Genomic DNA, 57,671 nt, shown 5'->3' on the forward strand with positions numbered 1-57,671 from the left:
TGGAATTTTGGTCGAGGACATTATATCAAAAATGGGAGGTAAATGCTCTTTTTATTTGCAAACCTCCAATAAATTAAGGTTTTAAAAGAATTTTTAAAATAAAATACGGGTAGTTTTTGACACTACCGATAAGAATAGGGAGGAAATCTAAATGAAATTACATAGAAAATATATATGGCGTTCAAAAAAGAATACATTGTCATTATTATTAGTAATGACTCTGGTTGTTACACTATTGGTAGCACTTTTTGTATTATTTCACACGAACCATAGAATTGCTGCAAAAAAGGATCAATTCCTATATACAGCAATTGATTATCAAATTTGTGATGTCAGCACGAAACAATTAAGGCAACTACAAAAAGTAAAAGATATTGAACATTTGGGAATTAGTAGAGACAGTGGAATTATTCGCACCAAAAGTAAGCAAGAAGCAATTTTAGTAGAGGCGAATGCGGATGAAGTATTGGCAGTATCAAAATTAATAAAAGGAAGAATGCCACAGGAAAAAAATGAAATTGTTGCCGAAAGGTGGGCATTGCAAAATTTAGGTCTTGTTCCTGAAATTAATACAACTATGACTTTAAGTACAAGTATAGTAAAGAAGCAGGGGAGATATTCGAAACAAAATGTAACATATAAAGTTGTTGGCATTTTAAATGATATGGCATATAGTAAACGTTCAGGGATAATTTCTTTCTATACTTTTTTACCGGATAAGAATTTTGATGATTTTATAGTTACTATAAAATGGAAAGATGCTGTAAATTCAGAGGTCAAAATGAAACAATTAGTATCCCAGATAGGAGTATCTTTAAAAAAAGTTACTAAAAATGTGTGGGCTGAGGATAAGGATGAATTGTTTAAATGGGATATGGAAATGGGGCTTTTATTAATTTCCATTTTTGGAATTATACTATATGGTGTCTTTCGAATTTTTTTTATAGCAAGGAAAAATCAATACGGTATTTTAAAGGCAATTGGTTATAAAAATAAACAAATAACACAACTCATAGTAAGTGAACTTTTAGAAATATATGCAATCAGTATACCGATTGGAATCATAACCGGTGTAATTCTTTCTTATATTGTTACATTTATTTCACGTGAGCAAGAAATTGAAATTTATTTTTGGGGAAGAAAAGAAGAGTTTTGTGTCGTTTTTCCATATTTACAAATTATAATCGGAATTCTAATGATAGCAATTGTTATAATACTGATAGCGCTGTTTTTTTCTTATAAATTAAATAAAGATTCCATCAGAAGTATAATATTTGAGAATAATATGGAAAGTCAGAAAGGAATAAAAAAGATTAATATTATAAATAAGAAAAATTTGACTTTCATATTAAGTTTAAAATACTTATATCTCCATTTACGTTCTTCTATTTTTTTAGTGCTATCGATTGCATTTGGGTGTACGCTATTTTATGGACTGGCATATCAGGCAAAATTAGAGAAAATGGATAACCAAGTTAACAAAAGTCTTAATTTTTTTAACGGAGATTATATTATAACATCGAATGATGATATGAATTCTAAAGTTGGAATTAAAGAAGAAATTTTACAAGAAATAAAAGAAGTTTCAGGTATAGCTCAAATAGAGTCTGAGAAAGCAATTCCAATAAAAGTGTTTGAAAATGGGGTAAAAAAGAATAAAGGTTATTTTGATAAGTGCGAAGAGTGGGTAAAGAAAAATTACGGATTTTCACTAACGAATACATATGGAAAAGAAGAAATATATCAGACAAAATTAAAAGGCTATAATGAACTTGCATTGAAAAAATTAAAAAATTACATTGTTGAGGGAAATTATAGTTTAGAAACGATGCAAGAAAATGAAGTGATTATAGCAATGCCAAGAATGGTAGAACAGGGAGAAGCGAAAGGGAAAGTTGGCTTTTTTAAAAAGGGGAGGGCTATTATGGATTATAGAGTTGGGGATATAGTTGAAATAGCCTATTGTCGTAATCTAGACACGAATTCTTCCGAATATTGGAATTGCCAGGACCGCTTGTCTGATTATATTCAAAAAAAATTAAAGGTAGCTGCAATTGTATATTATCCATATATGAAAACAGTATCTCCGTTAGAGCAAAATTATCCGCTGTTTATTGTTAGCAATAAGCAGTATAAAAGAATGATTCCTTTGGAGGTATATGAAGCTGTTAATATTAAAATTACGGAAACAGCAAAGAAAAAAGAGAAAGAAATAGAAGATAAACTTATAAAACTGGCAGTAAAAAATCAAGAAATTACAGCAAGAAGTATAATTGAAGAAAAAAACAACATTGATAAAATCTATGTTAAGAAAATAGTATATATTTATGGAATTGTAATTGTTACATTTATTCTTATATTGATTAATTTAATTAATAATTTGCAATATCGAATTTATGTTAGAAAAAATGAATTTGCTGTTTACTGTGCATTGGGAATGACAAAAAAAGCAATCTGTAAACTGGTATGCTTTGAAAGTAGAATACTGGGAATATCGGCACTTTGTATTTCATTTAGCGCGACTCATTTAATTACTCCAGTGCTGTTTAAAAAATCCCAACTTTTCTTATATGGGCAGTATTTTAAATATGATAATTTATTATTTGGAATATTAACTGTAATTACATTATTGATATGTGAGGTGCTATCTAGAAAGATAACAAAAAAGATAGTAAGCACTGACATGATAGAAATATTGAATAGCAATGAATAGGGGGAAAAAGATGAGCATTTTGCAAGTGTTAAATTTAACAAAGATTTATCTTCCGGGTAGTAAAATAGCAGTACGAGCGTTAGATAGAGCTAATATAAAAGTTGAAAAGGGAGAGTTTGTTGCAATTGTAGGACCGAGTGGAAGTGGAAAAAGCACACTGCTTTATTTATTAGGTGGTTTAGAACGCCAAAGTGAAGGAAAAATTATAGTAAATAACAAAGATTTAACTACATTGACAGAAGATGAATTGGCGGAATATCGCAGAAAAGAAATAGGATTTGTATTTCAGAAATATAATTTAATTCCAATATTAAATGCAAAGGAAAATATTGTATTACCTCTTAGTATTGGAGGAGAAAAGATTGATGATTTTTATTTTGACAAAATAGTTAAGTTATTGGGAATAGAAGACCGATTAGAACATATGCCAAACGAGTTATCAGGTGGTCAGCAACAGAGGGTTAGTATTGCACGTGCCCTAATTGGTAAACCAAGCATTATTTTGGCAGATGAACCGACGGGAAATTTAGACTATAAAGCATCCGAAGATATTGTGAACTTCTTTAAACAGTTAAGTGCAGAATTTGGACAGACAATAGTAATGATTACTCATGATAAAAATTTGGCAAGCAAAGCGGATCGAATTATAGAAATCATTGACGGAAAGGTAATGAATCAATAAAATAGAATGTGGAATTATAGTATTATTTACCATAGTTATATCAAGATAAAAATTCATATGAAAACAGTATAAAATGAAAATTTTAAAGCGTATTAATAAAAAGTGAATAGGGAGAAAAAATAATGAAAGTTGCTGTTTGTGATGATGATTGTTATGTATTAGCAATCTTAGAAAAATTTTTTGGAAAGTATAAAAATAGACAAGAAGAAAGTATTAGCAGACGTTATTTTATTAATGAAAATGAACTGCTTTTTTATTTAGAAGAAAAGCAAGATTTAGATATTATTCTTTTAGCTGTAAATACTCCTCGAATAGATGGTTTTACAATAGCGGAGAAGATAAGAAGAAAAGATAAAAGAGTTAAAATTATTTTTTTGGCTTCTTTAATACATTGTGCGGTAGAAGGATATAAGTATAATGCAATTGATTTTTTAATGAAACCTTTAAAATATAGCAAATTTGAAGAATCTTTGAATCGTGCCGTTGAGCAAATATATGAAGAAGATAGTAATTATTTTTTAGAGAAAGTTGATTCGGAAATCTATAAGATATATTTTAGTGATATTATTTTTATTGAAACCTATAATAGAAATACGATGATTCATACAAGTAAAAAAGATATTTTGAGTTATAAAACATTAAAGAAACATGAAGAAGTGTTAGATTCCAGATTTTTTCGATGTCATATTGCTTATCTGATTAATTTAGATAAAATAAATGAAATTAAAACGAGAGATATTTTGCTAGAAAATAATTATAGCGTTCCGTATAGTAAACATAGGAAAAATCAATTAATGTCTGAAATTACATTATACTATGGTGAAAAATTATAAAAAACTGCTGTCTGATAGAAACAAATTGCAATCCATTTTCAATACCCGTATAATGAAAACGAAAGAATAGAATTAATTTGTGGGAAATTGTGTAGGAAATACGGGAGATATGAGGATGGATTTATTAAAACTTTTATTAGTAGATGATGAAGCAATTATATTAAAGGGATTGGCAGAAACTTATGACTGGGAGCAGATGGGATATCAGGTAGTAGGCACAGCAGACAGTGGGGAAGCGGCACTTGCTTTAATTGAAGATGAGGAACCCGACTTAGTGATTACGGATATTCGGATGAAAAAAGTCAGTGGTTTAGAGTTAATTGAGAGGACAAAATGTTCTCATCCGGAAATAAAATTCGTAGTTGTCAGTGCTTACCGTGATTTTGAATATGCAAGACAGGCATGTCAAAATGGCGCATTATCGTATCTTGTAAAGCCGATTGATGATGAAGAATTGGAGAAAATCATGAAAGAAGCTTATCAATTGTGCGAGAGAGAAAAAGAAAAAAATAAACGGTATGAAAATTGGAAAAAAATCCTTGTTGATAACCAGGATAGTTTTCTTAGTCAGATGATAGAGCGATATGTGAAAGATTTAATTAATGCAAATGAATTAAACCAGTTGGCCAAAAATTTGTCGCGGGACATGCAGGTTCAGAATTACTATGCAGCGGTGTGTGCGGATATTGATATTATTCATAAGGTGGAAAATCAAGTTGAATTTGAGATGAAGCAATATGCTTTGTTTACCAGCCTGGAAAAACGTATGAAAGAAAATTATGAGATGTGGAAGTATGCGAATACGGACGGAAGCCATGTCTATTTGGTTAATCTTTTACAGGAATCAGATATTTCTCATTTAAAACAATTAGTAGAAGAGATAAAAGAGGAATGTGAATATCGGGTAATAGTAGCAATATCAAACCGTTATGCAGGTCTTGGCGGAATGAAAACGGCATATAAGCAGGTGCTAAAGTTATATCATATCGCATGTGAGGTAGGAGCCGGATTACTTAGTATGTCTAAGGAATCCAATATAGGAGTTGATACACAATATTCTGTTGATATCGAGAATGATATATTAAGGTCTTTAAGACAGAATTCGCAGGAACAATTAAAGGCGGCATTTGAAAAAATTGTATACAGCCTTCCGTCGGATGAAAGAATTGCTAAAACTTATCTCCATCGTCTTGCAGTGCAGGCCGAAGTTATGTTGGATGATTCATATGAAATCAGTGATTCATTAAAAATGGGATTTTCCAATTTTTACAGCATGTTAGAACAACATAACCTGATGAGAATAATCGATATTTTATATAAGCTCTTTGGAATGGTAATTGAAGAGAGAAAGACTTCTGCACCAGTAATGGCAGAAGAATACTTTAGTGATTATATGAACGAGGCTTTGGAGTATATACATAAGCATTTACAGGATGAGGAACTTTCGATAACAGTTGTAGCGGAAAAAGTCTTTTTAAATCCTGTTTATTTCGGGCGATTTTTTAAGAATGTGATGGGAATTACTTTTAAGCGCTATGTGTTAAATCAGCGAATGGAATGTGCAAAGACATTGATACTACAAGGAAAAGAAAGTATTGCTGAAATTGCAAATATGGTTGGAATACCGAACCCATCTTATTTTTCACAGCTATTTAAACAGGCGACAGGGTTACTGCCTAGTGAATATAAAAAGGAACAGAGCATATGAGAAAAAAGAATTTTGGCATACAAAAAAAGCTTTTTATGTATATGATGATTTTGATAACTTTGATGCTTATCATTCTTACCGTTGGAATTGGAGGAATTGTAAGCACAAATGTAAGAAAAAATCTTCTTGAACAATATCGTTATGTGAATGATAAATTTTATACTGGGTTTGAAAATTTATATGAAGCTTTAAATACGGCAACCGAAAGCTGTATTACAAATGAATCTGTGCAACAGAGTTTGAAAAATAAAAAACTGACTGTTTATGAAAAAGAAACACTGACCAGTGCATTAAGGTATATGGGGAATTCTTATACCGATTATTGTTTTTATGTTGATAACAAAGAGAATATTTATTCCCTTCATAATTTAGACATCAATTTTAAGGATTTTTATAATAGTTACTTGTATAAAGGAATGGGAAATGATTATTCCAAATTAAAGCTGTTTTGGGAACGGGATTTTGTATCAGGATCTATGGATATGGCATTGTTTGCGGGAAGATTGATTCATCAGATGGATAAATCTTATCAGCCGGGGATTTTTTATATAAAATTACAACAGTCCGCATTGGAAACAATGGTAAAAGAAATGGAAAAGACGGATGCAATCTTTTTTCTTGTCGACCAAAGGGGACAGATTTGTTACGAAAAGGAATTTAAAAAGATACAAAAGGAAGAAGAGCTGGGAAGCATTCGAAAAGAAATTGAGAGAACATCAGAAAGACAAAATAGAACGAACAAAAAGGAGTATACAAGTTACAGTTCATATGGAGTCGTGATTGGAGAAAAACAGAATGAAACAGGATTTACAGCGATTACATTTGTGCCAAACCGTGTAATCAATCATGTTCTTTCAGAAATTCTTTGCTTGATTTTAGCTGTGTTTTGTAGTGTATTTTTGCTGACATTTGTATTGAGTAAATATTTTACAGAAAAATTTACAAAGCCAATACGATATATTAGTGAGTTAATGGAAAATTTTGATGATTTAGAATTTACCCAAAAAGCAGCTTTAAATACGAATACAGAGCTTGATTATATTGGAAATTCCTATAATAAAATGCTAGAGAAAATTCGGATTTTAGCAGGTGAGGTAAGATTTAAGGAAAGAGAGCTTAGAAAAGCTGAACTGGATACACTTTTATATCAGATACATCCTCATTTTTTGTATAATACATTAGACACGGTCTATATGTTAGCAAGAATCAGCAAAGAACAGACGATCATGAAAATGATTCAATCTTTATCCAAATATTTTAGAATTATTTTGAGCAATGGTGCTGAAGAGATTACGATAGAAGAGGAACTGGAACATGTAAAGGCTTATTTAGATATACAAAAAATAAGAAATAATGAATTATTTTTTTATGAAATTGAATGTGAAGATTCCATCAGGAAAAATAAAGTGATAAAAATGATTTTACAGCCCCTGGCAGAAAACTGTATCAAACATGGATTTTTAGACATGGAAGAAAAAGGAAGAATTGTAATTAATGTAAAAGAAATGGGAGAAGATATTGTATTTAGTATTCAAAATAATGGAATGTTAATGTCAGAAAAGATAAAGAACCGGTTAAATCGGTTAGAATCAACGGATATGGAAGCAATTCATGCTATTATGACAAAGGAAAAAGGCGGATATGGAATCAGCAATGTTGTAAAACGGCTTCGGCTTACCTATCAGGAACAGATTCGTTTTTATTATGTTGTTTCAGCACAGTATACAACCTGTGTTATTAAAATAAAGAAAGTGATGATGGAGAATGATGAGAACAGTGAATAGAAGCAGAGCGTTTTATAAAGTGATATTTTTATGTTTTGCAGTTTTTTTCCTTACGGGGTGCAATAAAGAGGTAGAAAAGGAAAAAAAGAAGGAGATAAAGATTCCGGTCTGTTTTTCTGTTGATCAGAAAACAGGAAAAAGTGATAATGAAAATTTAGTAGATGCATTTAATAAAAAATATAAAGGGACATATCAGCTGGAGGTGGAATGGGTTACTGACTCAGCTGAAGGGTTTCGGGATAGAATAAAAGTTTTGAATGCAACGGACAAGCTTCCTGCCATAGTAACAGATGTTGGATTTGATGCAAACTTTTACCAGTTATTGGTGGATAATAATCGTCTGCTGGATTTGACTGCGTACTTTAACAAGGATGAAGAATGGAAATCTGCATTAGATCAAAAGATTATGGAACGGTGTGTAGATAAAAATGGAAGTACTTATTTGATGCCTTTAGGAACAATGGTACATTCTTATGCAGGATTTTATTATAATAAAGAATTGTTTCGACAGGCAGGAATTGAAAAATTTCCGACTACATGGGATGAATTTTTTATTTGTCTGCGTAAATTAAAGAATCATGGAATTACCCCATTGGCTTTGCACGGAGGAAATTCCTATTGGACAGCATTGCTAATCGGAACAAATTATATGGCAAAAAATCAAAAAGGAATGGATTTTTTGAATATTCAGTATCCTTCTACTTATCAAACGGAGAGTATGAAAGACATGCTTTCAATGATAAAAAAATTATATCAGTATGCGGATAAAGATGCGTTGGAAATTGAGCATGGAGAGTCACGGAAACGTTTTATAGAAGGGAAAAGTGCGATTATGGCAAATGGTGGCTGGATGTTAGAAAATCTTCCGTCTGATTTTAGAAAGAAAACCGGATTTGCTCCGTTTCCAGAAAATATTTTAATGGAAGAACCAAAGATGACGGCATGGGCAATTACGACCGGTTATGATAAAGAAGTTACAAAAGGGGCAGTTGAATTTTTAAAATTTCGTACTATGATTGCAAAAAAAGATTCTGATGAGTTTCTGGAAAAGAAAAATGTACCGGTTCTTGAAAAAGAATATAAAGAAGTAATCAAGACAGTTCAGACGATTACACCAAATTATCAATTGAAATGGGAAGATGAAATACAAAATCAATTTTGGGTTAGTGAATTTCCATTGTTTATTCAGGGGAAAACAAGCATGAATAAATTTTTAAAAGCAATGGATCAAAAGGTTAAGGAAATTGAATCAGAAAAATAACAAGTATAAAAGTTGATAGTTTAAGTTTAATAATTGATACAGGTTAGAAATCTCCTTGTGTTAGTATGTTCTTGTAAACAAAAAGAGCGGAACGCAAAAAGGAGATTTTGTTATGAGAAAAAAATTATTAGCGATGATGTTAGCAACAACTTTGGCAGTTACTTCCTTTACCGGATGTGGCAGTACAAAAAATGAGGGGACAACAACAAGCAGTGAAGCAGGAAAAACAACGGATTCAAAGAAGCAGGCAGAGCCTCAATATGCAAGTGATGCCAAATTAAAAGTATGGGCTTCCCAGGAAGATCAAAAATATGTAAAGAAAGTTATTGAAAACTTTAAGGCAGATAATGAAGTCGCAAAAGATTGGGCAATAGAAACAAGTGTTGTAAGTTCAGCAGATGCAAAATCCGAAGTTTTAAAAGACCCGGCAGCGGCAGCAGATTTATTTGAATTTGCTTCTGACCAGATTGTAGAATTAAAAGATGCAGGGGTATTATACCGCGTAACAAGAAATAAAGACCAGATTATTGAAAACGACATTGAAGGTGCGATTGAGGCAGGAACAATTGATGGAGAGCTATATGGTTATCCAACTTCCTCAAATTCTTATTTTATGTATTATGATAAGAGCAAATATACAGAAGATGAAGTAAAAAATTTAAACACAATGTTAGAAAAAGATTTAGGAAAAGGTGTGACAAACTTTTCTATGGATTTAGATAACGGCTGGTATACAGCTTCCTTCTTCTTTGGTGCAGGCTGTAAGCTGTTTGGTGATGACGGAATGGATCCGACAAAATGTGATTTTAACAATAAACAAGGTGTTCTTATAGGCGATTATTTACTAGACTTAACTGCAAACAAAAAAGTAAAAAATCATGATGACGCACTACTATTAGCAGGCTTTAAAGAAGGCTCTCTTGCTGCAAGTATTACCGGTACATGGAATGCAAAAGCAATTAAAAAATCTTTAGGTGATAACTTTGGTGTAGCAGTTGTGCCAACGATTACATTAGAAGACGGACAGGAAATTTCTCCAAGTACAATTGTAAATTATAACTTAATTGGTGTAAATGCACAGACAAAATATCCGGCAGAAGCGATGTTGTTTGCAGAATATTTGTCAAATGAACAATCTCAAAAATTAAAATTTGAAATGAGAGAAGCTGCTCCAACAAACAAAAAACTAGCAGAAGATCAAGAATTACTAGCTTCCAGTCCTGCAATTGCAACTTTATCTGAGCAGGTAAAAACATCTACAAATCAGCCTTCTATTGCACAAATGGGCAATTTCTGGTCTCCAATGGAAGCATTTGGTCAGGATTGTATTGCGAAAGTAGTTACAAAGGATAATATGCAGCAGAAGCTAGATGAAATGGTTAAAAATATTCTTACAAAACTTGGGGAATAATGGAAAATAGATAAAGGAGGAATCCTTGTGGTTAAGGAAACAATAAAACAACACTTTTCCATATATAAGGATATTATCAAAGAAGGCGATTTATTTACCAAGCTTTCGGTTCTTATTATGGGAGCGTCGAATTTAAGAAGAGGACAGATTGTAAAAGGATTATTATTTCTTTTGTCGGAGCTTGCATTTCTCTTTTATGCAGTGACAACAGGATTTCAGGCTTTAAAAGATATGCGCACCCTTGGGACACAGACCCAGGGGTGGGTATTTGATGAAACATTGGGTATTGATGTCTTAACCCAAGGAGATAACTCCATGTTAATCTTATTGTGGGGTGTATTAGCAATTTTTGTTTTCGGTTTTTTCCTGATATTATGGAAATCGAATCTAAAGTCTGCATTAGAAGTGCAGAAACTAAGCGAAAATGGAAAAAAGATTCCATCCTTTAAAGATGATGTTATGGCTCATTTTGACAGTAAGCTAAACCGTACAATGCTTGCATTGCCTATGGTTGGAATCATAGCATTTACAGTACTTCCACTTGTCTATATGATTTTAGTTGCATTTACAAATTATGACCATGCACATCAGCCACCCGGAAATTTATTTACATGGGTAGGACTTGCGAATTTTAAGACTATTTTAGCTTCGGGAAGTGCAATATCAAAAACATTTTGGCCGGTTCTTGGATGGACGATTGTATGGGCTGTGTTTGCAACAGGACTAAACTATATTGGGGGCATTTTGCTGGCACTTTTGATTAATCGTAAAGGGGTAAAATTCAAAGGATTTTGGCGCACAATATTCGTACTTTCCATTGCGATTCCATCATTTGTATCGTTATTAATTATGAAAACAATGTTACAACCAGATGGTGCAATCAATGTGTTGTTAAAGGAATGGGGACTTATTAGCAAGAGTATTCCGTTTTTAACAAATGCTTTGGCAGCAAAAATTACAATTATTGTAGTCAATTTATGGATTGGTATTCCATATACAATGTTGATTACTTCAGGTATTTTAATGAATATTCCAGCAGATTTATATGAGGCTGCGAAAGTAGATGGAGCAAATGCAAAAGTAATTTTTCGTAAAATTACTTTTCCGTATGTATTATTTGTCACGACGCCGTATCTGATTACTCAGTTCATCGGAAATATTAATAACTTTAATGTTATTTATCTTCTGTCTGGCGGTGGTCCAAGTTCATTGGACTATTATCAGGCGGGAAAAACAGATTTGCTGGTTACATGGCTTTACAAGCTGACTGCCAGCAGTAAAGATTACAGTTATGCTTCTACAATTGGTATTTTGGTATTTATTCTTTCGGCAACTTTTTCGCTATTGACATTCCGAAAGACATCCGCTTATAACAACGAGGAGGGATTCCAATAATGAAAAAAACAAGGTCTATGTCAAGACATAAAAAAAGAATGAATGTGTATTCTTACATAGTATTAATTGTTTTATCAATTATATGGCTTTTGCCGGTCTTTTGGGTAGTACTTACCTCTCTTCGCAAGGAGTCGGGTGCTTATACCGCATATTTTATGCCAAAGGGATATACATTTGATAACTACATTCGGTTATTTACAGAAACAGATCAGTTCCACTTTGCAAGATGGTTTGGAAACACGTTATTTGTAGCCGTTATTTCGTGTATTATTTCAACATTTTTTGTATTGTCTGTATCTTATGTAATGTCAAGAATGAGATTTAAAGCAAGAAAACCTATGATGAATGTTGCTATGATCCTTGGTATGTTTCCGTCATTTATGTCAATGATTGCGGTTTACTATATCTTAAAGGGGATTGGGATTACTCAGTCATTAATTGCTTTGATTCTTGTGTATTCTGGTGGTTCAGGTCTTGGATTCTTTATTGCAAAGGGATTTTTCGATACTTTGCCAAAGGGTTTGGACGAAGCGGCTTATTTGGATGGGGCAACAAAGTTTCAGATTTTTAGAAAAATTACGTTGCCGTTGTCAAAGCCGATAGTTGTGTACACAGTACTGACTTCTTTCATGGGACCATGGATGGATTTTATCTTTGCCAGTGTTATTATGGGGGATAATTATGATAATTATACGGTAGCATTAGGTTTGTTTAAAATGTTAGAGCGTGAATTTATTAATGATTATTATACCCGTTTTGCTGCAGGTTGTGTATTAGTATCAATACCAATTGCAGCTGTGTTTATCAGTATGCAGAAATATTATGTAGAAGGAATTGCCGGTGGGGCAGTAAAAGGATAACAAAAAGAAAAGGGTTTGCTGGTAAAGCATGCCCTTTTCTTAAAAATATAGAATAAAACTGCTGAAAAGGCGAGTGTTTATAAGTGACAGAAAGTAGCAAAATGTCGATAAGAAGGAGAAAAGGAATGGAACAATTAAAGAAAATTCATACTTCATGCGAATGGAAACAGATTTTTGAGTCAGAAGAATTTAAGGAAGATTATCTTTATCAAGGCTTGGATTTAGGAAGCACTTATTCAAAAGAAAAGACGATTTTTAAGGTTTGGGCACCGAGTGCCACGGAGGTTGTTTTAAACCTTTATCAGACAGGAAGCGACGAGGAAGAGAACGCAAAATTAATTGATAAATTACCAATGAAAGAAGAAAGCAGGGGAATATGGGAGAAAACAGTAAATGGAGACTGGAATGGTATTTACTATACTTATACGATTACAGCGAATGGAAAGAAAAATGAAACGGCAGATATTTATGCAAAAGCGTGTGGAATCAACGGACAGAGAAGTATGGTTATCAATCTTGAATCCACGAATCCGGAAGGCTGGGAACAGGATAAGTTTTTTACTCCAAATACAAAAACACCAGTGATTTATGAACTTCATATAAAAGATTTTTCCAGTGATGACAATTCAGGGATAAGTGAAAAGCATCGTGGAAAATATCTTGCATTTACGGAAAAAAATACAAAATCAACGGGTCTGTCTTATCTTCAATCGTTAGGGATTACGCATGTTCACTTATTGCCATTCTATGACTTTGCTTCGGTTGATGAAAGCAGACAGGATAACGAACAATTTAACTGGGGATATGACCCACTCAATTATAATGTACCGGAAGGATCTTATTCTACCAATCCTTATCAGGGAGAAGTACGTATAAAAGAGGTAAAACAGATGATTCAGGCGTTGCATGAGGCTGGAATTGCTGTTGTAATGGACGTTGTTTATAATCACACTTACAGTACAAATTCATGGTTTCAGTATACAGTGCCATATTATTATTATCGAACGAATGAACAGGGGGAATTTTCGGCAGGTTCCATGTGTGGAAATGATACTGCCAGCGAACATGAAATGTTTCGCAAATTTATGATTGACTCGGTATGTTATTGGACCAAAGAATACCATATCGATGGCTTCAGGTTTGATTTAATGGGCTTACATGATACAGATACAATGAATGAAATCAGAGATGCACTAAATCGTATATCGGGTGAAAAAAATATTTTGATGTACGGAGAGCCTTGGAGTGGAGATTATACTTCAATTCAGGAAGGGTATCAGCTGGCTAATAAAGAAAATATTCGATTATTAAAAGAGGGGATTGCCGTGTTTTGCGACAATATAAGAGATAGTATCAAAGGAAGTGTTTTTGAAGCAGATGAACCGGGATTTGTAAATGGTAATTTGTCACTGATAAATGATATTAAATCTTCTGTCTGTGGCTGGCTTGATGGAGCAGATAAAAAGTTTATGCCATATAATCCAAGACAGATTGTTTCCTATGTATCATCTCATGATAATTATACATTATGGGATAAATTACAATATACATTAAAAGCTAAACCGGATTTTAAAGGCACAGACAAAGAACTGATACAGATTAATAAGATGGCAGCAGGAATTTATTTTACCTGTCTTGGAATTCCATTTTTTCAGGCAGGAGAAGAGGGAGCAAGAACAAAACAAGGAATTGAAAATAGTTATAAAACGTCATCTTCTATTAATCAGATTGACTGGAAAAGAATTCATCAGAATGAAGATTTAGTTAATTATTATAGAGGATTAATCGATATAAGAAAACATTTTACTGCCTTATCCAGCGAAAGTGATGAGATATTAAAACAAATAAAATTTTTAGAAATAGAAGAAGAGGCAGTTGTTGGTTATGTTATAAACGGAAATCGGGATTTGGAAGATAAATGGAATGAACTGTGCATTTTCTATAATGGAAACGATAAGAAAGTAGTTGTTGATCTGCCGGCAGGTGAATGGAAGCTGTTGAGTGACGGAAAACAAATGGGATTATCAGAATTGATTTCCGAAAGAATAATTTTGAATCAACATTCCGTTACAATTTTAGGAAAATAATATAAGCGAAATGGAAAGAGAGAGTTAATATGGAATTTGGAGCAATTTACCATAGAGCATCGGATAACTACTGCTATCCACTCAATGAAGAGGAATTGATTATTAATCTGAAAACAGGATATGATATTGAAAGGGTTTATCTATATTATGGAGATCCTTATTCTTCTGGTATTATGGGTGGAGCAGAAAAATGGAACGGAATCAGAGAAGAAATTTATTATAAAAAAAGATTAAAGCATCATATTTGGTGGACGACTACACTACGACCTAGGTATAAGCGATGTAAATACTATTTTGAATTACATACAAAGACAGAATGTGTCTATTATTTTGAAGATGGCTTTTACACAAAAGAAGAAATTGAAAAGCAAGAAAAAAGTCCTTCTTATTTTACATTTCCATGGATGAATCCAATTGATATTAATAAAACGCCGGATTGGGTCAATGAAACGATTTGGTACCAGATTTTTCCGGAGCGGTATTGCAATGGGAATCCTGCAATTAATCCAAAGGGAGTAAAGCAATGGAAATATGAAAAAACAGGTGTATATGACTATTATGGGGGAGATATTAGCGGAATTGATTCGAAACTAGACTATTTGCATAATTTGGGAATTACAGGAATCTATTTTACACCATTATTTGAAGCAGATTCCAATCATAAATATAATACAAAAGACTATTATAAAGTAGATTCTCACTTTGGAACAAACGAAGAATTAAAGCAATTGGTAAAGCATGCCCATCAGAAGGGAATCAGGGTGATGTTTGATGGAGTGTTTAACCATACGGGAACGGATTTTTTTGCATGGCGTGACGTGATGGAAAAAGGAGAAAAATCAAGGTATTATAATTGGTATATGCTAAATCAGTGGCCGGTTGATGAAGAAACAAGTACGGAAGACGGAAGATATTACACATTTGCATTTGCGAGCCATATGCCAAAGTTAAATACAAATTGCGAAGAAGTCATAGAATATATACTTAATGTTGTAAAATACTGGATACAACAATTTGACATTGACGGATTAAGACTTGATGTAGCAAATGAAGTATCACACTATTTCCTAAAACGACTTCGGAAAATGGTAAAAAAAGAAAAACCAGACTTTTATCTTTTAGGAGAAATATGGGGAGACAGTATCAGCTGGCTTCGAGGAGATGAATTCGATTCCGTCATGAATTATCCACTTGCATCAGGAATATCTGACTATTGGATTTATAAAAATTGGAAAAAAGAAGAATTTGAGCATGCAATTAACCGTTGTTTCACAATGTATATGCAGCAGACAAATGATGTTTTATTTAATTTATTAGACTCCCATGATACGAACCGATTGATGGATAAAGTGAAAGAAAAAGATATTTTCTATCAACAATTGGCGGTTCTTTATACAATGCCAGGAAGTCCTTGTATTTATTATGGAACAGAAATTGCAATGGAAGGAGCTCATGACCCAGACTGCAGAAGATGTATGCCGTGGGAGGAAATAGAAAAGGGAACGTATGACGAAGAAATAGAGCAGATAAAAACATTGATTAAATTGAGAAAATCTCATGCAGCACTCAGAAGCAGAAATTTTCATTTTCCAAATACGATTGATGATGACAGAGTTGTGGAATATATAAAACTTGATGGACAACAGTCAGTCAAAGTAATTATGAATTGTGGAGAACATGCCGTTTTAATAAAAGAGGAGGGAAAGGTAGTATATAATAGAAACTTAGTTGGAAATCAGCTGAAGAAAAATGGAATTGTTATAATTGAATTGAAAGAAAAAGTATGACAATAGTTATATGTCGAAAAAAGGTTAATTAAAATCATTTGAATATAGTAAAGATAAGTGATATAATGTAAAAAGAAGGAGAAAAATAATAGTATTTTCTATATCTATCCAAACTTATTAAGAAAGAGTGTGGGATTTTATGTTAAAAAAAGTTCTTTCTATTTTTTTATATCTTTTAATCGGAATTTCTTTGACTGGCTGTCAGTCCGAAAAACAAGCTTCTGCAACGAATCAGGAACTAGAATTTCCAAAACTAAAATGGGGAACAACAGAAGCAGAAGCAAAAAAAATATACAAATGGGACACAAAAAATAGTCATGAAATCATCGGAAAAAATTCCAAAGTAATTAAACTGGAAACCAAACGAAAACTATTTGGAGAGCCAACTGGTCGCATTGAATTTGAATTTTACAATGATGGAAACGATGTATACCGACTATTAGATGTGACGGCATATTATACAAAAGAAGCAGACGTAAATAAAATTTTAAATAAAATGGAAAAATCATACGGGATATCAATAAAAAATGAAGAACAATATGGTTACCTTCCATTTGCTGATAAGCAGACCTTTGGAATATTGTCACTTCCCAATAATATTACTACTTATAATTGGAAAAGCAAGACAATTAGCCAGACCGTGTCAGATAAAAATCAATTACAAGATTTGCGAAAAAAGCTAAAAAAATATTATAAAGGCATCGATAACGAAGAAAATTGGGACACATTAATCAACAAAGTCCCGCTCGTAAAAGTATTTATAGCAACAGTAGAAGACGATGAACAGTCGCCGTTCCAAACAAAAGTTGTCTTTGACGGAAGTATGTTATTCATAACAGACCAAACAAGTGAAGAATAAAACTATAATTCAGAAAAAACAGACGGCAGTACCACATCATAGATGAACGGTATCTGCTGTCTTCTAATTTATAATCTATCTTTTCACGTTTATTACAACGCGAGAGCCTATATTAATATAAAGGAGAACTATTTATGAATATTGCTCAGACGTATGTTTCTATATTAACGTCAAAAGAATGTGTAACAAAACAGCGTTGTGCAAATTACTAGAAGCATAGCACCGTTTTAGTATTTAAATTCAATTGATATGGACTTAAGCTTTTGCAAGTAAAATGATAAAGGAAGTAAAATCAGATTTTTAATTGTAAGATTAGTTTGTATGAAAAACGTCTAAGTTAATATTTACCAAAGAAAAGCCGAAGTGACAGCATATTTTAAGTGCGTCACTTCAACTTTTCTCTTAAATAAGAATAGTATCAGAGTTATTATAACAGTCCATAGTGTGAGGAATTTCAATAATTTTAGTTGGAAGGCTCTATTATTATTCAAGCATAGAATGTGAAATGGTATAAATTTCTTCAATATAATCATTAGCTATAATAATAATGTCTATATCTTCCTTGCTATTGGTCTGAAAGGTAAGAAAACCAATACGCTGAGCAGAAAAATCACGAAGCTGATCTAACACATATTCGCTGACAGAGCCCACATAGGTTAAATCCGGTTTCCAAAAACGTGTAAAATTCCAACTTTCTTTATAAAAAGAGATTGTATAACTGCCAGCTTTTAAATTCGTATCTACTTCTTTTAAGCTTTCAATCTCTTTTTTGTGTTTTTTATAATAATTAACCAAGAGATTTTTTACATCCTTTGGTTTAGATGGCGCGTTTACAACAATATAATTTCTAGTAATATATGCAAGATTAGTATCAGGGTCATTATAACATTCCAAAGTGTCAGGAATTTCAATAACTTTGGTTGGCTCATGTTTATGTATATTAAATATGAGGAGGAAAACTAAAAGTGAAACAAAAAGTAAAACGGCAATTATTTTATATAATATTTTTTTATTCATGAATATTACCTTCAAATGTTACATCAAATTTACAAACCGTTACAAAAGGTTTCATCAAACAGAAGGATTCTAAATATTGTTTGTAATATTTTTACATTTGATAAAAACAATCTTTTTAGGATAGAAATGGAAAGAGGAATTATTCCAGTGTAGAATGTGGAATGGTGTAGTGCCCTGTTGATTCATCATTGGATATTGTAACGATTGATATATCCTCATTAATATCAGTTCGAAAGATAAGGAAACCAATACGTTGCGCGGAAAAGTCTCGAAGCTGATCTAACACATATTTACTGACAGAATCCACATAGGTTAAATCCGGTTTCCAAAAACGTGTAAAATTCCAACCTTCTTTATAAAAAGAGATTGTATAACTGGCAATTTTTGAATTGGTATCTACTTCTTTTAAGCTTTCAATTTCTTTTTTATGTTTTTTATAATAATTAATCAAGAGATTTTTTACATCCTTTGGTTTAGATGGCGCGTTTACTACAATATAATATCTATCAATATATGCAAGATTAGTATCAGGGTCATTATAACACAACAAAGTGTCAGGAATTTCAATAACTTTGGTTGACTCATGTTTATGTATATTAAATATGAGGAGGAAAACTAAAAGTGAAACAAAAAGTAAAACACCAATTATTTTATATAATATTTTTTTATTCATGAATATTACCTCCAAACGTTACATCAAATTTACAAACTGTTACAAATGGTTTATAGTTTTTGTTATATTTTTTATAGTGCTGTAATGTAAACCAAGATTGAAATCCAGCTAACATAACAAAGTTTTTATTCATATCATTTTCATCTAATCCAAAGTGATCATAAAAGGTATATTGTATAGTTCCACTATATTTTTTCTTTGTAACTTTATAATTCTTCACTAAAATATTACAAGACCAAATATCATGTATCAAGATACCCATGCCATTAAAATTATCATCAAATTTAGTGAATTTTGGATAGACCCTGTCTTGAATAAACTTGTCATAATAATTATTTTTCTTGTAAGATAAAGTTGACAATTCATAATGATTATTTTTTAGTTCATTTTTTAATTCTTTTATACTTTCATTAATAAACTTCTTAGTATTATCATGGTCTTTAAATGATTTTGTTAAAGTTTTATTTTCAAAATCGTTACCTGTTCCATTCATAAAATGCTCAATTACTTTTTGAGCAACAGAGTGTAATTTTCCGATTGCAAGTGTATTTAATAAAAGTGAAAAATTTGTTTTATTTTCATTTGCAGAACTTTTAATCTGAAACTTAAATAATGAGTCCAATTTAAGTAATTCTTTTTTAGAAAAATCACCACATGTCATGTCCAAAGGAATTTTCCCATTTTCATCTTTAATTTTCTTTTTCATAGAATTAAACAAATTGATAGAACTTACATCATATTTATGTGGTCGTGGGTCATCTTTATCTGGAATACCATCTCCATCTGTATCATATGAGCCATCTTTTATTAATTTTTTCTTAAGAGAAATTGGTTCTAAAGTCAATCCAGAGACAGCAAAAAAGCCATCTTCATTGTTTAACTTATTTAATATTAATTCTTCTATGCCAGTAACAAAATTAGTATTAATATCAAAGTATTTGCCTCCTGTTTTATCTGACAGCATAGAATAAGTTTTTTCCAATTTTTCCTTTGTCACAACACAAGTTGTAATATCCTTTTCCTTTAGAAGGTTTGCAGCTTCATTCAAATCCTTGATTCTATAACGATTTACAGGATTACAACCTTCATCAGTTAATAATACCATATATTTTTCTGCACCTTTTCGATAGTCCAATTCCATTCCCATACCAATACCATCAATTGGAGTTTCTTCTTTACCAGATGCAATTTCCAGTTTGCTTAATAATTCAATCGCCTGCTTTGAGTTTTTTGCCCAGACACCTCCATCTTTTAGTGTTAAAACCTTGGTATTGTTTTCTTCTCCTTTTTTATACTCTGTAAATTTAACTAAAGAAGTGTGCAGTGTAACATTATGTTTATAGAGACGTTTAACTAATGTACCAATATATGTTTTAATCTGATTGATTGCTTTGTCCATAGAATGAGAAACATCAATTACAATAGTTAAATCAACTTGTTGGTTTATTTTTTTCTTTACTTTTTCTGGTTTCTGACTATAATTTGATAGGTCTTCTATCGATTGGGTTAATTCTTCTACCGTAATTGGTTTATAGTCTGGGGAAGGAATATCATCTGTATTTGTTTTAGTGTTTTCATCTAAATCAAATGTTTGTTTTTCATTCCCATTATCGCAACGAATTCCTAAATCGTATAGCCACATATTCATATCTACAATACAGTATGTGCCTAATTCATCTACTTTTGCAGAAATTGTATTGGTAGAAGAATCAAAATTTGTTTTAACTGGTAAAAGAAGATTAGCATTTTTCTTATCATCTTCTTGATTCAGGCGGAAAATATTAAAACGTTTTAATCCTTTTAATTCGTTCTCTATATTTGCTTCATCAGTATTAGAGAAATTTAAATATTTTTCATTAATTCTAAATTTCAAGGTGGCACTAGACATAGTACCATTCATATAATTGAAATCAATGGCATTACCTAATATGGCTCTATTAGATAAAAGGTATTTTGAAGATGAATCTGCTACTCCCATTCTTGCCTCAACACATCCAGAAGCAGTAATATCCATAGAAATTTGGAATTCTTTTTTATCTTGGTTTACAAAAAATTTATCTTCAGTAATTTTTTGCTCTACCTGATATTCTTTATCTGGTATTCCTTCGTGCGTCATTTTTTTAAGTGGATCAAGGCCAATTTTAATTTCATCCCCATCTGATAAACCATCTTTGTCAGTATCTTCTACCAACGGATTTGTTTTAAACTTTTTAACTTCTTCTCCATCTGTTAAACCATCATCATCCGTATCTGTTTTAGTAAAATTAGTTTCTGATGTTTCTAGTTCGTACATATCATCAAGCCCATCACCATCAGTATCTTTATCCCAGTTAACTTTTTCAATATCAAATTTTTGGGTGTCTTCAGGCTTTTCTGTTTCTACATTTTCGTCATCTTGCATTTTAGTTAACTTGTAATTTTGGGGCTCTTCACTTACATTTCCAGGTTTTCCTTCAAAGCCTAAACGTATAACTGCATTAGGCTTAATGACTGAGTTCCATTCATCATTACGAATTATATAATGATTCCCCTCATGAAAAAGTATTTTAGCGGTCCAAAAATTTGAAATTTCTTTACTAAAATCGAATTCTAATTGCCAACCTTCGATACTTTGACTTGTATTATTCTTAATTGAAATTTCTCCATTAAATGCATCTTTCCAGTCACTTGTAGTTCTATAAGTAATTTCAAAATCTTCTTCATCAGCCTGATACCGATTCATCAATAGTTTACAGTTAGTTGGAGTAGTAATGGTAGCTCCTTTTTTTTGCGTTAAAGCCAATAACAACTTGACCTTTTGCAGGAATCTTCAAGTTCCAGTCTGGACATTGTATTACATAGACATCTCCTTTGTTCTTTTCATAATGTTAACTGTTTTTGTTTTTTGGTTTAACCATGTTTCCTTGCTTTTAGATATATTTATTTTTCCATCTATATTCTATTTTAAGTATAATGAATAAATATACATTAAAAATAGTTGCTAATTTTTGTTTTTTATTGTTATATTTATGGGCTTTTGTAGAATTTTTACAGAAATAAAAGAATAAATTTTAATTGCTCCCTTTAACAAAATGGCGTTGTGCAAATTACTAGAAGTATAGCACCGTTTTTTGTTAGTAGTTCGTTTTTATTTTTAAAAGTTTTTGTCTGATTGGGGCATTCTAAATAAAACATTGATTTTTCCCATAAATATAATTATAATAAATAGTATTTAAAGTAAGGTGGTGTATGTATGGAATCGAACGGAAACGTAATTCAGTCTGCAGATGAGGAAGTTGTAAAGAATGGTTATGAACTGGAAAAATCACCAGCTTCTTTTACAGACCCTGAAATTTTATATAAAGAATTAATTACCAAAATTAAAAGCTATCACCCTTCTGCGGATTTATCTATGGTTGATAAAGCATATCATCTGGCTTACAATGCGCATAAAGATCAGAAAAGAAAATCAGGTGAGCCTTATATTATCCATCCAATCTGTGTATGCATTATATTAGCGGAACTAGAACTTGATAAAGAAACAATTGTTGCAGGACTTCTGCATGATGTTGTTGAGGACACCGTATATACGACTGAAGAAATTACAGAGATGTTTGGAGAAGAAGTAGCACTGTTGGTAGATGGTGTTACAAAATTAACACAGATTAACTATTCTGCGGACAAGCTGGAAGTTCAGGCAGAAAATTTAAGAAAAATGTTTCTTGCAATGGCAAAAGATATCCGTGTTATTTTAATCAAACTTGCTGACCGTCTTCATAATATGAGAACGCTTCAGTATATGAGACCGGAAAAGCAAAAGGAAAAAGCAAGAGAAACAATGGATATCTATGCTCCGATTGCTCAAAGACTTGGTATATCTAAAATAAAGATTGAATTGGATGATTTATCACTAAAATATTTAGAACCAGAAGTATACAAGGACCTTACTGAGAAGATTGCGGCTAAAAAAAGTGATAGAGAGAAGTTTATTAAACAGATAGTAGAAGAGGTAACAACTCATATAAATAATGCAGGTATTAAGGCAAAAATAGATGGGCGTGTAAAACATTTCTTCAGCATTTATAAGAAAATGGTGAATCAGGGAAAAACGCTTGACCAGATATATGACTTATTTGCTGTGCGTATTATTGTTGATACAGTAAAAGACTGCTATGCGGCACTTGGTGTAATTCATGAAATGTACAAGCCTATTCCGGGACGTTTTAAGGACTATATTGCGATGCCAAAGGCTAATATGTATCAATCGCTTCACACAACATTAATAGGACCAACCGGGCAGCCATTTGAGATTCAGATTCGTACATTTGAGATGCACCGTACTGCGGAATATGGTATTGCGGCACACTGGAAATATAAAGAAGGCATAGACGGAACGAAGACAACAAACAGTGAGGAAGAAAAACTTACATGGCTCCGCCAAATTCTTGAATGGCAGAGAGATATGTCCGACAACAAGGAGTTTTTAAGCCTTTTAAAAAGTGATTTAGATTTATTTTCTGAAAGCGTATACTGCTTCACGCCATCCGGTGATGTGAAAAATCTTCCAAATGGTTCCACTCCGATTGATTTTGCATATAGTATTCATAGTGCGGTAGGCAATAAAATGGTTGGTGCCAGAGTAAATGGAAAACTTGTTACGATAGATTACGTCATTAAGAATGGTGACCGGATTGAAATTATCACATCGCAGAATTCCAGAGGTCCAAGCAGGGACTGGTTGAACCTTGTAAAAAGTACACAGGCAAAAAACAAAATAAATCAATGGTTTAAAGCAGAATTAAAAGAAGAAAACATTATTCGTGGAAAAGAAATGATGGTAAATTACTGTAAAACAAAAAACATAGTTCTAAGTGATTTACTAAAAGCAGATTATATGGATGTCTGTATGAGAAAATATGGTTTTCGTGATTGGGATTCTGTATACGCTGCAGTTGGACATGGCGGTTTAAAAGAAAGCCAGATTGTCAATCGGCTACAAGAAGAACAAAGAAAAACACAGAGAAAACAGATTACAGAAGCAAAAGTATTAGAAACGATAACTGAGGCGAAAGAAAACAGACCACCTTCTGTTGCAAAGTCAAAGAGCGGAATTATTGTAGAGGGAATTAATGATGTTGCCGTTCGTTTTTCAAAATGTTGTAGTCCGGTTCCGGGAGATGAGATTGTAGGATTTGTCACAAGAGGAAGAGGTGTGTCAATTCATCGTACCGATTGTGTCAATATTATTCATCTGCCGGAAGAAGATAGAAAACGTCTGATTGAGGCAGAGTGGAGTGCAGCAGAAGCTGATTCAAAAAATGAATTGTATGAGGCAGAGATACGAATTTATACAACAAATCGCCTTGGTATGATTACCGATATATCAAAAACATTGTCCGAAAATAAAATAGATGTTACCTCAATGAATGTTCGTACTTCAAAACAGCAGAAAGCAACGATTACAGTTGGATTTGAAATAAATGGTGTGGAACATCTGAAAATGGTAATTAAAAAGTTAAGAAAAATAGAAGGCGTTATTGATATCGAGCGAGCTTCAGGCTGACAGAACGAAACATGCAAGAGAGGAGGAACTTTGCTTGTCCACTTTTTTATGGCAGGCATGAGTTATAATAGCTATGAAAGCAATACAGGCAGGAATCTTAAATATCTATCAATTAGAATTGGGAGTGATTCGTACAAACTGTTATGTAGTGATGAATCGGGAAACAAAGGATACAATCATTATTGACCCGGCTGATTCGGAAGAGGTGATTGCTGATGAGATTGAAAAACATGATTGTAAAGTGAAAGGAATTTTTCTGACACATGGACATTTTGATCATATTTATGCAGCAGTGCCACTAGCTCGTCGTTACCGGGTTTCTTTGTATGCCGGACAGAAAGAACGGGAATTGTTGACTGATTTTAAAGTTAACTGTTCTACGATGATAGAACGTCCAATTGAGATAGAAGCAGATGAATGGCTTACAGATCATCAAAAGATAACACTTGGTTCTCTTTCTTTTGAAGTAATTGAAACGCCGGGACATACAAAAGGATCGGTATGCTATTATTGGAAAGAAGATAAGGTGTTATTCAGTGGTGATACTTTATTTTTAGAATCTCTTGGAAGAACCGATTTACCAACCGGCAACAGTGCACAAATACTCACCTCATTAAGAGATAAGATTATTGTACTTCCAGAAGAGACATTAGTGTTAACCGGACATGGGAGTAGTACAACAATTGGATATGAAAGAAAAAATAACCCATATGTGGAAGATAATTTTTGGGAGTAAATATGATAACAATAGAGATTAATTCAAATGCACTGGCATATGATGCCCAGTCACTTACAAAAAGTTTTTTTCCGGAAGAAGATATTATTGTTCTGGAAACGATGGAAGATAAAACAAAAGGGCGTATTTTGGAAGTAGAGTTGGAAGAGGATAAGGTAGTTATTTCCTTGATTCAAGATGGCAAAGTTGCAATGAAAAAAGAAAAAGCGAACATTTTTGATGAGGAGAAAGAGTGGATTCGTTCAGAAGATTCTATCAAAGAGGCAAAAAGAAAACACTATAAGAATCAATTTAAAATACTTCTTTATCAGATGTTGGAACAGGTAAGCGGACGTACACTTCCATGGGGAACACTTACCGGTGTCAGACCGACAAAAATCCCAATGGGATATTATCTCTCTGGAGATACGAGAGATTGTATAAAAAATTATATGCAAAAGCATTATTTGTGTCAGGACAATAAAATTGATATAAGTCTTGATATTGTTGAAAAAGAGGCTTCTATTTTAGAAGAAATTGATTATAAGAATGGATATAGTATTTATATTGGAATCCCATTCTGTCCAACAACTTGTTTATATTGTTCTTTTACTTCTTTTTCCTATACAAAATATGAAAGTTATGCAGAACCATACCTGAATGCGCTATTTAAGGAAATAGACTATGCTGCTCATTGTATTCCAAATAAGAAATTAAATACAATTTATGTTGGCGGAGGGACACCAACTACATTAAGCGAGCCATTATTAGAGCGTCTGTTAATTAAAATCCGCAAAACTCTTCCGATGGAACATGTAAAGGAATTTACGGTAGAAGCAGGAAGACCAGACAGCATTACAAAGCGAAAGCTTGAGATTATGAAAGAGCAGGGAGTGACAAGAATTTCAATTAACCCACAGACAATGAAAGACGAAACATTGCGGTTGATTGGAAGAAGTCATACGGTTGCCCAGATAAAAGAAGCTTTTGAATTGGCAAGGGAAGCAGGGCATGATAATATAAATATGGATTTAATTGTCGGATTGCAGGGAGAAACGTTAGAAGATGTAGACAAAACTTTGGAAGAAGTTGGAAAGTTAAATCCGGATAGTATAACAATTCATTCTTTGGTTACAAAACGGGCGGCAAGACTGAATCTTCAAAAAGAAAAAAAACAGGCAGATAATATTGACGAAATGGTAGAACATGGGCTGCGGTTTTGCAAAGCAAAAGGGTATGAGCCATATTATATGTATCGACAGAAGAATACAACAGGAAGCAGTAAAAGTGCAAATCAAGAAAATGTAGGATATGCGAAGCCGGGAAAAGAAGGCATTTATAATATACTGATTATGGAAGAGATGGAAACGATTCTGGCATTGGGTGCTGGTGCCTCTTCTAAGTTTGTATTTGCAGATGAGGATCGAGTTGAGCGAGTCGAAAATGTAAAAAGTCTGACGGATTATATTTCACGGATTGATGAAATGATAGAAAGAAAAGAAAAATTTTTAAAGGAAAATCCATTGTAATATAATTGCTTGAAATAGGAAAAGAAGGTTTGCCATGGGTGAAGAATATAAAAATTCGTTATTGTTAGATGAAGAAGATATGCAGGATGTTATGAAGGAAGATTTAAGCGATGCAATTAAGCATGGTCTTTTAGTAAGCAAATTGGCTTCTTCCATTGCTTGTGTATTGGGAGAATCAGAAGAGTTTATTGAAAGTGTTGCCTTGGCAGGAATGGTTCATGACATTGGAAAATTAAAATTAAGTAAATATTTATATGGAAGAAAAAAGGATGTATTAGTTGTGGAAGAAATGAAATATGTCCGGTTACATTCTACCTATAGCTATGAAATTGTAAAACGAGAAGGCTTCAGTGAAGAAATTCAGCAAATGGTATATCATCATCATGAAAATTATGATGGATCCGGCTATCCGGATAATTTAAAAGGAACAGCAATTCCGTGGGGTGCCAGAATACTCAGAACTTGTGACGTATTTGCCGCATTAGTTTCAAAACGCCCATATCGGGATGCTTTTGATGTTGATACAGCGTTGGAACTGATGATTGATGAAGTGAAAAATTTTGATATGAGAGTATTTCTTGCATTTCAGAGAGTCGTTAATGATTGTAACGCCGAAGAATTGAGAACTTTAATTGAACGTGTAAATAATAAAGATGCAGATGAACGATGGATTCAGTTATATGAAGAGGAATTCAAGGAGGAAAGAAAATGATAACCCAAAGACCAAAAGGTACACAAGACTGGTACGGAGAAGCAATGCACAAGCGTACTATGATTGAAAAAAAGGCGAGAGAGCTTTGTAAAGTATATAATATAAAAGAAATTATTACCCCTATATTTGAGCATACCGTATTGTTCCAAAGAGGTGTTGGTGAAACGACGGATGTTGTGCAAAAAGAAATGTATACATTCGAAGATAAAGGAAAAAGAAGTATTACATTAAAGCCAGAGGGAACAGCAGGAGCAATCCGTGCTTACCTGGAAAATAATTTATATGCTGCAAGTCAGCCAACAAAGTTATTTTATGTAACTCCGGCATTTCGTTATGAGCAGCCTCAAAGCGGGCGCTTAAGACAGCATCACCAGTTTGGTGTAGAATTTGTTGGTTCTAAAAGTCCTTTGGCAGAGGTTGAATTGATAACATTAATTACAACATTTATAAAAGAGATTGGTTTAAAAGACGCAAAACTGCATATTAACAGTATTGGATGTTCCAATTGCCGGAAGACATATAATGATGCATTGTTAGAATACTTAAGAGAGCATGAAGACCAGCTTTGTCCGACTTGTAAAGAACGAATGAAGAAAAATCCTCTTCGGGTAATTGATTGTAAAGTGCCTTCCTGCAAAGAAATTGTAAAAGATGCGCCAAGAACAATTGAATATTTAGATGAGGAGTGTAAGGAACACTTTGAGGAACTAAAGCATCTGTTAGACGAATTAGAGATTCCATACGAAGTTGATACAGGCATCGTTCGTGGTTTAGATTACTATACGAAGACGGTGTTTGAATTTGTAAATGAAGATGGATTTACGTTATGCGGTGGTGGACGTTATGATAATTTAGTTCGTGAAATTGACGGAAAGCAAGATATTCCTTCTGTTGGGTTTGGAATGGGAATTGAAAGAATTCTGTATTTCTTAGAAAAAGAAAATGTAGAATTAGAACCTGAGCCAAGCGTAGAATTATATGTGGGAATTCTTGGAGAAGAGGCAAAGTCAGAAGCTTATAAGCTAGTTTATAAACTTCGTATGGCAGGTGTCGTTGCAGAAACAGACTACATGGATCGAAGTGTAAAAGCACAGATGAAATATGCGAACAAGATTGGTGCAAAGAATACCGTTATTTTAGGAGCAGATGAGCTTTCAAAGGGGAAAGCAGTAATTAAAAATATGGATACTCATGAAGAAATAGAGGTTGACTTAGAGAAAATTGCGGAGTATTTTATAGAAGATAAATAAGATAAAAGGAGATATAGTAGTATCATGGCAGAATCAATGACAGGCTTAAAAAGAAGCCACCGATGTACCGAAGTATCCAAAACCAATATCGGTGAAACTGTAACCGTAATGGGCTGGGTACAAAAAAGCAGAAATAAAGGCGGAATTATATTTGTAGATTTAAGAGACCGTTCCGGTTTATTGCAAATTATTTTTGAAGAAAGTGATTGCGGTGCGGAATATTTTAAAAAAGCGGAAAAACTAAGAAGTGAATTTGTAATTGCCGTTGTTGGAAAGGTAACAGAGCGTGCGGGAAGCGTGAATGAAAACCTTGCAACCGGTGATATTGAAGTGCGTGCAACAGAACTAAGAATTCTTTCAGAAGCAGAAACACCACCATTTCCTATCGAGGAAGACAGTAAGACAAAGGAAGATCTTCGTTTAAAATATAGATATTTAGACCTTAGAAGACCAGATATCCAGAAAAATTTGATGCTTAGAAGTAAGGTTGCCAATATTACAAGACAGTTTTTAATTGAAGAAGGATTTTTAGAAATAGAAACACCAATGCTTACAAAAAGTACACCTGAGGGTGCGAGAGACTACCTTGTGCCAAGCCGTGTACACCCGGGTAATTTCTATGCATTGCCTCAATCACCACAGTTATTCAAGCAATTGTTAATGTGTTCCGGATATGACCGTTACTTCCAGATTGCAAGATGCTTCCGTGATGAGGATCTTCGTGCAGACAGACAGCCTGAATTCACTCAGATTGATATGGAGCTTTCCTTTGTTGATGTAGATGATGTAATTGACGTGAATGAACGTCTTTTGAAAAAATTATTTAAGGAAGTATTAGATATTGATGTAGCATTGCCAATTCAGAGAATGACATGGCAGGAAGCAATGGATCGTTTTGGTTCTGATAAGCCGGATCTCCGTTTCGGAATGGAGCTTGTTGATGTAACAGAAACAGTGAAAGACTGTGAATTTGTTGTATTTAAAGGCGCAATTGAAAATGGAGGAAGCGTTCGTGGTATCAATGCAAAAGGACAGGGTGCAATGCCACGTAAGAAAATTGATGCGTTAGTAAGCTTTGCAAAAGACTATGGTGCAAAAGGGCTTGCTTATCTGGCAGTAAATGAAGATGGAACTTACAAGTCTTCCTTTGCGAAATTTATGAAAGAAGAAGAATTAAAAGCTTTAGTGGAAAAGATGGACGGAGAATCAGGCGATTTATTGTTATTTGCAGCAGATAAAAATAAAGTAGTATATGATGTGCTGGGAGCATTACGTGTTCATTTAGCAGAACAGTTAGAGCTTCTTGATAAAAATGAGTACAAGTTCTTATGGGTGACAGAATTCCCATTATTAGAGTATTCAGAAGAACAGGGAAGATATATGGCAATGCATCATCCATTTACAATGCCAATGGAAGAAGATATTCCACTCATTGATACAGAACCTGGAAAAGTTCGTGCAAAAGCATATGATATTGTATTAAATGGTACAGAGCTTGGTGGCGGTTCTGTTCGTATCTTCCAGAATCATGTACAGGAAAAAATGTTTGAAGCACTTGGATTTACAAAAGAACAGGCATATGATCGCTTTGGGTTCTTATTGAATGCTTTTAAATATGGTGTTCCACCTCATGCAGGTCTTGCTTATGGATTAGATCGTCTTGTTATGTTAATGGCAAAAGAGGATAGTATTCGTGATGTTATTGCATTTCCTAAGGTAAAAGATGCTTCTTGTTTAATGACAGACGCGCCAAATATTGTAGACGACATTCAGTTAGATGAACTTATGATAGAAATTAAAAAGAAAAGTGAAGAATAGTTTGACAATGAGCACGATAAGTGTTATTATATCTATATTGTGAATAACACAATGCAATATTTTATATCGTGGAGGAAAAACACATGAGCAAAGGTACAGTAAAATGGTTTAACAACCAAAAAGGTTACGGATTCATTTCTGATTCCGAAGGAAATGATGTTTTTGTTCACTTCTCAGGACTTAACATGGAAGGATACAAAACACTTAACGAAGGTGAAGAAGTAGAATTTGAAGTTGTTGAAGGTGCAAAAGGACCTCAGGCAGCTAACGTAACAAGAGCATAATTAATAAATCAAGAAGAGTTTAACAGTGTACCTTTTTCTAATATAGATTTTTGAATTAAGTAAAGAATTTTTTTAAGAAATAGTTATATTGTAATACCGAAATTGATTGAGAGGATGACTCAGAGCAGACCGCTTTGGGTCGTCCTTTTTTCACTTTATAGGAAACTTCGTCTCCTATAAAGCAAAAACGCTCCGCGAGGATGTGCACAGATGCGAAAGGAGTATTGTTGCAAAAAGCATGCAACACGCATCTGACACGCAAAGTGGAGCAAGTCCCTCATGAGTGAGGGATACAGGGAGTTGAGGTGGACTTGTCCACTTTGGTCTAGGTTTCATAGGGAAAAGAGGTGTCTATGAGAGAAGAGGAAGTTCGTTTTCCATTTTTAGCATATTCCCATTTAGCAGAATCCTTTTATTTAAAAAATCATGGAACAGAAAAAGAGGATTTTGGGTGGCTAAAACAAATTACGGCGGAGAGCCGGGTGGCAGGAAAGGTTTGTTATTATGAAAGTGAAGAATTAAAAAAAGAAGTCCGATTATATAATGAGTTAGAAAAATGGAAAGAACAACATCCGTTTCCAAGTGAATTTTTAGGGGGCTTAGTTTATATACTTACGATTCAGGAACGATATAAACAGGATCAATTAAGTCAACAGGAAAGGTTGTTGATACAATTGTGGAATTGTGCGTATCTGGACGGGATAAGAAGTGTATTCCGGTCAGAAATGTCACAAGATAAGGAATCATTTTCAATGTCTTTAGGTGCTGGATTTTATGGAATGTCAATGAACGTAAATAAGATTATATATGTTATGTTAAAAGGGAAAGACTATGGAATTCAGATAAAAAATAGCAGCTTTTTGCCTTCATATAGTTGTTGTGGCATAGTTATAAACATAAAAAATTTTAGAAAGAAAATGGATTTTTTAAATAACCTGTCCCCTTGTATTGATTGTAAAGGAACTGACAATTGTGATTTTTGTGTTTTCAGGAAAGGATAGTTCTTGCCAATTATTAGCAATATGCTTATAATAGTTATAACGTGAATAATTACAAATGGGAGAGGAATTTATAGTGAAACTGTTAGTAAAAAAGCAGTTGAGAGAATTTGTTGAGTTTATTAAATTTCCTATGATTATATACAGCTATGAAACAGGAAAGTTAATTGCCTCAAATCAACTTGCAAAGGAACTTATCGGAGAAAATGTAACAAATGTAAATAAAATCTGGGAAGGTGGAGTAAAACAGCGTTTTTCTGCTGAGCTGTTGGAAAACGGTAGCGGCATTTATTTTAGAAAATATGTATATCGAAAGGAGGGAAAAATAGAAATTGATATTGAATTTAGTTCCATTCCAATCGGGGAACGGCATATGATTATAGGGATTTTTGAACAATCATATAAACAGCCGTTTTTTAAAGATTTAACAATCCAACTTCCGCGAATTAAATGGAAAAATAAAAAGCTTGATGTGCTTGGTGTCAATACGGTTTTAACGCAAGACATGGAGATAGCAAAAGAAGATTTTTACGTTTGGAACAAAAGCGAAATGAGCAGTGAGATTAAATTGTTAAAAGAGAAAAAAGTGCAAACAGACGTAATACAACCAGTTGTATGGAAAAAAAATCAAAGGCGTTTTGCTAAGGTTAACCGGTTTCCACTTACGAATAAAAATGGAACAGCAGTTGGGATGTTGATAATTTACCAGATAATCTTAGAAAAGGAAGAATATCATCAGTTATTTAATTCAACTCTTCGTGTTAATAATATATTGAGCGAAGCAATTGGACAAAGTAATATGATTGTTGTCAGCAGACAGGAAAATGATACAATGCCTGTAGAGTATATATCTTCTAATATTAGCCGTTTGGGATATCATGTTCATGAGTTTTATTCCGGTGAAGTGACTTGGATTGATATAATTTATAAAGAAGACAGGGAAGCATTTTTTAAATGGATAAAACAAGGCAGTTATGGAAATAAATTTTTGCATCAGGAATATCGAATTCTTAAGAAAAATGGAGAGATTGCATGGATTCGGGATGAGATGCTGGGAATTACAATTTGTGGTGATATTTCGTATCGTCAAAGCATTATAAAAGATATAACAGAGGAAAAACTTTCCCGGTTTGAGGGTGTGACAATTGATGATAGTAAAAAGGAGATTGAAGAGTTACTTCGGAAAGCGGAAGCAAAAGAGTATATTGAATTTGATGTTTACTACCAGCCGATTGTAGAAAGTGGAACAAAAAAGGTTATTGCAGCGGAAAGTTTACTGCGTTGGAAAAATCCAGAAAAGGGATTTATTAACCCGGTTGAATTTATTTCAGTGTCAGAATATTTGGGAATGATAGGGGCACTTGGTGATGTTGTGTTCCGAGAGGCATTTACAATGTGCAGAACGATTAATAAGCATATAGATTCGGAATTTAAAATGCACATTAATCTTTCTACGATTCAGCTGACTCAACCTGATATTGTAGAACATATTTGTAAATTTGCAAGAGAAACAAGAGTTAAGAAGTCCAATATTGTATTTGAAGTAAAAGAAAGTTTAGCAATTGAAGATATGAGAGTAATGCAAAAAGTACTGATAAAATTAAAACAACAGGGATTTTTTTTATTACTTGATGATTTTGGAATTGGAAAATCATCGCTCGGTACTTTGACGGAACTGCCGTTTGATTACATTAAGATAGATAAGAGTTTTATGAAAGCTTATGAAACAGAGCAATTTAATCCAAATCTTTTAACTGCGATTGTGGATTTAGCACATAGTTTAAAAATAAAAGTAATAATATCCGGTATTGAAACGAAACAACAAAAAGAATTTTTGCTTATGTCCGATATTGATGAATATCAGGGATATTATTTTGGATATCCTGTAGAAAAAGATAAATTTACTTTTGGAGAATGTTAAATGTAAAATGGAGGAATTCTATGAAAGTAGAAACACGTGTATTTGGCAAAACAAATGATGGTAGAGAGGTACATAGCTTTATTTTGCGGAATAAAAATGGGATGGAGGCAGAGTTTATTGATTATGGTGCGACTCTTGTTAAATTAATTGTTCCGGAAAGAAATGGAAAAAGAAAAGATATCGTTTTGGGGTATGATGATGTCGCCGGCTATGAAAATAATTCTGCTTACTTTGGAGGCTTTATTGGAAGGTGCTGTAATCGAATTGAAGATGGAAAATTTTCAATAAATGGAATTGATTATCAGTTAGAACGAAATGATAATGGAGTGAATTGTCTTCACGGGGGAGAAATTGGATATAATAATAAGATGTATGAGGCAGAAACATTTGAAGAAGAGAATGGCTGTTCCGTAGAATTTTTTAGAATGAGTCATGATTTAGAACAGGGGTTTCCGGGAAATTTAGATATTACAGTGACTTATACCATGACGGAAGAAAATGAATTGGTAATAGAGTATTCCGCAACTCCGGATAGGGATACGATTGTAAATTTTACAAATCACAGTTATTTTAATTTACAGGGGCATGATACAGGTGACATATTAAATCAAAAGATAAAAATCAATGCAGATTACTTTACTGAGATTAATGATAAGTTGGTTCCAACAGGAAGGCTAATTCCGGTTAAAGATACACCAATGGATTTTAGAGACTGGAAGAAAATAGGAAAAGATATCAACTCAGTGTACGATGCAATTGTCAAAGCAGGAGGGTACGATCATAATTATGCAGTTGGACAAAGAGATGGTGTCACCTTGATTGCGGAGGCGAAGGATGAAATGTCAAATCGTAGAATGGAAGTTTATAGTGATATGCCCGGTGTTCAGTTTTATACCGGTAATTTTATTCATGAAACAAGAAAAGGAAAAGATGGATGTATATATAAAGAACATTCCGGTTTTTGTCTGGAAACACAGAAATTTCCTAATGCAATAAATATTAGCGAATTTGATACACCAATTGTAAAGAAGGGGCATGTATTTGATTCTATTACAATCTATAAATTTTACTGGTAAAATAAAAGGAACACCTTGAAACAGGAAAGGTTTCAAAGTGTTCTTGTTTTTGTCTATTTTGTTCCGTAAATTCTATCTCCGGCATCGCCAAGTCCGGGAAGAATGTATCCTTGCTCATTTAGACGTTCGTCTAATGCACCGATGTAAATATCAACATCAGGATGTTTTTCTTGTAAAAATTTAACCCCTTCAGGAGCAGCAATTAAACATAAGAAATGGATGCGCTGAATTCCTCTGGATTTTAATTGGGAAATGGCAGCGGCAGCGGAACCACCTGTTGCAAGCATAGGGTCTACAACAAAAATTTCGCGTTCAGCTGCATCACTAGGAAGCTTACAGAAATATTCAACAGGCTCTAATGTTTCCTCGTTTCGATACATTCCGATGTGACCAACTTTTGCATTTGGAATTAAATTAAGAATTCCATCTGCCATATGAAGTCCGGCACGAAGAATTGGTACAATACATAACTTCTTTCCGGCGATTTCTTTTACTGTTGCTTTTACTAGTGGTGTTTCAATTTCAATATCAGCAAGTGGTAAATCTCGTGTAGCTTCGTAGCAGATAAGCATAGCCACTTCAGAAACAAGATCTCGAAATTCCTTTGTTGATGTAGTTTTTACACGCATAATACCTATTTTATGCTGAATTAATGGGTGATCCATTACTATAACTTTAGACATGATTTTACCTCCGATCATTTTTCTTTGTACATTATAGCATTATTACCCAATGAAGAAAAGATAAAACAAATAAATTTTCTGTCGAAAACTCCCCTTTTTCATTGAAATATGATAAAATACTTCTAAACATGCGACTTTAAATGGAAAATAAAGCACCTTGGAGGTAGCTATGAATAAGATAAAGATTGGAAAAGGAAAAAAATATTACAATTATAATTTATTTTTAGTATTGTTACTAATTGGAACAGTTTGTATAATTAATTCGATTGCATTAATGTATCAATTACTGATGAGTAAAAATATGAAGGGATTACTTGCATTTTCAATTATTGATATAGCTTCTATTGCTATATTGGTAGTCATTGGTCTTCGGGGGTGGCTTGTGGGTGAACGTCTAAAAAGGAGTCTAGATGCTACAATAGAAGTATATGGACGTTCAGAAGCAGTCATTGATTATATTATGGAGTCAACGAACAGTTATATCATGTTTATAGATTCAAATTATAAAGTAATATCTTGTTCGGAAGCGCTAATTAAAAGGTTAGGCTACAAAGATATTTGGCAGATTCGTAAAAAATCAATCTATGATGTCTGGGATGCAGTTAAAAATAAAGAAACATTAGAAGAAATAATAAAAAAGGTAGAAAGTACGAATCTGTTCGATGGAATACGTGTATTTGAGATTGAAAGAGAAGAAATATGGTTTTCTGTTAATATAAGCCGGATTCGAAAGGAAGACAGCAGTGAAGGTTTTATGATTATATTAACTGATTTGACAAAAGAACAGAAAAGCAAAAAAGAATTGGTTGAGATTGTCAACATGAGAAATAAGGTCTTGCTTACGATGTCCCATGAATTGAGGACACCAATTAATGGGATTAATGGTTCAACAGAATTGTTGGCTATGTCGAGTCAGTTGAGCCCGACTGACAAAAGTCATGTGCAGAATATTAGAGAGGCATGCAGGGCACTATTATCAATTGTAGAACAGGCAACGGATTATAATAGTATTCAGAATAATGAGATTGTATTGGAAAATAGGGCGTTTACTTTAAATGATATTTTAGAAGAGGTAAGAACATTAGTCCATTTGCGGATGTACGAGAAAAAAATAGGGTTTTGTGTCGATATCGAGCCAGAGATTCCGTCTATATTATCTGGAGATTTAGAAAAGATTTGTCGTGTTTTATTAAATTTACTGTACAATGCGGTTGAATATACAGAAGAAGGCTATATACGTCTTAGTATTTCTAAAAAAGAGAGAGAGGGAAAAACTTTTATTCAGTATTTAGTACAGGATACGGGATGCGGGATTGAAGAAGAAAATATAAAAAGTTTATTTGATGCCTTTTATCGTTTTGAAAAGAAAGGAGAGAACCAGAAAACAGGATTAGGACTTGGTCTTTCTATTTGTTTTGAATTTGTAAAAGCAATGGGAGGAACAATTCGATGCGAGAGTCGGGTAAATGAAGGAAGCACATTTTGGTTTGAAATTCAAACAGAAGTACTGGATAGTACCCCGATTGCCGAGGTGAAAAATCCATTTGACAAAAATATAGCACTTGTAGCAAGTACAGACTGGAGAATTGAACAGGCAAAAAAAATGTGCAGAGAGCTTGAAATTCTTTCTTTTAAATCGTGTGAAGACATGGAAGATTTGCTAAATGAAAGTTTTACGCATATTGTAATAGATGCAGCACATCCACTTGCTACTGAAATTTTAATGACTAAATTTCCATTTCAATGTAAGAAAATATTGATATTGGAATCAAGTCAAAATGCTATTGAAGGGATCCGGGAGGCAGATTACATCGTCTATGAGCCATTTACAATTACGATGCTGGCACAGATTCTTAATATACTTGATGAGGAAAAAGAGGCTGAAGAAAATACAGTTAATCTGGTGTTTAAAACAAAGGGAGTGCATGCACTTGCAGTAGATGATAATGCAGTAAATTTAATGGTTGTGTCTAATATATTGCAGCAATATGACATTGAAGTTGAAGAAGTTGATTCTGGAAAAGTTGCAATCCAAAGATATTATGAGAATGAGTATGATTTGATTTTTATGGATTATTTAATGCCGGACATGGATGGAGTTGAAGCAACTAAGAATATTCGCAATTTGAATAAAAAAGTGAATCCTGTTATAATAGCGTTGTCTGCAAATGTAAATAAAGAAATTAAAGAAAAATTTGAACAGGCAGGTGCTGACTATGTCATGGCAAAACCGTTAGAACTTAAGGAATTAAGTCATGTATTGCGGAGGTATTTGCCATCTTATAAGATTTTAGAGAAAAAAGCAATTATTCAGGAAAGTAAAGATCAAATTACATTTGAGGCATTGAAATCGGTTTTAAAGGAAGTGGATTCTTTAAACCTTGAAAGTGGTTTGGTCTATATGGCAGGCTCGGTTGAAAATTATGTTCGTGTTTTAAAAGTATGTTGTGAAAATGTGACAGAGCAGATTAATTATATCAGAGCGGCATATCAGTTGATTAGCATAAGTGACTTGCGTATCTATTTTCACAGTTTAAAAGGAATTTTTCTGAATGTGGGAGCTGAGAAACTTTCGGAGTTATCCAAAATGATGGAACAGGCTTCAAGTAATAGTAATCATGAATATATCCAGGAAAATCTGGAATCTTATATTGAAACAGTTGAAACATTTTGCAATAAACTACAGATGGCATTGGGACTGTATAAAAATATATTGGCTTCTACTATACCGGAAGAAAAATATCAGCCGATGGAGCCACAGGAGTATAAAGAAAAAATAGAAGTGTTAACTGAATCAGTAAAAAGATTTGAATTTAATGAAGGCAGTGAATTGGCAGAGCAGTTAATTGTATCGAGTAAAGGTGAAAACAGAAAGTTGTTAGAGGAAGTATATGAACAGATTCAACAATTTCAATATGATAGGGCAATAGAACTGTTAGAAAAGATTAGATTTGAATAGAGGAAAAGCCTAGCAGCAAATAGGGAGGGTAACTACTAGGCTTGTTTATGAAAAAAATTATCTTATTAGCTATATCAATGTTATTATTTGTTACTATGTTTGTATTATAGTAAACAGATATGAGCATAGTATGGATATATTATGAACAAAATGTTAATAATTGCACCACATTTGGAATAGTATTTGAGAACGAAAAAAAGTAAGGAGTCAATATATGACAAGTGTATTTAAAAAATTACTTAGTAAAGAATTAGGAGAAGAAAGATATGACGGATATTATTTATGTTATAGAAATGTGTTGAGAGACCAGGGATATGCAGGAAGAAAAATTGGAAATGAACAAGTATATAAAGAAATGTATGAATATTTGAAAGAAAAAGATAAGCATGTGTTAGACAAAATGCTTGAGCGGTTGACAGATGCGATGGAGTCAGCATTGATTATAAATAAACAGTATGTTTTTGCTTTTATTTTTTATTTATTGAGTGCAATGTTTTTAATTTTTATGAATCTGAATCCGCTCGTTACAATTGTAAGTCTTATTTTGATGAGTACATGTTTTATATATAAGACATGTGAATATGTTGTAAATAAATTTTGTTATATAGATGCTAACATTGCGTTAGTTTATAAAGCAGTATTAGATAAATTAATTTCTTTAAGAGAATAAAAAGTTGAGAATTCTAGAAGAAAAGAGGAGAGAATATGAGCTATATGAAACAATATGAAGCATGGTGTAAAAATCCTTATTTTAATGAGCGGACGAAGCAGGAACTGAGAAGTATCGCAGGGAATGAGGAGGAAATTAAGGATAGATTTTATAAGGAATTGGAATTTGGTACTGGGGGACTTCGCGGAATCATTGGAGCAGGGACAAATCGAATGAACATTTACACAGTAAGAAAGGCAACCCAGGGATTTGCCAACTTTATTATCAAAGAAGGAAAGCAGGATATGGGAGTTGCAATTGCATACGATTCACGGAGTATGTCAGAAGAATTTAGTGAGGAAGCTGCACTTTGTCTAAATGCCAATGGAATTAAAACTTACCGGTTTAACTCATTAAGACCAACACCGGAACTTTCTTTTGCACTTAGAAAATTAGGCTGTTGTGCAGGAATTGTAATTACTGCAAGCCATAATCCGCCGGAATACAATGGTTATAAAGTGTATTGGGAAGATGGGGCACAGATTACGGCACCAAAGGACAGACAGATTATTGATGAGGTAAAGTCAGTTGCGATTGAATCGGATGTAAAAACAATGAGTCGGGAAGATGCAATAGCCAGTCAGCTTTACCATGTAATTGGAAAAGAAATCGATGACTGCTATATGGAAGAATTAAAAAAATTGATTTTAAGTAAAGAAGCAATTGCGAAAGAGGCAGAAAACCTTTCGATTGTTTACACTCCATTACATGGTACAGGTAATCTTCCTGTTCAGAGAATATTAAAGGAAATCGGTTTTAATCATGTACATGTCGTAAAACAACAGGAACTTCCAGATGGGAACTTCCCAACAGTAAGTTATCCTAACCCGGAAGATCCAAATGCTTTCCGTTTGGCACTTGAGTTAGCAGAAGAAATTAATGCGGATTTAGTTCTTGCAACTGACCCGGACGCAGATCGTCTTGGAGTCTATGCGAAAGATTCAAAAACTGGAAATTATATTCCATTTACTGGAAATATGTCAGGCGTTTTGATTGGTGAATATGAATTAGAGCGGAAAAGAGAATTAGGAATTCTTTCGGAAAACGGAGCATTGATAAAGACAATTGTAACGACTAATATGGCAGATGCTTTGGCAAAAGAATATGGTGTTAAATTAATTGAAGTATTGACCGGATTTAAATATATCGGAGAACAAATTAAATTTTTTGAACAAAATCAGAATTACAAGTATGAGTTTGGATTTGAAGAAAGCTATGGATGTCTTGTAGGTACCCATGCCAGAGATAAGGATGCAATTGCTGCAGTTATGGTTTTATGTGAGGCAGCGGCCTACTATAAGACAAAAGGTTTCACTTTGTGGGATCAAATGCTTAAAATTTATGAAAAATATGGATTCTACAAAGAAACACTTGGAACAATTACACTAAAAGGAATGGAAGGTTCTAAAAAAATTGCTGAGATTATGAGCAAAATGAGACAGACAGGTCTATGTGAGGTAGCAGGGAAAAAAGTAATTACAGTTAGAGACTATGAAAAGCAAGAAGAAACCGGGCTTCCAAAATCAAATGTACTTTATTTTGAGTTAGAGGATGATTGCTGGTTCTGTGTAAGACCATCTGGAACAGAGCCTAAAATTAAGTTCTATTTTGGTGTAAAAGCTGAAACGATGGAAAGGGCAGAGTGTTTATTAAACCAGTTGAAAGAGGAAGTACTAAATCAGTTTGGAGCATAGAATAATCGTGAATAGGAGTTGAAAAAGTTGAAAGAAATATTATTTATGGAACCTGTTTTAAAAGATATGATATGGGGCGGAAACCGTCTGAAAGATGAATTTTCTTATGAAGGTGCAGGAGATAAGACAGGAGAGGCATGGGCAGTCAGTGCACATCCAAACGGAGATTGTCTTATTAAAAATGGAGAGTGGAAAGGAAAGACATTATCTTTTGTTTGGAATGAGCATCGTGAAGTGTTTGGCGGAATGGTTGGAGATAAATTCCCTTTGCTGATAAAAATTATTGATGCAAAGGATGATTTGAGTATACAGGTACATCCGGATGATAATTATGCAAAAGTTCACGAGCATGGTTCCTTTGGCAAAACAGAATGTTGGTATATATTAGATTGTAAGGAAAATGGAACAATTGTAATGGGGCATAATGCAAAAACAAAAGAAGAACTGTGTCAAATGATTGATGAAAAAAAATGGGATAAGCTGATTCGTACAATTCCTATTAAAAAAGGTGATTTTTTACAGATTAATCCGGGAACGGTTCATGCAATTAAAGGTGGAACATTAATTTTAGAAACACAGCAAAATAGTGATATTACATATAGAGTTTATGATTATGACCGATTAAGCAACGGAAAATTAAGAGAGCTTCATGTAGACAAAAGCAAAGATGTTATTAAAGTCCCATTTGAAGATTTTAAAATGACTGAAACAGCAGATGAAAATCAGGCAGTCGAAACATTGATAGCGTGTAACTATTATACGGTTCAAAAATTTACGATTCGGAAAGCAGAAACTTTTACACAGAACCATGATTTTCAAATTATGAGTGTAATAGAAGGGAATGGAACAATAGATGGTATTTCAATTCAAAAAGGAGATCATTTTATGATTCCAAGCGGATATGGCGAATATAGATTAAATGGAAATATGACTTTAATTGGTTCTTTTGTTACAGAGAATAAGTAGAATTTTTTTATAGTACGATAAACGCATGAATGAAATCTTATACAGCATTATCATCTATAGTGTGTAGGATTTTCTTCATGCGTTTATCTTGCTTTGAAAATTAGCGTTAGGGTCTTATTTTTTCTTTGTTTTTTACAAGAAGTGTTTTATAATAAAGATTATAAGGGGAAAGTTTTTTTATTAGATTTATTTACGAAAAGGAGGGAAGTATATGAGTAATGGCAAGATTGAAAAGGGAAAAAAAGGATTGTTTCAGCTTATTTATGGAAGAACGCTAATTGTTATTTTAATGATTTTAATGCAAGTAGGGCTTTTAATTGCATTCTATCAGTTTTTACAGGGATATGTTATTTATGTGTACGGTGCTTCGATTGCATTGGCAGCTGTTGTGCTATTACACATTATTAATGATGAAACAAATCCAACTTATAAAATGGTTTGGATTATACCTATTTTAGTAGTTCCGTTATTTGGAGTGTTATTATATCTGTATACTCATCTTCAGATTGAAATTAGGCTGTTGACAAAACGGCATGCAGGATTAATAAAGGAAACGAGAATTTTTTTAGAGCAGGAAAAAGAAGTTTTGGAAGATTTAGAAAAGGAAGATACCCACGTTGCCTCTACTGCAAAATATTTATGTGAATATGGAGGTTATCCTGCGTATATAAATTCCAGAGTAAAATATTTTCCTTTGGGAGAAGATAAATTTGAAGAAATGAAGATTCAGTTAAAAAAAGCAAAACATTTCATATTTATGGAATATTTTATTATACAAGAGGGCTATATGTGGAATAGCGTGCTTGAAATATTAGAGGAAAAAGTGAAGGAGGGAGTTGAAGTAAGGGTAATGTATGATGGAATGTGTTGCATGGTATTGCTGCCATATCATTATCCAGACGAATTAAAGAAAAAAGGAATTAAATGCAAAATGTTTTCGCCAATTGTACCGGCACTTTCTACTTATCAAAATAATCGGGATCATCGAAAAATTTTAGTTATTGATGGATTTACAGCTTTTACAGGAGGAGTGAATCTGGCTGATGAATACATCAATAAAAAAGAACGGTTCGGACATTGGAAGGATACGGCAGTGATGATTCAGGGGGATGCCGTAAAAAGTTTTACGCTTATGTTTCTGCAAATGTGGAACATAACAGAAAAACAGCCAGAGAATTATATGCAGTATGTTCATTGGTGTGAAAAAAGAAAAGGAGAAGTGTTGGAAGATGGATATGTGATTCCATATGCTGATAGCCCTTTGGACAAAGAAAATGTAGGAGAACAGGTGTATTTTGACATTATCCACCAGGCATGTTCTTATGTTCATATAATGACACCATATTTGATTCTAGATAATGAAATGATGGTTGCACTTACACATGCTGCAAAACGAGGAGTAGACACTGTTATTATTATGCCTCATATACCAGACAAGGTATACGCATTCTGGCTGGCAAAAACTTATTATAAGGAATTACTGGAAGCGGGTGTTAAAATATATGAATACACACCTGGATTTGTCCATGCAAAGGTGTTTGTATCAGATGATGAGAAGGCGGTAGTAGGTTCAATTAATCTTGACTTTCGAAGTCTGTATCTGCATTTTGAGTGTGCTTCTTATTTTTATAAAAATTCCGAAATATTCCAAATGGAAAGAGATTTTCAAAATACATTGAAAAAGTGTCAGGAGATAACATTAGAAGATTGCAAAAAGCAACCGGCATTACAACGAATTTGCGGAAGTGTATTGCGATTGATAGCCCCATTGATGTAAATGATTAACACAGAAAGTGAAATGAAATGATTCGAGAATTTATAGCTTACTATAAAAAACAAAGGGTATTCATATTAACAGGGTGTATAGTTATTTTATTGGGAGTTGTTATTTATACGATAGGTATTTCTAGCCATAGAAAAAATTTGGACAAAGAGATTTATAATACAATTTCTCAATTAACGTTTTCAGAAACTGCAAGAGACGAAGAACTGAAAAAACTGCATATGCTTTCAAAGAAAAGATACTTAACAAGTGAACAAAAAGGTATATTATTTGAAAATATATCTGTTATTTACATGTTGGAAAATGATAGTTCCATGTATATTTTTAATTCCGGCTATGCAATTTATCAATACGAAAAAGCAGGACTTTATGAAAAAGAAATGTTAGTTGGTATTAACCTTGCAAAATATTTGGTCGAACGCTATGAATTTGGGCTTTCAAAAGAAATTATTTTAAGTATAATGAATGAGGAAAACATAATAAAGCAAAGTAATTCAGAGGTAATGCGTAAGGCATATATGACACTGGCAGATATTTATTCTAAGACAGGAGAAACGAAAAAAGCATTTAGTGCTTGTAAGAAAGCAGAATATTATATTTTACAATCGAAAAAAGCACAAGATTTCTATAAAGCTTGTCTTACTGTTATTAAAGCAAGAATTTATATGCAAAATGGGCAATATAAAAAGGCTGAAAAAATATTGAACAAAGTAAGAGAGAAATATTATTATACAAATGATGACGATAGTAAGTATATTTTAATTGAATATTTGCTTCCTTTTTTAGAAGTAGATGCGAAATTGAAAGCATATGATAATAAGTATGATGAGGCAATTAAAATCAGTGACCAATACACCGCTTTTTGTGACCAATTTTCTTATAATGTTATGAAATTAAAGTTAATTGTCAGTTTAACAGAAATTGCAAAAGCTAACGATAGTCCTTCTTTTAAAAAATTTAGCAGGAAAGCCTGGAAACTATATCCAGAGGTAGTGGATGAAAGTAATTTTAATTATGCTTCTAATATGTTAGATTCAGTTGAGAAATTAATTGATGAGCTGATTACTCATGAGAATGACAAAAAGATGAAACAGCATTTTCTTTTTAGTGTGATGGGGTTACTTTTCTTGATTTTTATTGCAATTGGACGATGCAATAAAGTATGGAAAGAAAGCTGTATTGATCATTTGACAGGGGTGTGCAATCGAAAACTGATGATGAGGATTTATGAACAATATGACAGAAAAAAGAAAAAATATGGATGTATCATGATAGATGTTGACAATTTTAAATCAGTAAATGATTTATATGGGCATCAGCAGGGAGATGAGATACTAATCGGGGTAGCCAGAATAGCAAAACGATATAATTCTAAAAATATTACGGTTTTTCGGTATGGTGGGGAAGAATTTTTGATTTTATATCGAACGGAAAAATATGAGAATGTAGTTAAACTTGCCGAGAAAATTAGAGAAGGAGTAGAAAAGTTAGATTGGGAAGATGAACTCAAAGTAACGATTAGTGTGGGAACTTCATTTAGTATGGAAACAGATTATCCAATAAAACTTGCAGATAAAAGATTATATTATTCAAAATTGCATGGGAAAAATTGTGTTACAACAAAAGGGGAAAACAATTAAGTTATTTGGCAGAGCAGACGAAGGAATATGTATACCAAATGTCAGAAGAATATGTTAAAATGATAAATGAAATAACAGAGGCAATGGAAGAGGTAGCAAAGACAACAGAAAGTTTATCAATACTTGCTCTGCATTTAAATGAAGAAACACAAAAATTTAAGATTAAGTAGAAAAGGAAAATAATACTATGGAGATTTGTATTGAAAAAAGTAAATATGCACAAAAAGCAATGCAACTTTTTAAAGAAGGGTATAACTGTTCTCAGGCAGTATTCCTTGCATTTGAGGATAAGTATGATATGGATCACAAAACGGCATTGATGTTGAGTTCATCATTTGGTGGTGGAATGGGGCGTTTAAGAGAGGTATGCGGTTCGGTAAGTGGTATGTCTATGGTTGCAGGTATACTCTATGGATATGCGGATCCTACGGATAACCAACAAAAAAGTGAGCATTATAAAAGAATTCAGGAACTGGCAGGAGAGTTTGAAAAAAGAAATCATTCAATTGTTTGCAGAGAATTGCTGGGGCTTGGACAGGGTAAGGACCATTATGTGCCAGAGGACAGGACAAAAGAATATTATAAAAAAAGACCTTGTGTCGAATTGGTTGGTATGTCTGCGGCAATTATGGAACAATATATAAAAGAAACAGAAGAAACAAAGGAAAAGGCTTAGTAGGAGGTATAATTATGTATGAGTTAAAGGATGATTATTTAACAGGAATTGAACTAATTGACAAAGAGCATAAAAAATTATTCGAAATAGCAGAAGAGGCGTATCAAGTATTACATAATGATTATATTGCAGACAAATATGATAATATGGTTGATATTCTTGCTCAATTAAAAGAATATACAATCATGCATTTTGAACATGAGGAGCAATATATGGAAAGTATTGGATACAAAAAGATATTTTCTCAAAAAGTGCAACATCAGGAATTTATTGAAAAATTAGAAGTAGTTGATTTAAATGAGGTTGATGAAAATCCGGAAGAGGCAATTCAGGATATTCTTACTTTCTTAACGGATTGGCTTTTTAATCATATTTTGCATATGGACAAGCAGATTGGTAAATAAAAATTATATCTTGTAATATCAAAGGAGCACCTAAAATATATTAGAAATAAGAATATATTTTAGGTGCTTTTATGAATAGGGAACAAGAAAAAAAAGAATTTATTAATTTTGCTAAAAGTTCGCTATTGGCATTATCAGGAATTTTACTTGTATTAATGGGTTTTTACTATTTACCGGACGCAGTAGCGACAATGAAACAGACAAGCGATAGAAAGCTTCCGATTTATTGTGTAGAAAAAAAAGAACCCAAAGTTGCATTATCTTTTGATGCAGCATGGGGAAACGAAGATACGAAAAGAATATTAAAAATTTTAAAAAAACATAATGTGCATGTAACATTTTTTATGACAGGCGGCTGGATTGAATCTTATCCGGATGATGTAAAAGCAATAGCAAAAGCAGGGCATGATTTAGGAAATCACAGTGAAAATCATAAGCAGATGTCACAGCTTAGTAAAGAACAGTGCAAAGAGGAGCTTATGAAACCACATGAAAAGGTAAAAAAACTGACAGGAAAAGATATGATATTATTTCGTCCGCCTTATGGGGATTATAATAATACTGTTGTAGAGGCAGCAAATGAAAATGGGTATCACTGTATTCAATGGGATGTTGACTCCCTTGACTGGAAGGATTATGGCGTAGATTCTATTCTCAATACAGTTTTAAATCATAAGCATTTGGGGAATGGTTCTATTATACTTTGTCATAATGGTGCTAAGTATACAGCAGATGCGTTAGATGATTTGATTACCGGTTTGGAAGAAAAAGGGTTTCAACTTGTCAGAATTTCAGATTTAATTTATAAAGATAATTATGAGATGGATGCAGAAGGGCGTCAGCATAAAGCTTAAAAGAAGACTTATTGAAACAAAAAAGTATAAAATATAGAAAAAACAGTCCTTAAAAGTAAAGCCAGAATAAAAATATAACTATTATTTTAGGACTTACTTTTGAGGACCATTTTACTTAATGTGAATGAGAATATAATAATTCTCTTTGTTTTTTTACTATGTATTTGTTTAGTATGTCATTCCTGTGAGTTAGTTGGCAACCATAATAAAAAGAGTCTCGATCTTCTAATTTCTGTTTTCTTACAATTGTTCCGGAAAGGTCTAAAATCATCGAGTTGTCAATTAAATGAATAGAAACTAATTTTTTTAATGACAGGTCTTCCTTGGAAAAGAAACCAAATCCGGTTTCACTTACATCTTTTACTAAAACCTGAGTAGTAATTCTTCCATCTTCTGTACTATAACGCAATTTCATTTGTTCCCCGATAAATAAGCGAAAAGCTTTTCTACGGTTATATAAGGTTCCTTCTTCACCCATTTCGATTTTGTGTAAAACTTTTTTACCCATGCGGACAGGCTTTAAGGAAATATTTTGCCAACGGTATAATTGGCTGTCATCTGCGTAAATAAAATCAACATTGCAGTTTTCGGAAAAACCAACAATTTTTTTATCTACTGTGATGACGGGAATAAGAATCCATTCATTATAAAAATCAAATATTTTGCTTTCGTAAGAAAGGGTTTGATTATTATAAGTAATTAGAAGTTCGAATTTGTGATTTTTTTCAAGTTCATTTCGTTTCATGAATCAGCCTCCATCTGATATAAGGAAAATGAAAGAATCTTAATTTATTATAGTTTATTTGCATAAAAAAAGCAATCATATATATTATGATTTGTGTATAATTACAATATCTGAAGGAATGGTTTCTGACCAATTATTATTTGATGCTATGAAGAAATTGACAAACTTTGTTCATACTGTTAAATTTAATATGACGGGAGCAGAAGGTGCGTAGTCATTCATAGGTATCAGGGGTCAAAATATCTTTTGCCCCCAACATCTGATTATTATTAGTGAAACACTATAATATTGAATAAAGCAGGAGGAACAACTATGTTTAAAATTAATGAAAATTACTTGAAACTGCCTGGAAGTTATTTATTTTCCACGATTGGAAAAAAAGTAGCGGCATATTCCAGTGCAAATCCAGATAAATCAATTATCCGTTTGGGAATTGGGGATGTTACACAGCCATTAGCACCGGCAATTATTGAAGCACTTCATAAAGCAGTGGATGAGATGGGAAAGAAAGAAACGTTTCATGGTTATGCGCCCGATTTAGGTTATGAGTTTTTAAGAAATGCAATCGTAAAAGGTGACTATGAATCAAGAGGTGCAGACATTAAAGCAGATGAAATTTTTGTCAGTGATGGAGCAAAATGTGATTCTAGTAATATACAGGAAATTTTTGGTTCAGATAATAAAATTGCTGTGTGTGACCCGGTATATCCTGTTTATGTAGACAGCAATGTTATGGCTGGAAGAACAGGAGAGTATAATAAAGAAACAGAAACATGGAGTAAGGTTATCTATATGCCTTGTACAAAGGAAAATAATTTTACACCAGAGCTTCCAAAAGAAACACCAGATATGATTTATTTGTGTTATCCAAATAATCCTACCGGTTCTACGATTACAAAGGATGAACTTCAAAAATGGGTTGACTATGCCAATAAGGTTGGTGCAGTTATTATTTACGATGCAGCTTATGAGGCATATATATCAGAAGACAACGTACCACATACAATCTATGAATGTGAAGGTGCAAGAACTTGTGCGATTGAGTTGCGCAGTTTTTCAAAAAATGCTGGATTTACAGGAGTACGCCTTGGATTTACTGTCATTCCAAAAGAGTTAAAATGTGGTGAGGTATCACTTCATGCTATGTGGGCAAGAAGACATGGAACAAAATATAATGGTGCTCCTTATATTGTACAAAGAGCCGGAGAAGCCGTATATTCAGAAGCAGGGGAACAACAGTTAAAAGAGCAGGTTGCTTACTATATGAATAACGCGAAAACAATAAGAGAAGGATTAATTTCTGCCGGATATGAAGCATTTGGTGGAATCAATGCTCCTTACGTATGGTTGAAAACACCGGATAAAATGACTTCATGGGAATTCTTTGATTATCTTTTAGAGCAGGCGAATATTGTAGGAACTCCAGGCTCAGGATTTGGACCAAGTGGAGAAGGATATTTCCGACTGACTGGTTTTGGAAGCCATGAAGCTACAGTTGAAGCGATGGAGAGAATAAAACGATTATAATAATTTAACGGAGGAGGCATAACAGAGTTTGAGACCATTGATATTCAAAATTGATTTTGAAGTTGCTGCGATTTTTATATTTGCGGTAACATTGGCATATTCATACACTAGCAAGAATCTGCCTAATTTGGTAAATCGGATTTACAATGGGATGATAGCAGTTGCATTTATGGCGGCGTGTTTTAATGTGCTATCTGTATTTACGATTACTTACGGCGATGTTGTGCCTTTACCTTTTAATTACATCGTTAATTTTTTATTCTTGTTTTTGCAAAATTTAACTGCACCATTTTGGTTTGCATATATGTTGCTATTGACGGTAGAAAAAGAGAAGATTGTATGGAAAAAATATAGTTATTTGATAGTTCCTGCAGCAATATCTATCATATTATTAGTATCGAATGTAGGGACAGGATGGATATTTTATTTTAATGAACAAAGAGTATATACGCAGGGAAGCGGAATGATAATTTTATATCTTAATTCTATAATCTATCTGATTCTATCCATACTTCATACATTTTTTTATCGTAAAAATTTGAGTAAAGAGCAGACATTTGCGATATATTTTTTTATATCCTCAACATTAGTTGCCATCGGAATACAATTTGTGTTTCAACACTTTATGATTACAGGATTTTCCAGTGCTCTGGCATGCCTTATTATGTATGTATCTTTGCAAAATCCGGAAGAAAATTTGGACAATGCAACCAAGGTTTTTAATAGAAATGCAGTTATTACAATGATAAATGATTATTTTAGGCAAGGACAGCCATTTAGTATGGTTGTTCTTGCTTTAGATGAGTTTAAAACGATAAATGAAAAATATGGTTTTGAAAATGGATGTGAGTTTTTACGTTTGATTGCCTCTTATTTATCGGAAATGGTTCCTAACTGTGTTTATCGGTTAGAAGAAGAATTCTTTACGCTGTTATTTCAGCAAGGACAGGTGGATGTAGAAAAATTAATTGAAGAGATAAAAGTCAGATTCTCAAAGGAATGGGTTGTAAAAGATAGACGAGAAATTTTGTCAACTTGTATATGCTATGTCAGATGTCCACAGGAGGCAGTTACGGTAACAGAGGTAATGGACATCATAACAAATTCAGTAGCAGATGCAAGAGCAATTGGAAAGGGAACAATTATTTATGCGACAGAGCATATTGAGAATCGGGAAAAGAAGATTAGTGAACTGGAAAACCAGAAAAAATTACTAGAAAAGATAACAGTGGAGGCAGAGAATGCCAGAGTTGAAGCAGAAGCTGCCAGGGTAGAAGCAGAGCGGGCAGATAAGACAAAAAGTATTTTTCTTGCAAATATGTCACATGAAATTCGTACACCGATGAATGCAATTCTTGGAATGACAGAATTATTGCTAAGAAGAGATTTAGAAGAACAGGTAAGAGAAAATGTGGAGAATATAAAGGGTGCAGGAGAGTCATTGCTGGCTATTATTAATGATATTTTGGATATATCAAAAATAGAATCAGGAAAATTAGAGCTGATAGAAGATCATTATTATGTGTCTTCCCTGCTAAATGATATTACACATATGATTTGCAGCAGATTAAAAGATAAAGATGTAGAGTTTCAGTTAGATATTGACGATAAAATACCGGATGAGTTGTTTGGAGATCAGTTACGTTTTCGTCAGGTATTATTAAATATATTAGGAAATGCAGTAAAATTCACAACAAAAGGATATGTAAAATTAATTATCAATGGAGAGAGAAAAAAAGAAGATGAAAATAGAATTTGTCTTCATGTAGAGGTAGAAGATACAGGATTTGGAATAAAAGAAGAGGATATTCCTAAGTTATTTGATTCTTTTACGCAGGTGGATACAAAAAAAACAAAGGGAATTGAAGGAACGGGATTAGGGCTTACAATCTGCCAGCAGTTGGTTACGCTGATGGGAGGAAAAATTATGGTTGAAAGTGAATATGGAATAGGAAGCCGTTTTTCTTTTTACATTTATCAACAGATAAGTGATGAGCGTCCAATTGTAGAAGTTGAGAAAAAGGAGCAGATGTATGTATTTATAGTTGGTGGAAGAATTGCAAGGCAGGTAGAAACTGTTCTTCGAAGATTTCTGGTTCCAATGCACTATGAAGAGGAAGAAATGATAGATTGGGAGGCACTGAAAGCACCAATTTATACCCATGTATTTATGGAAGAAAAGGTTTATATCCGACATAAAAAAGAAGTAGAACAGATTCGATTGGAAAAAAGAGTTATTGTTTTAATCCCATATGGCTCTTTATTTGACGATTATGATAAAGTCGTTGCAATGGAGAGTCCTGTTTATTGTCTAAGTGTTGCAGAAGCATTGAATGGAATAAGTTATGAAAAATATCGCAAAACAGAACGGGAATTTTTCTATGCACCAAAGGCAAAGGTATTGATTGTAGATGATAACGCAGTTAATCTTAAGGTTGCAGAAGGACTGCTTGAACCGTATGGAGTTCAAATCACAAAAGCATTGAGCGGAAGAGAATGTTTGAGTTTATTAAAAGAAAATAAATATCATTTGATATATCTTGACCATATGATGCCGGAATTGGATGGAGTTGAAACGTTGAAACGGATTCGAAAGATGGATGGCGAGTATTATAAGAACGTTCCTGTTGTGGCGTTGACGGCGAATGCAATTCGTGGCGTAAGGGAGATGTTTTATGAAAATGGTTTTCAAGGATATATATCAAAACCAATTGATATTCTGTGTTTAGAAGATTCATTGAAAGAACTTTTACCAAAGGAACTGATTATAAAGAAGGAAAAGGAGCAAAAGAAAGAAGAAGAATTCCCATATAAAATACCTGGAGTTAAAGTTGAAAATGGAATGAAAAATTGTGGTGGCGTTTTAAAAACGTATTGGGAGCTTTTAGAAACTTTTGCTTTGGAAGGTAAAATAAAATACCGTGTTATAAAAGAGTATGCAAAAACAAATAGGATTCAGTATTATATGGTGGAAGCTCATGCTTTGAAGAGTGTTGCTGCCAGTATGGGAGCAGAAGAATTATCTGCAATTGCAAAACAGCATGAGATGGAGGCAAAGGCAGAAAACTTTTTATTTATTGAGAATAATTCAGATGAATTATTAGAAACGTATCAGGCGGTTCTAAATGAGGTTGATAAAGTATTAAAACAAAGAAAAAAGATAAAAAGTGAGAATACGGAAGATACAATCAGGGAAGAAGAGGTACAGGAAATTATTGCCGAAATTATCGCATACATAGATGAATTTGATGATGAGGCTGCGTTGCTTCGGATTGAAAATTTGAGTGCATTTCATCTTTCAGAAGAACGAAAAGAAATCTTACAAGAAACTCGTAATGCTTTAAAATTATTAAATTACAGTGAGGCATTAAAACAGATGAAAAAAATGCTGAATGAATGATAAGATTAATAAAATAGAAGATTTTAGAAAGGAATAAGCATGACAAGAGAAGAATGGAGAAACTTAACCAAACAAAAAATTGTATTATTGGATGGAGCAACCGGTTCGAATTTGATGAAGGCAGGAATGCCGGTAGGGGTATGTCCAGAACGGTGGATTTTAGAGCATCCGGACACAATAAAAGAATTGCAGAAAAGTTATATTTTAGCCGGCAGTGATGTGATTTATGCACCAACGTTTACATGTAATCGTATCAAACTTAGTGAATATGGATTAGAATCGTCCATTGCTTCAATGAATCGTAAACTGGTAGAACTTTCGAAGCAGGCAGTAATTGAGTCTTTGACAGAAAGAAAAATTTATATTGCAGGCGATTTGACAATGACCGGAAGACAGCTTTATCCGGTTGGTGATCTTATGTTTGAAGAACTGATTGATGTATATAAAGAACAGATTCAATATATGTTAGAGGGCGGAGTTGATTTATTTGTTATAGAAACAATGATGAGCCTTCAGGAATGTAGAGCGGCACTCTTGGCGGTGAAAGAAACTTGTAATCTTCCGGTTATGGTTTCCCTGACCTACAATGATGATATGAGAACTTTATATGGAACTTCTCCAGAAACTGCAATTGTTGTATTACAAGAGATGGGAGCGGATGCAGTTGGAGTAAATTGCTCGACCGGTCCAAAAGCAATGTGTGAGATTGTATCCCGAATGGCAAAGTATGCAAGAATTCCGTTGATTGCAAAACCAAATGCAGGTCTTCCACAATTAATCAATGGAACAACTTATTATGACATGGGCGCGGAAGCATTTTCAGAAGAGGCAAAAGAATTGGTTGAAGCTGGTGCTAATATCATTGGTGGATGTTGTGGAACGACACCGGAGCATATTCGTCTCCTTGCAAAGAAGATAGAAGGCAAAAAGATTCCGGTTCATAATCCGGAAAGAAGACGAATTATCACAACAGAGCAGGATATTACTGAAATTTCCTTGAATCGATTTACATTAATTGGAGAAAAAATTAATCCTACTGGTCGAAAAAAATTACAGGAGGAAATCAGAAATTATAAATTTGATACAATTGTAGCTCTTGCAGAGGCTCAGGAGGAGGAAGGAGCAGATTTGCTGGATATCAATGTTGGTATGACCGGAATTGATGAAAAAGAATGTATGAAAGAAGTATTATATCGCTTGCAGGGTGTTTCCCATCTGCCCCTTTGTATTGATTCTAGTTATGTAGAAGTAATAGAAGAAGCACTCCGTATTTATCCGGGAAGAGCTTTAATTAATTCAATTTCACTCGAGAAAGATAAAGCAGACAGGTTGCTTCCGATTGCCAGAAAATATGGAGCTATGTTTATTCTTCTTCCGCTTTCTGAGAAAGGCCTTCCTAAAAACCTAGATGAAAAAAAGAAAATTATTGATACAATAATTTCAAAAGCAGAAGCTTATCAATTTGTAAAAGAAGATATACTAGTTGATGCCCTTGTTACGACAGTGGGAGCCAATAAGAATTCATATTATGATGCAATGGATACGATTCGCTATTGCTATTCTGATCTGCAAATGGCGACGGTTTGCGGTCTTTCTAATATCTCATTTGGATTGCCGGACAGACCACTTATCAATAGCACTTTTTTAGCGATGGCATTAAAAGAGGGATTGACCGGATGCATCGCGGATCCGTTACAAAAGGAGCTTACAACAGTTGCATTTGCTACGGAATTGTTGTTAAATAGAGAAGATGCTGCAAATCGCTATGTCGAGGTAGTGAACGAAGATAAAATCGAACTTACCGATGGAATAAAAAAAATGGCTGTAAAAAAAGAAAAAGATGTTAGAAGTTTCATTTATGAGGCGGTTCTAAAAGGAAAGAAAGCTTCGGTTGTAGAGCTTGTAAAACAAGGGCTTTCTGAGAAAATAGAGGCATCTTCGATTGTGGATGAATTATTGCTTCCTGCGATTAATCAGGCGGGAGAGCTGTTTGACAAAAAGAAGTATTTCTTACCGCAATTGATTGGAAGTGCGGAGGCGATGAAAACAGCAATTGATTATTTAGAGCCGTATTTAAAACAAGATAGTAAACAAGAAAAAATGGGAACAATTGTAATGGCAACGGTGGAAGGTGACATTCATGATATTGGGAAAAATCTTGTAATACTTATGCTTCGTAATTATGGATTCCATGTAATTGATCTTGGAAAGGATGTTAAAGCGGACGTAATCGTAAAATCTGCAAAAGAACATAATGCACAGATTATTGCACTATCAGCATTAATGACAACAACAATGATGGAAATGAAAACGGTTGTTGAGCTTGTGAAAAAGGAACAGCTGTCGGTAAAAATTATGGTTGGTGGAGCTGTTATTACAGAAAGTTTTGCAAAAGAAATTGGTGCAGACGGCTATTCGAAAGATGCAAAAGAAGCAGTTGTATTGGCAAAGCGATTACTTGACTGCCAAAATAAAAGGTAAAGGTTAGAAACAGTTATGAATAATAAAATTGATGTAGTAATTCCTGTATATAAACCAGATGAAAAATTAGAGCGTTTAGTAGAACATTTGAGGAAACAATCTGTAAAACCAAATCGTATTATAATGATTCATACAGATGCAGGTGATCGGGAACAAATAAAGAATCAATATGGTGCAATTGAAACGGTTGAATTACATCATATTAAAAAAGAAGAATTTGATCATGGTGGCACGAGAAATTATGGTGCATCTTTGTCTGACACACCATATATTTTATTTATGACACAAGATGCAGTGCCAGTTGATACTCATTTGATTGAGGAAATTTTAAAACCGTTTGAGGACAAGTCAGTCGCTACGGTTTATGGAAGACAGCTGGCAAATTCCAATGCAGGTGCGATTGAAAAATATACAAGATTATTTAATTATCCAGCTGTAAGTTCTATAAAATCCAATAAGGATTTAGAACGGTTGGGAATAAAAACTTATTTTTGCTCGAATGTCTGTGCAGCTTATCGAAAAGAAGTTTATGAACAGATGGGCGGTTTTGTTTTAAAAACAATTTTTAATGAAGATATGATTATGGCTTCTAAAGTAATTCAGGCCGGTTATTCGATAGCCTATTCGGCAGAAGCAAAAGTGATACATTCTCATAAGTATACTTATTGGCAGCAGTTTACAAGAAACTTTGATTTAGCAGTTTCGCAACAACAATATAAAGAAATATTTTCTGGCATTAAATCGGAATCAGAAGGAATACGGCTTGTAAAAAATACAGCCGGATATCTGTTGAAAGCAGGAAAATTTTACCTGATACCAGATTTAGTTTTACAAAGCGGATTTAAATTTTTAGGGTACAAGCTTGGCTCCCGTTATGAGTCGCTGCCTAAAAAGGTTATTAAGACATGTAGTATGAATAAATCATATTGGGATTAGTGAAGAAGTTGTAGTAAAAAGAAAAAGAGGAACGTTATATATTATAAGGTATGTTCAAAAGAAAGGAAAATTATGAGTAACAATTTAGAAAAACTTCATGAATACGAGGCAGAAGCTTTTAAGGCTTTTATTAAGGTTTGTGAAGAAAATAATCTGGAATACTATGCGATTGGAGGAACGTTGCTTGGAGCAGTCCGTCATAAAGGTTTCATACCATGGGATGATGATGTTGATGTAGCCATGCCAAGACCTTCCTATGATAAGTTTGTGGAACTTGCACCAAAAGTGATGCCAAATCATTTAATTGTGGATGAGATTCGATATGACAAAAATTTTAAGAGCTATTTTGCAAAAATTAGAAATAAAAATATCGAGCTTCGGGAAAATCTTGTGGATAATGATGCAACAACGAGAATAGGATATTTAATTGATATTATTCCAATGGATGGAACACCTAACAATGGTTTGCTAAGGAAAATCTACTACGCAAAAGTTTTGATGCTCCGCTTTTTCTGTGGTGCTGCAAATGTTTCAACGGGAATTCGAACAAGCAGACCAAAAAAAGAGCAGATTCTTCTTCACATCTGCAAGTTTTTACGGCTGTATAAGATTCTAAAGATTGAAAAAATCTATAAGCGCATGGATAAGTTATTTCACAAACAAAATTATGACACATCAAAATTTGTAGGTACAATAACAGGTGCATACAATGTAAAAGAAATTGTTCCAAAAGAATATATTGGGGCTTTTGAGAACAGCACATTATGGGATTTTGAGGGATTTAAGGTAAGAGGTCCGGAAAAATGCGATGAGTATCTGACTCATATGTTTGGCGATTATATGAAGCTTCCGCCCGAGTCAGCACGAAAGATTCATTATCAGGATGAGATTATAGAAAAGAAAGAGGCATAAATATGACACCGCTTCAAGAAAAATTATTAGAGCTTTTTTGCACTTTTGATCAGTTTTGCAGGGAAAAAAAAATTACTTATTTTATGCTTGGTGGGACGATGCTTGGAGCCTATCGTCACAAAGGTTTTATACCATGGGATGATGATATTGATATAGGAATTCCAAGGAGTGATTATGAGCGTTTTATAAAAGAGGCAAAGGACGCCTTACCTGAAAAATATATAATCAGACACCGAAGCATAGAAAAGGATGTCCCTTATGCATTTGCCCATATGGAAGATAGAACTACGACTTGCATTGAAAATAGAAGAAATAAAAAGAACTATTCAGGCGGAGTTTATCTTGAGATTTTTCCATTGGACGGAGGGGCTTCTACAAGCCGGATGC

General features: G+C 33.4%; 43 protein-coding genes (1 of these 43 running past the window's edge). 38 read left to right on the plus strand and 5 right to left on the minus strand.

The features are described from left to right. The first annotated feature begins 151 nt into the window (after nt 1–151). The 12 genes from FYJ58_RS05920 to FYJ58_RS05975 all read left to right on the plus strand — a co-directional run bounded on the left by FYJ58_RS05920 (nt 152) and on the right by FYJ58_RS05975 (nt 17,380). The gene (locus FYJ58_RS05920) at nt 152–2,713 is read left to right on the plus strand and encodes an ABC transporter permease (protein ID WP_154518692.1); all 2,562 of its coding nucleotides are present in this window, start codon (nt 152–154) and stop codon (nt 2,711–2,713) included. A gap of 10 nt (nt 2,714–2,723) precedes the next feature. After that, the gene (locus tag FYJ58_RS05925) at nt 2,724–3,395 is read left to right on the plus strand and encodes an ABC transporter ATP-binding protein (RefSeq protein WP_154518695.1); all 672 of its coding nucleotides are present in this window, start codon (nt 2,724–2,726) and stop codon (nt 3,393–3,395) included. Between the two features lie 122 nt (nt 3,396–3,517). Further along, entirely contained in the window at nt 3,518–4,228 is a 711-nt protein-coding gene (locus tag FYJ58_RS05930) for a LytR/AlgR family response regulator transcription factor (RefSeq protein WP_154518698.1), read from the plus strand. Between the two features lie 115 nt (nt 4,229–4,343). Further along, nucleotides 4,344–5,936, plus strand: a complete 1,593-nt coding sequence (locus FYJ58_RS05935; protein ID WP_205839171.1) for a response regulator transcription factor — start codon at nt 4,344–4,346, stop codon at nt 5,934–5,936. Next, nucleotides 5,933–7,720 (plus strand): sensor histidine kinase, encoded by a 1,788-nt coding sequence (locus tag FYJ58_RS05940; protein WP_154518704.1) that lies wholly within the window; start codon nt 5,933–5,935, stop codon nt 7,718–7,720. The genes FYJ58_RS05935 and FYJ58_RS05940 overlap by 4 nt, the downstream gene beginning before the upstream one ends. Next, nucleotides 7,701–8,981, plus strand: coding sequence for an ABC transporter substrate-binding protein (locus FYJ58_RS05945; protein ID WP_154518707.1), 1,281 nt, complete (start codon nt 7,701–7,703; stop codon nt 8,979–8,981). Before FYJ58_RS05940 ends, FYJ58_RS05945 begins: the two co-directional genes overlap by 20 nt. Before the next feature lie 112 nt (nt 8,982–9,093). Further along, nucleotides 9,094–10,392 carry an extracellular solute-binding protein gene (locus FYJ58_RS05950; RefSeq protein WP_154518710.1) on the plus strand — a complete coding sequence of 433 codons (1,299 nt, stop codon included), beginning with the start codon at nt 9,094–9,096 and terminating at the stop codon, nt 10,390–10,392. 27 nt (nt 10,393–10,419) lie between these two features. Then, nucleotides 10,420–11,787, plus strand: a complete 1,368-nt coding sequence (locus tag FYJ58_RS05955; RefSeq protein WP_331464161.1) for a carbohydrate ABC transporter permease — start codon at nt 10,420–10,422, stop codon at nt 11,785–11,787. Continuing rightward, entirely contained in the window at nt 11,787–12,647 is an 861-nt protein-coding gene (locus FYJ58_RS05960) for a sugar ABC transporter permease (RefSeq protein WP_154518713.1), read from the plus strand. Before FYJ58_RS05955 ends, FYJ58_RS05960 begins: the two co-directional genes overlap by 1 nt. Nucleotides 12,648–12,772: 125 nt before the next feature. Continuing rightward, nucleotides 12,773–14,734: a type I pullulanase gene (gene pulA / locus FYJ58_RS05965; protein WP_205839172.1), complete on the plus strand. Its 1,962-nt coding sequence runs from the start codon at nt 12,773–12,775 to the stop codon at nt 14,732–14,734. Between the two features lie 29 nt (nt 14,735–14,763). Then, entirely contained in the window at nt 14,764–16,521 is a 1,758-nt protein-coding gene (locus FYJ58_RS05970; protein WP_154518719.1) for a glycoside hydrolase family 13 protein, read from the plus strand. Between the two features lie 139 nt (nt 16,522–16,660). After that, nucleotides 16,661–17,380, plus strand: a complete 720-nt coding sequence (locus tag FYJ58_RS05975; protein ID WP_154518722.1) for a hypothetical protein — start codon at nt 16,661–16,663, stop codon at nt 17,378–17,380. Nucleotides 17,381–17,863: 483 nt separating this feature from the next. On the opposite strand, the gene FYJ58_RS05980 is transcribed toward FYJ58_RS05975, so the two are convergent. The 3 genes from FYJ58_RS05980 to FYJ58_RS05990 all read right to left on the minus strand — a co-directional run bounded on the left by FYJ58_RS05980 (nt 17,864) and on the right by FYJ58_RS05990 (nt 21,852). Further along, a complete protein-coding gene (locus FYJ58_RS05980) occupies nt 17,864–18,397 on the minus strand; it encodes a hypothetical protein (protein ID WP_154518725.1) in 534 nt (177 codons plus the stop codon). Between the two features lie 139 nt (nt 18,398–18,536). After that, nucleotides 18,537–19,070, minus strand: a complete 534-nt coding sequence (locus FYJ58_RS05985) for a hypothetical protein (protein WP_154518728.1) — start codon at nt 19,068–19,070, stop codon at nt 18,537–18,539. Then, nucleotides 19,063–21,852 carry a DUF3289 family protein gene (locus FYJ58_RS05990; RefSeq protein WP_154518731.1) on the minus strand — a complete coding sequence of 930 codons (2,790 nt, stop codon included), beginning with the start codon at nt 21,850–21,852 and terminating at the stop codon, nt 19,063–19,065. The genes FYJ58_RS05985 and FYJ58_RS05990 overlap by 8 nt, the downstream gene beginning before the upstream one ends. Before the next feature lie 450 nt (nt 21,853–22,302). Here FYJ58_RS05990 and FYJ58_RS05995 point away from each other — a divergent pair, with 450 nt between their 5' ends. The 10 genes from FYJ58_RS05995 (at nt 22,303) to FYJ58_RS06040 (ending at nt 34,915) form a co-directional block, all read left to right on the plus strand. Beyond that, nucleotides 22,303–24,612, plus strand: coding sequence for a RelA/SpoT family protein (locus tag FYJ58_RS05995; RefSeq protein ID WP_154518734.1), 2,310 nt, complete (start codon nt 22,303–22,305; stop codon nt 24,610–24,612). A 73-nt stretch (nt 24,613–24,685) separates the two neighbouring features. After that, nucleotides 24,686–25,348: an MBL fold metallo-hydrolase gene (locus FYJ58_RS06000; protein ID WP_154518737.1), complete on the plus strand. Its 663-nt coding sequence runs from the start codon at nt 24,686–24,688 to the stop codon at nt 25,346–25,348. 2 nt (nt 25,349–25,350) lie between these two features. After that, nucleotides 25,351–26,856: a coproporphyrinogen dehydrogenase HemZ gene (gene hemZ / locus FYJ58_RS06005; protein ID WP_154518739.1), complete on the plus strand. Its 1,506-nt coding sequence runs from the start codon at nt 25,351–25,353 to the stop codon at nt 26,854–26,856. Nucleotides 26,857–26,890: 34 nt separating this feature from the next. Next, a complete protein-coding gene (locus FYJ58_RS06010) occupies nt 26,891–27,568 on the plus strand; it encodes an HD-GYP domain-containing protein (RefSeq protein WP_154518741.1) in 678 nt (225 codons plus the stop codon). Beyond that, nucleotides 27,565–28,818: a histidine--tRNA ligase gene (gene hisS, locus FYJ58_RS06015; RefSeq protein ID WP_154518743.1), complete on the plus strand. Its 1,254-nt coding sequence runs from the start codon at nt 27,565–27,567 to the stop codon at nt 28,816–28,818. Before FYJ58_RS06010 ends, hisS begins: the two co-directional genes overlap by 4 nt. Before the next feature lie 24 nt (nt 28,819–28,842). Further along, nucleotides 28,843–30,636: an aspartate--tRNA ligase gene (gene aspS / locus FYJ58_RS06020; RefSeq protein ID WP_154518745.1), complete on the plus strand. Its 1,794-nt coding sequence runs from the start codon at nt 28,843–28,845 to the stop codon at nt 30,634–30,636. Between the two features lie 83 nt (nt 30,637–30,719). Continuing rightward, nucleotides 30,720–30,920: a cold-shock protein gene (locus FYJ58_RS06025; RefSeq protein WP_154518747.1), complete on the plus strand. Its 201-nt coding sequence runs from the start codon at nt 30,720–30,722 to the stop codon at nt 30,918–30,920. Between the two features lie 353 nt (nt 30,921–31,273). Further along, entirely contained in the window at nt 31,274–31,921 is a 648-nt protein-coding gene (locus tag FYJ58_RS06030) for a hypothetical protein (RefSeq protein ID WP_154518749.1), read from the plus strand. A 73-nt stretch (nt 31,922–31,994) separates the two neighbouring features. Continuing rightward, entirely contained in the window at nt 31,995–33,839 is a 1,845-nt protein-coding gene (locus FYJ58_RS06035) for an EAL domain-containing protein (protein WP_205839173.1), read from the plus strand. Between the two features lie 20 nt (nt 33,840–33,859). After that, the gene (locus FYJ58_RS06040; RefSeq protein WP_154518753.1) at nt 33,860–34,915 is read left to right on the plus strand and encodes an aldose epimerase family protein; all 1,056 of its coding nucleotides are present in this window, start codon (nt 33,860–33,862) and stop codon (nt 34,913–34,915) included. 53 nt (nt 34,916–34,968) lie between these two features. Here the strand turns inward: FYJ58_RS06040 and upp are convergent, their stop codons facing one another. Next, the gene (upp, locus tag FYJ58_RS06045) at nt 34,969–35,598 is read right to left on the minus strand and encodes a uracil phosphoribosyltransferase (protein ID WP_154518755.1); all 630 of its coding nucleotides are present in this window, start codon (nt 35,596–35,598) and stop codon (nt 34,969–34,971) included. A 169-nt stretch (nt 35,599–35,767) separates the two neighbouring features. On the opposite strand from upp, the gene FYJ58_RS06050 reads away from it, so the two are divergent. The 10 genes from FYJ58_RS06050 to FYJ58_RS06090 all read left to right on the plus strand — a co-directional run bounded on the left by FYJ58_RS06050 (nt 35,768) and on the right by FYJ58_RS06090 (nt 47,283). Beyond that, complete coding sequence (locus FYJ58_RS06050; protein ID WP_154518757.1) at nt 35,768–38,557, plus strand: response regulator; 2,790 nt, start codon at nt 35,768–35,770, stop codon at nt 38,555–38,557. 214 nt (nt 38,558–38,771) lie between these two features. Further along, nucleotides 38,772–39,227: a hypothetical protein gene (locus FYJ58_RS06055; protein WP_154518759.1), complete on the plus strand. Its 456-nt coding sequence runs from the start codon at nt 38,772–38,774 to the stop codon at nt 39,225–39,227. Nucleotides 39,228–39,262: 35 nt separating this feature from the next. Beyond that, complete coding sequence (locus tag FYJ58_RS06060) at nt 39,263–40,960, plus strand: phospho-sugar mutase (protein ID WP_154518761.1); 1,698 nt, start codon at nt 39,263–39,265, stop codon at nt 40,958–40,960. Nucleotides 40,961–40,987: 27 nt separating this feature from the next. Then, nucleotides 40,988–41,926, plus strand: a complete 939-nt coding sequence (gene manA, locus FYJ58_RS06065; RefSeq protein WP_235912571.1) for a mannose-6-phosphate isomerase, class I — start codon at nt 40,988–40,990, stop codon at nt 41,924–41,926. A gap of 211 nt (nt 41,927–42,137) precedes the next feature. Then, nucleotides 42,138–43,703 carry a cardiolipin synthase gene (gene cls, locus FYJ58_RS06070; RefSeq protein WP_154518763.1) on the plus strand — a complete coding sequence of 522 codons (1,566 nt, stop codon included), beginning with the start codon at nt 42,138–42,140 and terminating at the stop codon, nt 43,701–43,703. Nucleotides 43,704–43,729: 26 nt separating this feature from the next. Beyond that, nucleotides 43,730–45,349 (plus strand): GGDEF domain-containing protein, encoded by a 1,620-nt coding sequence (locus FYJ58_RS06075; protein WP_154518765.1) that lies wholly within the window; start codon nt 43,730–43,732, stop codon nt 45,347–45,349. Between the two features lie 38 nt (nt 45,350–45,387). Beyond that, on the plus strand, nt 45,388–45,519 hold the full coding sequence (locus tag FYJ58_RS15030) for a hypothetical protein (RefSeq protein ID WP_268892665.1): 132 nt from the start codon (nt 45,388–45,390) through the stop codon (nt 45,517–45,519). A 17-nt stretch (nt 45,520–45,536) separates the two neighbouring features. Continuing rightward, on the plus strand, nt 45,537–46,025 hold the full coding sequence (locus FYJ58_RS06080; protein ID WP_154518767.1) for a C-GCAxxG-C-C family protein: 489 nt from the start codon (nt 45,537–45,539) through the stop codon (nt 46,023–46,025). A gap of 14 nt (nt 46,026–46,039) precedes the next feature. Next, on the plus strand, nt 46,040–46,429 hold the full coding sequence (locus FYJ58_RS06085; protein ID WP_154518769.1) for a bacteriohemerythrin: 390 nt from the start codon (nt 46,040–46,042) through the stop codon (nt 46,427–46,429). 71 nt (nt 46,430–46,500) lie between these two features. Then, nucleotides 46,501–47,283 carry a polysaccharide deacetylase family protein gene (locus FYJ58_RS06090; RefSeq protein ID WP_154518771.1) on the plus strand — a complete coding sequence of 261 codons (783 nt, stop codon included), beginning with the start codon at nt 46,501–46,503 and terminating at the stop codon, nt 47,281–47,283. Between the two features lie 115 nt (nt 47,284–47,398). On the opposite strand, the gene FYJ58_RS06095 is transcribed toward FYJ58_RS06090, so the two are convergent. Next, nucleotides 47,399–48,028: a PilZ domain-containing protein gene (locus FYJ58_RS06095; protein WP_154518773.1), complete on the minus strand. Its 630-nt coding sequence runs from the start codon at nt 48,026–48,028 to the stop codon at nt 47,399–47,401. A 312-nt stretch (nt 48,029–48,340) separates the two neighbouring features. On the opposite strand from FYJ58_RS06095, the gene FYJ58_RS06100 reads away from it, so the two are divergent. The 6 genes from FYJ58_RS06100 to FYJ58_RS06125 all read left to right on the plus strand — a co-directional run. Then, a complete protein-coding gene (locus FYJ58_RS06100; protein ID WP_154518775.1) occupies nt 48,341–49,555 on the plus strand; it encodes an LL-diaminopimelate aminotransferase in 1,215 nt (404 codons plus the stop codon). A 28-nt stretch (nt 49,556–49,583) separates the two neighbouring features. After that, nucleotides 49,584–52,955, plus strand: coding sequence for an ATP-binding protein (locus FYJ58_RS06105; RefSeq protein ID WP_154518777.1), 3,372 nt, complete (start codon nt 49,584–49,586; stop codon nt 52,953–52,955). Between the two features lie 39 nt (nt 52,956–52,994). After that, entirely contained in the window at nt 52,995–55,436 is a 2,442-nt protein-coding gene (locus FYJ58_RS06110) for a homocysteine S-methyltransferase family protein (RefSeq protein WP_154518779.1), read from the plus strand. A gap of 15 nt (nt 55,437–55,451) precedes the next feature. Next, nucleotides 55,452–56,372 (plus strand): glycosyltransferase family 2 protein, encoded by a 921-nt coding sequence (locus tag FYJ58_RS06115; protein WP_154518780.1) that lies wholly within the window; start codon nt 55,452–55,454, stop codon nt 56,370–56,372. Between the two features lie 72 nt (nt 56,373–56,444). After that, a complete protein-coding gene (locus FYJ58_RS06120) occupies nt 56,445–57,284 on the plus strand; it encodes a LicD family protein (RefSeq protein ID WP_154518782.1) in 840 nt (279 codons plus the stop codon). Nucleotides 57,285–57,286: 2 nt separating this feature from the next. Further along, a protein-coding gene (locus FYJ58_RS06125; protein WP_154518784.1) for a LicD family protein crosses the window boundary here: on the plus strand, nt 57,287–57,671 show its start. 449 nt of this gene lie beyond the right edge of the window; the window shows 385 of its 834 coding nt (coding positions 1–385); its start codon is at nt 57,287–57,289; the stop codon falls past the right edge of the window.

Source organism: Velocimicrobium porci (assembly GCF_009696045.1).
GTDB lineage: Bacteria > Bacillota > Clostridia > Lachnospirales > Lachnospiraceae > Velocimicrobium > Velocimicrobium porci.

Coding starts and splice junctions, on each gene's coding strand:
- FYJ58_RS06000 (WP_154518737.1), top strand. CDS start 24,686: ATGAAAGCAATACAGGCAGGAATCTTAAATATCTATCAATTAGAATTG.
- hemZ (WP_154518739.1), top strand. CDS start 25,351: ATGATAACAATAGAGATTAATTCAAATGCACTGGCATATGATGCCCAG.
- FYJ58_RS15030 (WP_268892665.1), top strand. CDS start 45,388: ATGTCAGAAGAATATGTTAAAATGATAAATGAAATAACAGAGGCAATG.
- FYJ58_RS06115 (WP_154518780.1), top strand. CDS start 55,452: ATGAATAATAAAATTGATGTAGTAATTCCTGTATATAAACCAGATGAA.
- FYJ58_RS06085 (WP_154518769.1), top strand. CDS start 46,040: ATGTATGAGTTAAAGGATGATTATTTAACAGGAATTGAACTAATTGAC.
- FYJ58_RS05980 (WP_154518725.1), bottom strand. CDS start 18,397: ATGAATAAAAAAATATTATATAAAATAATTGCCGTTTTACTTTTTGTT.
- FYJ58_RS06090 (WP_154518771.1), top strand. CDS start 46,501: ATGAATAGGGAACAAGAAAAAAAAGAATTTATTAATTTTGCTAAAAGT.
- FYJ58_RS05925 (WP_154518695.1), top strand. CDS start 2,724: ATGAGCATTTTGCAAGTGTTAAATTTAACAAAGATTTATCTTCCGGGT.
- upp (WP_154518755.1), bottom strand. CDS start 35,598: ATGTCTAAAGTTATAGTAATGGATCACCCATTAATTCAGCATAAAATA.
- FYJ58_RS06100 (WP_154518775.1), top strand. CDS start 48,341: ATGTTTAAAATTAATGAAAATTACTTGAAACTGCCTGGAAGTTATTTA.
- FYJ58_RS05935 (WP_205839171.1), top strand. CDS start 4,344: ATGGATTTATTAAAACTTTTATTAGTAGATGATGAAGCAATTATATTA.
- FYJ58_RS05945 (WP_154518707.1), top strand. CDS start 7,701: ATGATGAGAACAGTGAATAGAAGCAGAGCGTTTTATAAAGTGATATTT.
- pulA (WP_205839172.1), top strand. CDS start 12,773: ATGGAACAATTAAAGAAAATTCATACTTCATGCGAATGGAAACAGATT.
- aspS (WP_154518745.1), top strand. CDS start 28,843: ATGGCAGAATCAATGACAGGCTTAAAAAGAAGCCACCGATGTACCGAA.
- cls (WP_154518763.1), top strand. CDS start 42,138: ATGAGTAATGGCAAGATTGAAAAGGGAAAAAAAGGATTGTTTCAGCTT.
- FYJ58_RS06095 (WP_154518773.1), bottom strand. CDS start 48,028: ATGAAACGAAATGAACTTGAAAAAAATCACAAATTCGAACTTCTAATT.
- FYJ58_RS06025 (WP_154518747.1), top strand. CDS start 30,720: ATGAGCAAAGGTACAGTAAAATGGTTTAACAACCAAAAAGGTTACGGA.
- FYJ58_RS05995 (WP_154518734.1), top strand. CDS start 22,303: ATGGAATCGAACGGAAACGTAATTCAGTCTGCAGATGAGGAAGTTGTA.
- FYJ58_RS06075 (WP_154518765.1), top strand. CDS start 43,730: ATGATTCGAGAATTTATAGCTTACTATAAAAAACAAAGGGTATTCATA.
- FYJ58_RS06055 (WP_154518759.1), top strand. CDS start 38,772: ATGACAAGTGTATTTAAAAAATTACTTAGTAAAGAATTAGGAGAAGAA.
- FYJ58_RS05970 (WP_154518719.1), top strand. CDS start 14,764: ATGGAATTTGGAGCAATTTACCATAGAGCATCGGATAACTACTGCTAT.
- FYJ58_RS05920 (WP_154518692.1), top strand. CDS start 152: ATGAAATTACATAGAAAATATATATGGCGTTCAAAAAAGAATACATTG.
- FYJ58_RS06030 (WP_154518749.1), top strand. CDS start 31,274: ATGAGAGAAGAGGAAGTTCGTTTTCCATTTTTAGCATATTCCCATTTA.
- FYJ58_RS05975 (WP_154518722.1), top strand. CDS start 16,661: ATGTTAAAAAAAGTTCTTTCTATTTTTTTATATCTTTTAATCGGAATT.
- FYJ58_RS06120 (WP_154518782.1), top strand. CDS start 56,445: ATGAGTAACAATTTAGAAAAACTTCATGAATACGAGGCAGAAGCTTTT.
- FYJ58_RS05940 (WP_154518704.1), top strand. CDS start 5,933: ATGAGAAAAAAGAATTTTGGCATACAAAAAAAGCTTTTTATGTATATG.
- FYJ58_RS06110 (WP_154518779.1), top strand. CDS start 52,995: ATGACAAGAGAAGAATGGAGAAACTTAACCAAACAAAAAATTGTATTA.
- FYJ58_RS06040 (WP_154518753.1), top strand. CDS start 33,860: ATGAAAGTAGAAACACGTGTATTTGGCAAAACAAATGATGGTAGAGAG.
- FYJ58_RS06010 (WP_154518741.1), top strand. CDS start 26,891: ATGGGTGAAGAATATAAAAATTCGTTATTGTTAGATGAAGAAGATATG.
- FYJ58_RS05985 (WP_154518728.1), bottom strand. CDS start 19,070: ATGAATAAAAAAATATTATATAAAATAATTGGTGTTTTACTTTTTGTT.
- FYJ58_RS06080 (WP_154518767.1), top strand. CDS start 45,537: ATGGAGATTTGTATTGAAAAAAGTAAATATGCACAAAAAGCAATGCAA.
- hisS (WP_154518743.1), top strand. CDS start 27,565: ATGATAACCCAAAGACCAAAAGGTACACAAGACTGGTACGGAGAAGCA.
- FYJ58_RS06050 (WP_154518757.1), top strand. CDS start 35,768: ATGAATAAGATAAAGATTGGAAAAGGAAAAAAATATTACAATTATAAT.
- FYJ58_RS06060 (WP_154518761.1), top strand. CDS start 39,263: ATGAGCTATATGAAACAATATGAAGCATGGTGTAAAAATCCTTATTTT.
- FYJ58_RS05960 (WP_154518713.1), top strand. CDS start 11,787: ATGAAAAAAACAAGGTCTATGTCAAGACATAAAAAAAGAATGAATGTG.
- FYJ58_RS05930 (WP_154518698.1), top strand. CDS start 3,518: ATGAAAGTTGCTGTTTGTGATGATGATTGTTATGTATTAGCAATCTTA.
- FYJ58_RS05950 (WP_154518710.1), top strand. CDS start 9,094: ATGAGAAAAAAATTATTAGCGATGATGTTAGCAACAACTTTGGCAGTT.